Annotated in this window: 41 protein-coding genes (2 of these 41 only partly in view); 14 read left to right on the top strand and 27 right to left on the bottom strand. The window is 64.2% G+C overall.

Annotation, left to right across the window (positions count from 1 at the left end):
- The 18 genes from secG to ACUJB0_RS07240 all read right to left on the bottom strand — a co-directional run.
- Positions 1-38: the start of a preprotein translocase subunit SecG gene (gene secG, locus ACUJB0_RS07325; RefSeq protein ID WP_161095680.1), read on the bottom strand. The gene continues 373 nt to the left of window position 1, outside the view; 38 of the gene's 411 nt are visible here — the first part of the coding sequence; the start codon lies at positions 36-38; its stop codon lies off the left edge, out of view.
- 49 nt (positions 39-87) lie between these two features.
- On the bottom strand, positions 88-834 hold the full coding sequence (gene tpiA, locus ACUJB0_RS07320) for a triose-phosphate isomerase (protein WP_444844647.1): 747 nt from the start codon (positions 832-834) through the stop codon (positions 88-90).
- A gap of 133 nt (positions 835-967) precedes the next feature.
- On the bottom strand, positions 968-1948 hold the full coding sequence (locus tag ACUJB0_RS07315) for an NAD(P)H-quinone oxidoreductase (protein WP_444844646.1): 981 nt from the start codon (positions 1946-1948) through the stop codon (positions 968-970).
- 46 nt (positions 1949-1994) lie between these two features.
- A complete protein-coding gene (locus tag ACUJB0_RS07310) occupies positions 1995-2603 on the bottom strand; it encodes a tetratricopeptide repeat protein (RefSeq protein ID WP_444844645.1) in 609 nt (202 codons plus the stop codon).
- A gap of 21 nt (positions 2604-2624) precedes the next feature.
- Positions 2625-3392 carry a GIN domain-containing protein gene (locus tag ACUJB0_RS07305; RefSeq protein ID WP_444844644.1) on the bottom strand — a complete coding sequence of 256 codons (768 nt, stop codon included), beginning with the start codon at positions 3390-3392 and terminating at the stop codon, positions 2625-2627.
- A 99-nt stretch (positions 3393-3491) separates the two neighbouring features.
- Complete coding sequence (locus tag ACUJB0_RS07300; RefSeq protein WP_117013494.1) at positions 3492-3692, bottom strand: hypothetical protein; 201 nt, start codon at positions 3690-3692, stop codon at positions 3492-3494.
- Between the two features lie 163 nt (positions 3693-3855).
- Positions 3856-5019 (bottom strand): glycosyl hydrolase family 18 protein, encoded by a 1164-nt coding sequence (locus ACUJB0_RS07295; RefSeq protein ID WP_444844643.1) that lies wholly within the window; start codon positions 5017-5019, stop codon positions 3856-3858.
- Between the two features lie 12 nt (positions 5020-5031).
- Positions 5032-6144 (bottom strand): acyltransferase family protein, encoded by a 1113-nt coding sequence (locus ACUJB0_RS07290; protein WP_444844642.1) that lies wholly within the window; start codon positions 6142-6144, stop codon positions 5032-5034.
- Positions 6145-6363: 219 nt separating this feature from the next.
- The gene (locus ACUJB0_RS07285) at positions 6364-7827 is read right to left on the bottom strand and encodes an ATP-binding protein (protein WP_444844641.1); all 1464 of its coding nucleotides are present in this window, start codon (positions 7825-7827) and stop codon (positions 6364-6366) included.
- On the bottom strand, positions 7820-8527 hold the full coding sequence (locus ACUJB0_RS07280; RefSeq protein WP_161082228.1) for a response regulator: 708 nt from the start codon (positions 8525-8527) through the stop codon (positions 7820-7822). The genes ACUJB0_RS07285 and ACUJB0_RS07280 overlap by 8 nt, the downstream gene beginning before the upstream one ends.
- The gene (locus ACUJB0_RS07275; protein ID WP_444844640.1) at positions 8499-9860 is read right to left on the bottom strand and encodes an ABC transporter substrate-binding protein; all 1362 of its coding nucleotides are present in this window, start codon (positions 9858-9860) and stop codon (positions 8499-8501) included. Before ACUJB0_RS07275 ends, ACUJB0_RS07280 begins: the two co-directional genes overlap by 29 nt.
- A 161-nt stretch (positions 9861-10021) precedes the next feature.
- Positions 10022-12673, bottom strand: coding sequence for a family 20 glycosylhydrolase (locus ACUJB0_RS07270; protein ID WP_444844639.1), 2652 nt, complete (start codon positions 12671-12673; stop codon positions 10022-10024).
- Between the two features lie 15 nt (positions 12674-12688).
- Complete coding sequence (locus ACUJB0_RS07265; RefSeq protein WP_444844638.1) at positions 12689-15334, bottom strand: TonB-dependent receptor; 2646 nt, start codon at positions 15332-15334, stop codon at positions 12689-12691.
- Between the two features lie 95 nt (positions 15335-15429).
- On the bottom strand, positions 15430-18060 hold the full coding sequence (locus ACUJB0_RS07260) for a TonB-dependent receptor (RefSeq protein WP_444844637.1): 2631 nt from the start codon (positions 18058-18060) through the stop codon (positions 15430-15432).
- Positions 18061-18099: 39 nt separating this feature from the next.
- A complete protein-coding gene (locus tag ACUJB0_RS07255) occupies positions 18100-19239 on the bottom strand; it encodes an ABC transporter ATP-binding protein (RefSeq protein WP_444844636.1) in 1140 nt (379 codons plus the stop codon).
- Positions 19240-19263: 24 nt separating this feature from the next.
- On the bottom strand, positions 19264-20130 hold the full coding sequence (locus ACUJB0_RS07250) for a carbohydrate ABC transporter permease (RefSeq protein ID WP_444844635.1): 867 nt from the start codon (positions 20128-20130) through the stop codon (positions 19264-19266).
- A gap of 10 nt (positions 20131-20140) precedes the next feature.
- Positions 20141-21025, bottom strand: a complete 885-nt coding sequence (locus ACUJB0_RS07245; RefSeq protein WP_444844962.1) for a carbohydrate ABC transporter permease — start codon at positions 21023-21025, stop codon at positions 20141-20143.
- Between the two features lie 136 nt (positions 21026-21161).
- Complete coding sequence (locus ACUJB0_RS07240) at positions 21162-22412, bottom strand: ABC transporter substrate-binding protein (RefSeq protein ID WP_161082236.1); 1251 nt, start codon at positions 22410-22412, stop codon at positions 21162-21164.
- A gap of 484 nt (positions 22413-22896) precedes the next feature.
- On the opposite strand from ACUJB0_RS07240, the gene ACUJB0_RS07235 reads away from it, so the two are divergent.
- Positions 22897-25596 carry a TonB-dependent receptor gene (locus ACUJB0_RS07235; RefSeq protein WP_444844634.1) on the top strand — a complete coding sequence of 900 codons (2700 nt, stop codon included), beginning with the start codon at positions 22897-22899 and terminating at the stop codon, positions 25594-25596.
- Here ACUJB0_RS07235 and ACUJB0_RS07230 read toward each other — a convergent pair.
- Complete coding sequence (locus ACUJB0_RS07230) at positions 25593-26483, bottom strand: LysR substrate-binding domain-containing protein (protein WP_444844633.1); 891 nt, start codon at positions 26481-26483, stop codon at positions 25593-25595. The genes ACUJB0_RS07235 and ACUJB0_RS07230 overlap by 4 nt on opposite strands.
- Before the next feature lie 74 nt (positions 26484-26557).
- On the opposite strand from ACUJB0_RS07230, the gene ACUJB0_RS07225 reads away from it, so the two are divergent.
- A complete protein-coding gene (locus tag ACUJB0_RS07225) occupies positions 26558-26965 on the top strand; it encodes a CidA/LrgA family protein (protein ID WP_444844632.1) in 408 nt (135 codons plus the stop codon).
- A complete protein-coding gene (locus tag ACUJB0_RS07220) occupies positions 26962-27645 on the top strand; it encodes an LrgB family protein (RefSeq protein WP_444844631.1) in 684 nt (227 codons plus the stop codon). Before ACUJB0_RS07225 ends, ACUJB0_RS07220 begins: the two co-directional genes overlap by 4 nt.
- Here the strand turns inward: ACUJB0_RS07220 and axe2C are convergent.
- From axe2C to ACUJB0_RS07195, 5 genes are read right to left on the bottom strand one after another with little or no spacing between them, the layout of a single operon-like run.
- The gene (gene axe2C / locus ACUJB0_RS07215; RefSeq protein ID WP_444844630.1) at positions 27632-32755 is read right to left on the bottom strand and encodes a bifunctional acetylxylan esterase/glucomannan deacetylase AxeC2; all 5124 of its coding nucleotides are present in this window, start codon (positions 32753-32755) and stop codon (positions 27632-27634) included. The two genes, ACUJB0_RS07220 and axe2C, sit on opposite strands and share 14 nt — an antisense overlap.
- Positions 32752-33954, bottom strand: coding sequence for a glycoside hydrolase family 27 protein (locus tag ACUJB0_RS07210; protein WP_444844629.1), 1203 nt, complete (start codon positions 33952-33954; stop codon positions 32752-32754). The genes axe2C and ACUJB0_RS07210 overlap by 4 nt, the downstream gene beginning before the upstream one ends.
- Before the next feature lie 11 nt (positions 33955-33965).
- The gene (locus ACUJB0_RS07205; protein WP_444844628.1) at positions 33966-35303 is read right to left on the bottom strand and encodes a glycoside hydrolase 5 family protein; all 1338 of its coding nucleotides are present in this window, start codon (positions 35301-35303) and stop codon (positions 33966-33968) included.
- A 22-nt stretch (positions 35304-35325) separates the two neighbouring features.
- Positions 35326-37614, bottom strand: coding sequence for a beta-glucosidase family protein (locus ACUJB0_RS07200; RefSeq protein ID WP_444844627.1), 2289 nt, complete (start codon positions 37612-37614; stop codon positions 35326-35328).
- An 11-nt stretch (positions 37615-37625) separates the two neighbouring features.
- Positions 37626-38900, bottom strand: a complete 1275-nt coding sequence (locus ACUJB0_RS07195) for a sugar MFS transporter (RefSeq protein ID WP_444844626.1) — start codon at positions 38898-38900, stop codon at positions 37626-37628.
- Between the two features lie 316 nt (positions 38901-39216).
- Here ACUJB0_RS07195 and ACUJB0_RS07190 point away from each other — a divergent pair, with 316 nt between their 5' ends.
- The 5 genes from ACUJB0_RS07190 (at position 39217) to ACUJB0_RS07170 (ending at position 46227) form a co-directional block, all read left to right on the top strand.
- Positions 39217-40239, top strand: a complete 1023-nt coding sequence (locus ACUJB0_RS07190; protein WP_161082244.1) for a LacI family DNA-binding transcriptional regulator — start codon at positions 39217-39219, stop codon at positions 40237-40239.
- 136 nt (positions 40240-40375) lie between these two features.
- Positions 40376-41584 carry an AGE family epimerase/isomerase gene (locus ACUJB0_RS07185; RefSeq protein ID WP_444844625.1) on the top strand — a complete coding sequence of 403 codons (1209 nt, stop codon included), beginning with the start codon at positions 40376-40378 and terminating at the stop codon, positions 41582-41584.
- A gap of 1 nt (position 41585) precedes the next feature.
- Positions 41586-42494 carry a carbohydrate kinase family protein gene (locus ACUJB0_RS07180; RefSeq protein ID WP_444844624.1) on the top strand — a complete coding sequence of 303 codons (909 nt, stop codon included), beginning with the start codon at positions 41586-41588 and terminating at the stop codon, positions 42492-42494.
- Between the two features lie 115 nt (positions 42495-42609).
- Positions 42610-44688, top strand: a complete 2079-nt coding sequence (locus ACUJB0_RS07175; protein ID WP_444844623.1) for a TonB-dependent siderophore receptor — start codon at positions 42610-42612, stop codon at positions 44686-44688.
- A 3-nt stretch (positions 44689-44691) separates the two neighbouring features.
- Positions 44692-46227, top strand: coding sequence for a histidine-type phosphatase (locus tag ACUJB0_RS07170; protein WP_444844622.1), 1536 nt, complete (start codon positions 44692-44694; stop codon positions 46225-46227).
- Positions 46228-46234: 7 nt separating this feature from the next.
- On the opposite strand, the gene ACUJB0_RS07165 is transcribed toward ACUJB0_RS07170, so the two are convergent.
- Genes ACUJB0_RS07165 through ACUJB0_RS07155 form a run of 3 tightly spaced genes read right to left on the bottom strand, consistent with a single transcriptional unit; the run spans position 46235 to position 48569 of the window.
- A complete protein-coding gene (locus ACUJB0_RS07165; RefSeq protein ID WP_444844621.1) occupies positions 46235-46996 on the bottom strand; it encodes a LytR/AlgR family response regulator transcription factor in 762 nt (253 codons plus the stop codon).
- Positions 46996-48033, bottom strand: a complete 1038-nt coding sequence (locus ACUJB0_RS07160; protein ID WP_444844620.1) for a sensor histidine kinase — start codon at positions 48031-48033, stop codon at positions 46996-46998. Before ACUJB0_RS07160 ends, ACUJB0_RS07165 begins: the two co-directional genes overlap by 1 nt.
- 41 nt (positions 48034-48074) lie before the next feature.
- Positions 48075-48569, bottom strand: coding sequence for a nuclear transport factor 2 family protein (locus ACUJB0_RS07155; RefSeq protein ID WP_444844619.1), 495 nt, complete (start codon positions 48567-48569; stop codon positions 48075-48077).
- A 210-nt stretch (positions 48570-48779) separates the two neighbouring features.
- Between ACUJB0_RS07155 and fdnG the strand changes: the two genes are divergently transcribed.
- The 6 genes from fdnG to selB form a co-directional block, all read left to right on the top strand.
- Complete coding sequence (gene fdnG / locus ACUJB0_RS07150; RefSeq protein WP_444844618.1) at positions 48780-51851, top strand: formate dehydrogenase-N subunit alpha; 3072 nt, start codon at positions 48780-48782, stop codon at positions 51849-51851.
- A gap of 19 nt (positions 51852-51870) precedes the next feature.
- On the top strand, positions 51871-52785 hold the full coding sequence (fdxH, locus tag ACUJB0_RS07145; protein WP_161082252.1) for a formate dehydrogenase subunit beta: 915 nt from the start codon (positions 51871-51873) through the stop codon (positions 52783-52785).
- Entirely contained in the window at positions 52782-53435 is a 654-nt protein-coding gene (locus ACUJB0_RS07140; protein ID WP_161082253.1) for a formate dehydrogenase subunit gamma, read from the top strand. Before fdxH ends, ACUJB0_RS07140 begins: the two co-directional genes overlap by 4 nt.
- 70 nt (positions 53436-53505) lie before the next feature.
- Complete coding sequence (fdhE, locus tag ACUJB0_RS07135; protein WP_444844617.1) at positions 53506-54501, top strand: formate dehydrogenase accessory protein FdhE; 996 nt, start codon at positions 53506-53508, stop codon at positions 54499-54501.
- Positions 54498-55988: an L-seryl-tRNA(Sec) selenium transferase gene (gene selA / locus ACUJB0_RS07130; RefSeq protein WP_444844616.1), complete on the top strand. Its 1491-nt coding sequence runs from the start codon at positions 54498-54500 to the stop codon at positions 55986-55988. Before fdhE ends, selA begins: the two co-directional genes overlap by 4 nt.
- Positions 55985-57671, top strand: the 5' portion of a protein-coding gene (selB, locus tag ACUJB0_RS07125) for a selenocysteine-specific translation elongation factor (RefSeq protein ID WP_444844615.1). It continues 215 nt past the right edge of the window; only the first 1687 of its 1902 coding nucleotides appear in the window; its start codon is at positions 55985-55987; its stop codon lies beyond the right edge, outside the window. The genes selA and selB overlap by 4 nt, the downstream gene beginning before the upstream one ends.

The raw sequence follows: 57671 nt of genomic DNA, 5'->3' as shown, positions 1-57671 counted from the left end.
ACTTGCACTACGATAACCAGGTTGAACAAGGAGTTCATGTTATTCCATTTCAAAAATAAGAGATTTGTATCGTTTTGTTTCTACAACTTAAACGGCCTGGATAATCCCGAGGAAATCCGCCGCCTTTAATGCGGCGCCGCCAATCAGGCCGCCGTCGATGTCCGGCTGGGCCATCAATTCTTTCGCGTTGTCCGGCTTCATGCTGCCGCCGTACAAAATCTGCACGCCGGCCGCGACCGTCGCATTCTTCTGCGCCATGCGCGCGCGCAGCAAGGCGTGCGCCTCCTGGGCGATCTGCGGCGTGGCCGTCTTGCCGGTGCCGATGGCCCAGACAGGCTCATAGGCAACAACGATTTTCGCCAAGTCGTCGGCGCCGATCACGCCCAGCACCGCCTGCAACTGGCCGCAGATGACCGCCTCGGTCTCCCCTGCTTCACGCTGCTCCAGCGTTTCGCCCACGCACACCACCGGCGTCAGGCCGGCGGCCAGCGCCGCGATGGTCTTCTGCGCCACCAGTTCGCTGCTTTCCTTGTGATAGGCGCGGCGCTCGGAGTGGCCGCACAGCACGTAGCGGGAGCCGAAATCGACCAGCATGCCGGCCGAGACTTCGCCCGTGTAGGCGCCGCTGGCGTGGACCGACACATCCTGTCCACCCCATGCGACGGGGCTGCCTTGCAGTTCAGCCTGGCACTGGGCCAGGTAGGGAGCCGGCACGCACACGGCGCAATCGGCGCCGAAGTCGTTCAATCCAGACACGATGCCCGACAACAGAGTCGTGTTGCCGGCGCGGTTGCCGTTCATTTTCCAGTTGCCGATGACGAGTTTGCGACGCATAGTAGCCTAAAATTCAATAACCCGCTATTTTAACGCGAGGCTGGAAGCCCGGTCAAACCAGCGGTTGGCCACGTTGTTACGAAAATGGCGAAAATACTACGCCCGCGCAACGCCCTACCTCCCTTTTTTTGACCTAGATAACTTGCAGCATGATCTTACCGACATGATTGCTGCTTTCCATCAGCGCATGCGCGGCGGCGGCCTGCTCCAGCGGGAACACCTCGTAGATCACCGGCTTGAGCTTTTTAGCCGCCATCAGCGGCCAGACCTTGTCGAGCAGTTGCTTGGCGATCGCGCCCTTGAAGGCGGCCGAACGCGGGCGCAGCGTGGAACCGGTGATGGTCAGCCGGCGGCGCAGCACCTGCCCCAGGTCGGCCGTGGCCTTGCCGCCGCCCAGCGTGGCGATCAGCGCGATGCGGCCGTCGTCGGCCAGGCAAGAGATTTCACGCGGCAGGTAGTCGCCGCCCACCATGTCGAGGATGACGTCGACGCCACGGTCGTTGGTCAGCGATTTGACGACGACGGCGAAATCCTCGGTCTTGTAGTTGATGGCCCGCTCGGCGCCCAGCTCGGTGCAGGCGGCCACTTTATCGTCGCTGCCGGCGGTGGCGAACACGCGGTGGCCCAGCGCGCTGGCCAACTGGATCGCCGTCACGCCGATGCCCGAGCTGCCGCCCTGCACCAGCAGCGTCTCGCCGGCGGCCAGGTGGGCGCGGTCGAACACATTGCTCCACACGGTGAAGTAGTTCTCGGGAATGGTGGCGGCCTCCAGCATGCTCCAACCTTTGGGGACGGGCAGCACCTGCTCCAGCGGCGCGACCACGTATTCGGCATAGCCGCCGCCCTGCACCAGCGCGCAGACCTTGTCGCCGATATCGAAGGTGGTGTAGTCGAGGTCGCCGTCGACGATCTCGCCGGCCACTTCCAGGCCCGGCAGGTCGGAGGCGCCAGGCGGCGGCGCATAGTTGCCCATGCGCTGGAACACGTCCGGACGGTTGACGCCGGCCGCGTGGACTTTGATCAGCACCTCGCCGCCCTTGACGACCGGCATAGGCCGTTCGCACAGTTTCAGGACATCGGCGGGGCCGGGATGGGTGATTTCAATCGCGCGCATGGCTCGCCCTCTCGTAAAGAAAGGGCGATTGTACGACAGCCGCGAATTAGCCGCCGCCGGTGCGCGATTGCCGGGGCAGCGGCGTGTTCGGCTTCCAGGCGGCCGACAAGGCCTGCCCTTCCTCGATCTGCTCCGGCGTCATGTTCTTGACCACGGCGGCGCGCTGCTCGGCCGCGTTCATCGAACCGTTGGCCGCCGCCAGGTTCCACAGCATGTAGGCGATCACGTTATCCTGCGGCATGCCGGCCATGTGATAGCGGTACATCAGCCCGAGGGCCTGCTGCGCGTCCGGATGGCCCTGCTCGGCCGCCTTGCGGAACCAGGCGACCGCCTGCTTGTGGTCCTGGATCACCGCGTTGCCGGTGTAGTACATGGCGCCGACCACGTACTGCGCGTCGGCCTTGCCCTGCAGCGCGGCCTTGCGGTGCCACTCCAGCGCCTGCTTGTAGTCCTGCGTGACGCCTCGGCCCATGTAATACATCAAGCCCAGCAGGTGCTGGGCGTCCGCGTTGCCGGCCTTGGCCAGCGGGGCGATCTCTTTCAAGGCCGCCGCGTAGTTCTTGTTGTTGTAGGCGGTGGCGCCTTCGGCGAATCCGGCGTACGCGGCCTGATGCAAGCCCAGTGCGAGTCCGATCGCTAGTATGAATTTTTTCATGTCTCTAGGGTGTGTATATTTTTATTTCCAACTGACCTTGCCCAGGCCGTCAACGCTGACGTTGCGGTTCAAGGGCTTGCCATAGACGGTGACCGATCCCAGGCCGCTCAAGTTCAGTGTCGCGTTGGTCTTGGCGTTGACGGTGGCGTTGCCTAGGCCGCTCAGGTCGACATTGACCGAATCGGCCTGGAACTGCTGCGCATTCAAGCCGCCCAGCCCGCCCAAGGTCGCCTTCAACAGCTTGCTGTGGCCGCCCAGCGTGATGTAGCCGGCGCCGCGCAGATCCAGTTCCACGCTCTCGTTTTCGCTGACCCACAGGTGCATGCTGCCGACACCGCCGAGGTTGGCCTTCAGGTTCTTGTAGTCACAGGACACTTTCATGCTGCCGGCGCCGTCCAGCGTCAACTCCAGCTCGTCGCCGCTGAAGCCGGCGATCTCGGTGGTACCCACGCCCTCGGACACCACTTCGCGCAACATCGGCAGCACCAGCTCGGCCCGCGCGGTGGAGCGGCTCAGCTTGACGGCGCGCCCTTCCGTCTCCAGGTGCAGCGTGTCGCCGGCGACCGATGTCATCAGCTTGTCCATGGTCCGCTTTTCCGCGTAGATCGTCAGCGAAGGCGTCGGGCCTTGTCGCAGCTTCAGATCGATCACGCCGTCGAGCTTGACGCGCACCACGCGGGCGTCCAGCGTCACGACGCGCTTCTCGGTGCTGTCATCGGCAGCCACGGCGCGGCCAAACAGCGCACAGAAGGCGGCAAACAGCAGGCCGAATTGGAAAAGCTTGTTCATATATGGGGTTCCTCTGAAGTTGTGCCTGGATGCGCGAACGGCTAATGTAGCAGCGCACTAAGCTTTCTAGCAATCTTTGCAGTACGACCAATTGTCAAATTACGACAGGCTGGCCTTTTCCACTGCGGTCAGGCGCTTGGCCTTGATCACTACAACTTGCATCGGAGCCTGGGCGGCGGCAACCTGGAGGGCCGGTTGCAGGGCCACGCTCGCTTCAGCGGCGGCGCTGGCGTAGGCGGATGCGCCCAGCAGCACGGCGGCGGTGACGAAGATGGCTTCCATGTTTTTGGCGATGTTCATTTTTGCTCTCCTTGAATGCGTTTCGGTATGTGATCACTATAGCCATCACTTATTAAACGATCATGCGGATTGCGACGAACTGCACAAATGGGGGACTGGGCGACAAAAAACCGGGAACAGGCCCGGAAAGCGCAGCGGCGGGCGCCGCTGCGCGCTAGGGGGATTACTGGTTCAGGCCGGCGTTGACGGCACTCCAGAAGCTGGCGTCTTCCATGCCAAAGGCGTAGATCGAGGTCCCGGCCAGGCCGTAGGCGCCCACCAGGCTGGTTTTCAGGGTCACGCTTTTGGCGTTCTCGTTCCAGACCGTGTGCTTCCTGCCATTGGCGGTGTAGTTGAAGCTGATGGCGTTGGCGTTGTTGTCGTACTTGGGCGTGACGTGGTACTTGCTCAGCAGCGCAGGCACGTTACGCCAGAACAGCTGGCTGCCGTCGCCCTCCGTGATCCAATCGTAGCCGTACGCCGGGATGCCGTTCAACACCTTGGACGCCGGCACCTTGCTGGTGGCATAGTCGAGGGCATTCTCCATCCAGTCGGAGCCGGCCACAGGGCCGGGCGCCCAGGACGGGATGGTTTCATCGTAGGTCATCACCTGCACGTAGTCGGCGGCCTGCCCCAACGCTTGCAGGTCGAAGGCCAGGTTGTGGATGTTGGTTTCATCGGTGAAGGAGAAGGCCGGCACGGTCATGATCAGCTTCATGCCCTGCGCGTGCAGGGCCGTCGCCAGCGCGGCGGCGAAGTCGCTCATGTTCTTGCGGTCGGCCTGGTCCACCTCTTCGAAATCGATATTGATGCCGGCGAAGCCGTTGGCCTTGGCGAAGCTGACCAGGTTGGCCACCGAGGCCGCGCGTTTGGCGCCGGTGACGGCGTGCGCCAGGTCCGGGTCCCAGCCATCGGGCGCGGTGGCCGAGACGTTGGAGATGCAGCCATAGATCGCGATGCCCTTGGACTTGAGGAAGGTGATGGCGTTGGTCGGCGTGGGATCGCCGTTGCCGATCACCGTGCCGTCGCCGCTCATGTTCCAGAAGTCGATGGAGACCGCGTTGACGTTGGTGTAGTACTTGGTCAGCGAGTTGTAGTTGTTGCTGTAGCCCGAGTAGTAGGCCAGCACCATCTTGCCGTTGGCCAGCGCCTTGCTGGCGGGAGCGCCGGCGGGCGCCGCGTGCTCACTGGCGGCATCGACCGAGACACCCGACGAGGTGCCGTTACGCGCCGCCGTCAGGTTGGCCATGCGCGCCATGGCGCGTGGCGATTCCTGGTCGACGGGACCGGAACCGCCGCAGCCCGCCAGCGTGGCCGCGACACAGGCGGCCATCAACAGTTTTTTCATTTTTTTCTCCAGTCAGAGTTTGATATAAATCTTTTTCCGGTCCAGCACATAGCCGACCGACCAGCAGCCCAGCATGTACACCATCGCCCACAACAGCGTGCCGTTGTAGGCGCCGGCCCACGGCCGGAAAAGATTGAGGTAGACCCAGTCGAACACATTGAGGTCGCCGACCTTCAACAGGAAGAAGGTGGTCGCCACCACTTCGCTGAACAGGTAGATGAACAGCGTGTTGCGGCCGAAGACTTCGAAGAAGTAGGTCCAGCCACGCTTGCCCAGCATGTCGATCACGTACAGCAGCAGCGACAGCGTGAACAGGTCGATGGCGATGGTGATCAGCGTGTAGGAACTGGTCCACAGCTTTTTATTCAGCGGGAATACACTGCTCCAGCACAGTGCCAGTACAGCCAGCACGGCGGCCGACATGGTCAGCTTGGCGATGGTCTCGTAGCTGGCGCCCAGCCGGCGCACCAGGCGGCCGGCGAAGTACCCCGCCAGCACGTTGACGATGGACGGCAGCGTGCTCAATATCCCTTCCGGATCGAAGGCGATGCCCTCGCCGTGGTACATATGCGCTTCGCCCAGCACCAGCAGGTCCAGCTTGCGCTGCGCGTTACCGGCCAGCGTGTAGTCGCCGAACCAGTACATCAGGGCCCAGTAGCCGAGCAAGGCCACCACCGCGAACACGATGGCGCCCTTCTCCTTCCAGTAATGCAGGATCAGCGAACCGGCGCAGTAGCCCAGCGCGATGCGTTGCAGTACACCGAAGATACGGGTGTCGGACAGCGGCAACACAGTCAGCGATCCACCCTCTGTACTGAAGAACGGATACCAGTACATCAGAAAGCCGCACAGGAAGATCAGCGCGGTGCGGGTGAAGATTTTCTTCAGCACCGCCGCCTCGCCCATGCCCTCGTACTTCTCCAGCGTGAAGCTGAGCGCCGTGCCGACCACGAACATAAAGGTCGGGAACACCAGGTCGGTCAGCGTCAGGCCGTGCCATTCGGCGTGCAGGAACGGTGCGTAGGTGGTGGCCGGCGTGCCCGGCATGTTCACCATGATCATCAGCGCGACCGTCAGGCCGCGCAGCACGTCGATGGCTTGCGAACGTTGATGCTGTGTTTTCATTGATGGTCGACTTTCGGTGATTGTTTAGCTGTTGCAAACGTTATCATCTTCGCCAGCTGCGGGCGAGCGAGGATAAGCCTTTGATTTCATTGATTAAGTACGGCCGCCGCTTACAGTTCCTTACGCTCGCGGATGCGCCCTGCCCGGCGCCGGCTCGGCCGCTGCAACAAAACTTCACAGAGGCTTACAAAATGTATTGCGCGGCTGTCGCATTTCCGCTCACGCGGGCAGGCGGATGGTGGCATTCAGGCCGCCCTCGGGATGGTTCTCCAGCACCAACTGGCCGCCGTGCGCCTCGATCACGCTGCGGGCGATGCCCAAGCCCAGCCCCATGCCGGCGTCGTTCTGCTCGCGGCCGTGGGCCAGCCGCACGTAAGGGTCGAACAGGCTGGCGAAGGCGTCTTCCGGCACGCCGGGGCCGTGGTCGCGCACCGCGATCGCCACCGCGCCAGGTTCGCTGGTGACGCTGATCTCGGCGCGGTCGCCGTAGTACAAGGCGTTGTCCAGCAGGTTGCCGATGGCGCGCTTCAAGGCCAGCGGCTTGGCGCGCACCGTGATGCCGCTGTCGCGATAACCCACCTCGTGCCCGCCCAGCCGCGCACTGCGCACCAGGCGCCCCAGCAGCGCGTCGAGTTTGACCTCGGCCGGGTTCTCGTGGATGTCGCTGTCCTTCACGCATTGCAGCGCGCCTTTGACCATCATGTCCAGTTCATCGAGGTCTTCCTCGAACTCGTTGCGCAGCGCCTCGTCGTCCAACAGTTCGGAGCGCAGCTTGAGGCGCGTGATCGGCGTGCGCAGGTCGTGCGAGATGGAGATGAACAGGCGCTCGCGGTCCTCGATGTAGCGCTGGATGCGTTCGCGCATGGCGCTGAAGGCGCGCGCGGTGTTGATGAATTCACGGCTGCCCGTTTCCGGCAGCGGCGGCGCGCGGTCGTCCTGCCCTTGGCCGAAGGCGGCGGCGGCGTCGGACAAGGCGGCCAGCGGGCGCGTGATCCAGCGCACCACCAACAGGCAAAGCAGCAGCACCACGGCCAGCGACAGGCCTTGCAGCGACAGGCGGTCCCACGCCAGCGGATCGTTACTGCTCAAGAAGTACGGGTTGGGCATCAGCGCCGCCATGTACAGCCAGTTGCCAGGCTCGATCTCGGTCTGGATCACCAGTATCGGCGCGGGGTCCGGCTGCAGCAGCAGGATGTGCTGGACCCAGGCGTCCGGCAGGTCGCCCAGGTGGACGCCGTCTTCCGATACCACCAGCTGGTCCGGCCAGGCGAAGGCCAAGTGGAAGCTGGGCGAATGCGGCAGGTCGCTTTTCAGCGTGGCGCCCACCGTCGCCAGCACGCTGCTGGCCAGCGGATGTTCGGCGATCTGCCGGACCGGCACGTAGGCGTGATTGAGGTTGACGAAGAAGCGCGTGCCACCCATCTCGCGCAGTTGCTGGATCAGCAGCAGGCGGTAGTTCGGCGGCAGGCTGCGGAAGAAGCGGATCGCGCCGGACGCGCCATGCGCCATGTATTGCGACGCCGATTGCGCCTCCACCTGCGCCTTGGCGCGCAGCTGGCTGGCCCAGATCACGCTGGCCGCCAGCTGCGTCACCAGCAGGCCGGCGGCCATCACCAGCATCAGGCGGCCGAGCAGGGACTGCGGCCAGATGCGGCGCAGCCGCTCCAGCACAGACTTACGCATGCGAGACGCTGACGTCGGCCGAGAACACGTAGCCGGCGCCGCGCACGGTCTTGATCAAGGCGGGCTGTTTGCCGTCGTCGTTGAGGCGCAGGCGCAGGCGGCTGATCTGCACGTCCAGCGAGCGGTCCAGCGGGCCGGCATCGCGGCCCCTGGTTTCTTCGCACAGCACGCTGCGGTCCAGGATCACGCCCGGATGTTCGACAAAATACTTCAGCAGCTGGAAGTCCAGCCCCGTCAGCGCGACCACCGTGCCGGCGTTGTCCAGCACCTTGCGCTCCATCAGGTCCAGCGTGAATCCGACGAAGCGGTAATAGCGTGCCGACGGCGTCTCCAGCGCGGTGCGGCGCAGGATGGCCTTGATGCGGGCCAGCAGCTCGCGCGGGCTGTATGGCTTGGCGATGTAGTCGTCCGCGCCCAGCTCCAGACCGACGATGCGGTCGGTCTCGTCGGAGCTGGCCGTCAGCATGATGATGGGGACATTCGAACGCTGGCGCACCTGCTTGCACAGCGCGAAGCCGTCGGTATCGGGCAGCATCACGTCCAGGATCACCAGCGACAGCTGCTCGGAATGCGCGTGCAGCTCGGCCAGGAAGCTCTCGCCGTTGTGCGACAGGATCACCTCGTACTGGTTTTTCTCCAGGTAGGTCTTGAGCAGGACGCGGGTCTTTTGGTCATCGTCTACGATCAGTATCTTGCGCACCGGGTGCTCCTTGGCTTCTGAGGTTAAACAGTCGGAACAACGCGCCAAGGCGGCGTTGTGCCTCGGCGGGCGTGGCCCTGTCATCTAGAAAATAACGGTGGATTTCGGCGATGATGGCGTCGCGGCTGGCTTCATCGGTGGCCATGCGGTGCACCAGGCTGGGAGCCTGCACCGCCGCGCCCTGCGCGAAGGTGGTCCAGGAAGCGCGCGCGCAACTGTCCATTTTCGACAGGTCGGCATCGCGCCGCACCGGCACCGCGCCCTTCAGCGTGTTGAACTCCGCCTGCACTTGCGGCGACACCAGCAGCCGCGCCATCTTCTCCTGCGATTGCATGTGTCGGTAGTCGCCGGCGAACATGGTCAGCGTGTCGACGCTGTACAGGTGATACTTGCCGGTGCCGGGCGCGGTGCCGCAGGCGTAGTCCTCGTCCAGCGCCATGCCGCGTTCGGCCAGCTCCGGCTTGGCCCAGTCGCCCATGATCATCATCGCCGCCTCGCGCCGCGCGAACTGGCGCACCACCTCCGGCCACGGACGTTCGTCCAGCTGGCCGCTGATCCAGCCCTTGACGACGCGCAGCCGCTCCAGCGCCTCGGCGGTGCGGCGGTCGGCGGCGGCGGCCGGATTGCGGCGCACGAACAGCTCGCGGTAGAACTCAGGCCCGCTCTCGGCCAGCACCAGGTTCTCGAACAGCGCGGCCACCTGCCAGGATTCGCTGCTCTGCGCCAGCGGCATGATGCCGGCAGCCTTGAACTTGAGGGCTGCGCTCTGGAACTCGTCCCAGGTCTGCGGCGGCGACAGTTTGAGCTGCGCGAACAGCGCGCGGTTGTAGTACAGCGTATTGACGCGGTGGATGCCGAGCGGCGCGGCGACGACGTGCTTGCGGTGCTGAATCAGCGCCTGGATGGTGGGGAACAGGAAGCCATTCCAGTTGCCGGCGCTGGCGACGTTGTCGATCTCCAGCAGCAGGCCCAGTTCCGCCCATTCGGCGACGGATACGCCGATGATCTGCGTGACTTCCGGCGCATCGCCGGCCAGCACGCGGCTCTTGAGCACCTTGCCGGCGCCGAGGCCCGCGCCGCCGGGGATCGCGGCGTCCTTCCATTCGAGGCCCTCGTCGGCCATGCGCGCGGCCAGCGCGTTGGCGGCCTTGCGTTCGCTGCTGGACGTCCACCAATGCAGCACCTGCAGCGTGTTGAGGGAGGCGGCGGGCGCGCTGGCGCCGGCGGGAACGGGCTGCGGCTGTTGCGCGGCATGGGCGATACTCAGCGCGCCGCAGTTGAAGGCGCAGGCCGCGGCCAGAAGGCCGAAGGACCATGCGCGCGCGGGAGGCACGCGGCGAGCGGTCGAACGAAAGCGTAACCAGTCGAACCTCGGCAAGGCCACTTTTTCTATCGACGCTATCACTCGTTATCCCGAACTAAACAGTGCCACGATTATAACGGAGAAGATAGCCGCCGGGACTAATTGGTATGCCCGGCGTGCACGCGGCCCGTTCAGGGGTTGTCGATGCGCGACACCTTGCCCATCCTGCCGTTGCGGTCGAAAGCCGCCACTTTGATCGGCCCCTTGTCCGATATCGGCCCGCTCACTGGTTTGCTATTGGTATTCGGCTCGCTGCCGTCGCTGGAGTAGCGCATGGCGATGCCCGGCAGGACGTGGTTGACCAGCACCTTGCCGCCATCCAGCATCAATCCCGGTGGCGCGATGCGGTAATCGACGCCTGCGTGTTCGAGGTCGAGGCGCGGCAGCACGCGCTGGCTCAGCGTGTTGACGAAGCCGGACCACGCGGTGCGGTGCAGCGCGGCGGCTTTGGCGGCGTCGGTCTCGGTCGCCCAGGCGGGATCGGGCGCCCAGGAGCGTTCGGCCATCGCCAGCAGGCGTGGCATGACGAGGTAGTCGATGCGCTCGGGCGTGCGCACGGTTTCGGTGAACAGCGTCGCTTCCAGCCCGCGTATGCGGCGCTTGCCGTAGTCGGTCAGCCGGTCCTTGCCGACCAGCGGCGGATTGGCGTTCTTCAGGTAGTCCAGCGGGATGAAGTCGTAGACCGTGTCGAGTTCGACGTAGTCGCCCCAGTTCACACCCGGTTCGTCGGGATTGGCGTTGTAGGCCATGTCCATGTACATCTTGGTGACGGGGGCAAGCACGATGTCGTAGCCGGCGTTGGCCAGGCGGTAGGCGAAGTCCTCGGCGCCTTCGGTGTTGTTCCAGACGTAGGCACTGAAACCGCGCTGCGTGAAGTGCGGGTTCGGTATCAGCTTGTGCACTCCATCCAGTTTGGTGCCGCGTGCCGCCAGCTCTTCCCAGCCGGAGGCGTACAGGCCGCGCTTGCGCAGGATGGCGTCGACGCGGTCGTAGAAGTAGTCCCACAGTTCCGCAGTGGTCTCCAGCTTTTTCTTCTGCATGACCGCGCGGCTGGCGGGCGACTGTTCCCATGCGCCGCCGGGCAGTTCGTCGCCGCCGACGTGGATGGTGTGCAGCGGCACGCCGGCTTCCTTGTACATGTCCGCGACCTGCCCGATGACGTGGTCGATGAAGGTGAAGCTGGACTCCAGGCCTGGATTGATCACGTGGTCGTTGTACAGCTGCGCCGATTTGTAGACCGATTTGTCGGCCAGGTCGTTGAGCAGGTATTTGTCGGCATCGGCTTTGCCGGCGGCTTTCAGGCGGTGGTAGCGTGCTTCCATCGCCTTGACGGCGGCGCGGGCGTGGCCTGGCATCTCGATCTCGGGGATCACTTCGATGTGGCGCGCAGCGGCGTAGCGCAGGATCTCGATGTAGTCGGCGCGGGTGTAGTAGCCGCTGCCGCTGGCGTCGGCCGGATCGGGGCCCGAGCCGTAGGCCGGTTGCAGGCGCACGCCAGGCTTGGCGCTGTGGCCGCGTACCGCGCCGATGCTGGTCAGTTCGGGCAGGCCGGCGATCTCCAGGCGCCAGCCTTCGTCTTCGGTCAGGTGGAAGTGGAATTTATTGAGCTTGTAGCGCGCCATCAGGTCCAGCAGCTTGAACACGGTCTGCTTGGTGTGGAAGTTGCGGCCCACGTCCAGCTGGAAGCCGCGATATTCGAAGCGCGGCGCGTCGGTGATGGTCAGTTCCGGCAGGTCGATGCTGGCTGCACCGGGCAGCGGCAGCAAGTCGCGCAGCGATTGCAGGCCGTACGCCACGCCGGCGGCGCTGCTGCCGACGATCTCGATGCCGCTGCCGGCCTTGATGGTCAGCGTGTAGGCTTCCGGCGAAGTCGATCCGGCGACCGCGCCCACGCTCAAATGCAGCACAGGCGCACGGGCGCCGCCAGCGCCGGCCGAGCCACCTTCGCCGCGTGCGACGCCAGCCGCACGTACGCCGGCTGAGCCGCCCGCGCCGCCTGCTGGAAGACTAGCCTGGAACAGCGAGCGCGCAAACGCGGCTTCAGTTTTCAGCGCGGCCGGTGCGACAATGACCGGCAGCACGGCCAGTTGCAGCCTGCCGCCGCCCGTCTGCAGATGCTGGGGCGTCGGGAATACTGGCGGCAGCGCGGCTGCCGGCATCCAGTCGGCGTTGGCGTTACGGCGGTATGTGTCCTGCACGGTGACGACCGGTTTGGCGCCGCTGCTGCCCTTGTCCAGCTGCTCCGGGCGAGTGACCGGCAGCAGCTCGTAGTCCGCGATGGCCTGGCCGACATCCGGGGCGGCGTCATATACGAGGTAAGGCCCGATCGGCGCCTTCGCCAGTTTGATCACCAGATCCGGATGGTAGTAGGCGATGTTCAGCGTCTGCCCCGCAGGCACGCCGGCAAAGCCGGGCGCAGGCCGAATTCGGAACAGATTTCCGGCGACCTGCTCCAGCACCAGGTTCCCTTCCAACGGTCCCGTCGCAACGCCATCCATGACGTTGAAGTACAGCGTCCAGCCCTTGGGCGGCAAGGGCTGCTGGCCAAGATTGGTGAGGATCAGGCGCGCATGCGTGCCGCCGCCCGGCGCCTCGGGCGTAAACACATTGCGCACCAGCTCCCAGCGCAAGCGGATCTGCGAGCCGTTGACGACGCCGGCCAACGCGCCCTGCCCCGCCACCGCCCTGGCTTCCGGCGCCGTCCCGGCAACCGCGCCCCCGGCCATCGACGCCATCAGCCACGAGGCCAAAACGAAACCACTGTACTTGATCTGCTTACGCATTCGATTCCTTTTCTTTTACCAGGTGGCGCCGAAGCGGATGCCGTAGACGCGCGGATCATTGTAGGACGCCGTGACGTAGCCGGGATCGACCACGCTTGCATAATTCTTCGCCAGCGTCTGGCCCCAGTTTTTCACATACGCCTCCAGATGCCATTTGCCGCTCGGCGAAACCAGCTTGAGCGCCGCGTCGACCGTCGTGTAAGCCTTCTGCGCGTCGGAGATGTGTGGATTATCCAGATTCCGCAACGAGAAGTACATCTTGTCCTGCCAGCGCGCCGAGATCCATGGCGTGAGCGTGTACTCGCCGATCGCGAAGTCCTGCGAGGCGCTCAGGTTCAGCGTGTTGGCCGGTGCATATGGCAGGCGGTTACCAGCGATATTCAGCGGGAATTTGCCGGCGAACAGAGGATCGGTGCCTTCATACGCCACGCAAGGCGGCGCACCGTACTTGTCGCGGATGTTACAGCTGATCGAGCTATCCTCGCTATAGGTCGGATAGGACTTGATGACCGCCTTCAGGTGCGAGTACGAATAGCCGATGTGCGAACCTGGCCACGGCTTGTATTCGCCCTCGATCTCCAGGCCGGAGATGTTCGCCTGCGCCGCATTCTGCGTGCCGTAAATGACCACGCTGTCGCAGTATGGATTGGTGGCGGTGCAAGGTATTTTCGGAATGATCTTGCCGACAGTGACGCCGCCGGTCAGCTGCATGTCCTTATAGCGGCTGTAGAACGCGGTGGCCGAGAAGGTCAGCTTGTTGTTCAGCAGGCGGCCCTTGTAACCCAGCTCGAAGTTGGTCAACGTCTCCGGATTCCACGGCATGTTGGTGTAGTGCGGTCCCGGCGTCAGGCCGGCGCAATTGCCATTCAGGCCGGTGCGGCAGATGTCCTCCTTGTCGCTGAAGCCACCGGCCTTGTAGCCGGTCGATAGCGAAGTGTAGACCAGGTCGCGCGGCGTCAACTGACGGCTCAGGCCCAGGCGCCAGGTGAATTTCTTCCATGCGTCCGAATCGTCGCTGATCACGGGATGGATCGACGAATCGAAACCACCGGCACCGTAGTAGCCGCCCATGCCCGGCTTCAGATGCGAGCTGTTAAACGGCGTGAAGCCCGGCGTACCCGGCGTGCCCGGGTTGAACAGGCCCTTGAAGTAGATCGCCGGATCGTCCGAGAACGCGGTATCCCAATACTGGCCGCCGACGTCCTTGCGGGTGTCACGCGTCATGCGTCCGCCCACGGTCAGGTTCCAGGTCGGCGCGAACTCCCAGTCCGCCTGCGCGAAGATGGCCTTGGAATCGGACTGGCGGTCAGCCTGGTGATAGAAGTAGGACTCGGCCGGGAAGCCATACGTACCCCACGACGCGCCCAGGTAGTCCTGCGCGTAGTCGATGCTGTTCTTCTCGTGCATCCAGAACAGGCCCGCCACGTAACGCAGGCGATCGTACTTGCCGCGCAGTTGCAGCTCGTGGACGGTGGAGACGTATTTCGACGCCGTGGTGTAGGTGGCGTAGTCATTGAACGGCGACGTGCCAGGGCGCGTGGCCAGTTCGCTTTCGATGGGCTGGTAGCCGCTGTCGCTGTCCTGGAGCTCGCGCCGCTTCTGGCTCGACCACGAGGCGTTGTATTCGATGGTGGTGGACGGATTAAGATCCCAAACCAGGCCGCTGCGCACGGTGTCGATGGTCATGTCCATCACGCCTGGCACGTTGACCTTCACGTCCCACTGGCCACCGGTGCAGGCATACGGCGTGCCGGCCGCCTGCTCGCAGTCCTTGATCGGCAAATCGCCGGCGCCGTTGTTCTGGTACTTCTCATAGGTTAGGCGCCAGTCCAGGTCCGACCGGATCTTCCACCGAGCCTGCAGGCGCGCCGCGTATTCGTCCTTGTTGGTGTAGTACTTGTCGGCGCCGACCTTCTTGTTGAAGCGCTGGTCCACGTCGGGAATGATATTGCCGGCCGCGTCCCGCGAGGGCACGATGCCCAGCGCCGGGAAGTCTGCGGCGTAGAAGTCCTGCTGTTGGTTGATATAGCCGTCACGCTTGATCTTCATCGCTGTGACGCGCAGCGCGAAATTGTCACTGACCGGGATGTTCTGCACCGCCGACACCTGGCGTCCGCGATAGTTGCCGAGGTCCGCTTCGACGGTTCCGTAACTGCTGCCGAATTCCGGCTTGGCCGGGATGATGTTGATGCTGCCGCCAGTCGAGTTACGGCCAAACAGCGTGCCCTGCGGGCCGCGCAGCACCTCAACCTGGTCAAGGTCGAACATCAGCGCCAGCGCCGCCTGTGGGCGCGGCTGATACAGCCCCGCCACGTGCAGGCCAACCGCCGGGTTACCGATCTCCGTGAAGTCGGAACTGCTCACGCCACGGATGGCGATCTGCACGCCGCCACTGCCGTCGTTCGATGTCCCCAATTGCAGGTTGGGGATCTGGCCGCTCAAGCCGCGCACGTCGGTGATGCCGTCGCGGCTCAAGGCCTCCTGCGTCACCGCCGTCACCGCCACCGGCGTCTTGAGCAGCGACGTGGAATGGCGCGTCGCCGTCACCTTGACCTCCGCCACCTGGTCCTTGGTGGCGATGGCCGAAGCATCGGCCTCCTGTTGCTGGGCGCCCGCCGCGCCGGCCATGACAGCGCAAGCGCTGCCGATGGCGAGACTCATTAAATTTTTCCTGGTGCTGTGATGCGACATCATTGCTCTCCCGATCAAATCGTTATTTGTCCCGCCATCGGCGCGACTGGCGCGTCCAGCTTTTTTTAGAACTTGGCTTTCAAGCCAACGCTGTAACGCGCGCCGTTTTCATACACGCCCACCGGCAGGCCGTCGGTGGTGTTGGTGCGGATGACTTCATTGGTGATGTTCACTGCCGTGAGGTAAAGGCTGATCTTCGGCGTGATATCCCAGCTGGCCGACGCATCCCACTGGCCGTAGGCACTGGTCACATCCTGGCCGCCTTCATCCAGCGCGCCGTAGGCCTTGGAACGGTAGTTGTACGACAGCCGCGCGCTGTAGCCGTTCTTCTCGAAGAAGCCAGTGATATTGGCCTGGTTGCGCGAGTTGCCCACCACGTTCAGCTTCACGCCGCCCGCATTGGCGCCGGTCTTGGCGTCGGTGTAGGTGTAGTTGACGATGGCGCCAAAGCCGCTGCTGAAGGCCTGCTGCCACTGCAGTTCCAGGCCGTTGACCGTTTCGCCGTTGTTGGCGTTGTACGGACGGCTGACCGGACGCATCACACCCGCCACGTTTTCCTGCGTCGTCTGCGTGTAGATGAAGGTGTCCAGCTTCTTCGCAAACAGCGTTGCCGACAGCAGCGACGCATCGGCGTAGTACCACTCCGCGCCGATCTCCGCCTGGTTGGCGTGGTAAGGCTTGAGCAGCGGATTGCCGGAGGTGGCGGCGTTGGTGGTGCCGCTGACTTCCGTGCTGGCGCTCAAATCGCTGTAGGTGTTACGCGCCATCACACGCGCAATGGCGCCGCGCACCAGCAGGTCCTTGTGGACGGTGTAGACCGCGTTCAGGTTGGGCAGCACGTCGGTGTAGCTGCGGCTGACGTTGGCCAGCGTGTAGTTGCCCGAGCCGGTCAGGTCCTGATACGCCTCGGAGGTCTGGTCTGTCTTGACGATACGCGCGCCGAAGTCGCCACGCCATCCGCCGGTGGCGAAGTCCGCACGCGCATAGGTCGCGTAGATCTTTTCCTTGATCTTGTAGTACTCGCCCTTCGCCTCCGCGTAGACCATGCCCTTGTCGTACATCGGGAAGCCCTTGGAGTAAGCCAGGCCGTCGTCCACCCATGCATACTGGGTCAGCGAGCCGGGGTTGGCGGCCTTTTGGCTCAACAGCGGCGAGGCGCCGGTGGACAGGTCGGCCAGCGAGAACGACTGCCAGCCAGGGTTGCCAGGACCATCGGTGCCGATGATGCGATGGTTCTGCACCGTGGTGTCGCGGAACTTGGCGCCGACCTTGACCGACTTGAAGAAGCCGTTGTTCAGGTCCAGCGTCAGGTCGCCCTGCGCGTAGTTCTCCTTGGTCTCCATGCGGCGGATCCAGTCGCGCGAGCTTTGCAGCGTCAACTTGCTCGGGTCGAGCGGGTTGATGTCCTGGTACTTGACCTCATAGGTATCCGGCGCGATGTTGAAGGTGGTGCGCGTATTCCCGACGAACCAGAAGTTGCGGTCATGGTCGCTGCCGCCCGAACCCTTGGTGGTACCGGCCTGTCCGTGGAATTTCCAGTTGTCGGCATCGTAGGTGCCTTCCAGGTCCAGCACTTCCGACTTGACGTAGGACTGGCGGAAGATAGGCTCGAACGACACGCCGCCGGTCGGGCCGACCGTGCCGCCGACCAGCGCCTTGGTGCCGTCGGAGGTGGTGATGAACTTCGGATTGGTGACGGCGATATTGCCCTTCGCATCCGCCAGGCCGCCCGCTTCCCACAGGTAGTTCTGGTTGCTGTTGTCCATGCTCATATCAGAGTTCATGTAGTTCAGCGAGATGTCGGAGTTCGCGTTCGGGCGGGCCTGCAAGGTGATGTCGCCGGTGGTGCGTTTGCGGTCCTGGCGGAAGATGGCCGAGCCGCCGCCCCACGACGCATAGGCGCCAGGCGTGACCACGCCATTCTGGTCGACGATGTTGTACTTGGTCGAATCAGTGAAGTTTTCCAGGCCGTCGCGGCGCATGGTGCGCTGCTGGCGGCTGATGGCGACCAGCGCGCCAAAGGTCTTCTGCTCGTTGGTCCAGCTCAGCAGGCCGGAGACCTGCGGATCGGTTTTCTTCGGCAGCTTGCTGTAGGTCTCCTCGACCGACACCTGCGCCACCAGCGGCTTCAGTTGGAACGGCTTGCGCGTCTTGACGATCACCAGGCCGCCGATGCTGCCCTCGTCCAGGTCCGCCGAAGGGCTTTTGTACACGTCGATGCTGCCCACCAGCTCCGACGCGAGAATGTCATAGTTGAAGCCACGGCTTTGCGAATCGTTCTTCCACCAGTAGCCGGATGCCACGGCTTGGCCGTTCAACTGCGTCAGGTTCAGGTTCTTGTCGGTGCCGCGCACGAAGATGTCGCGGCCCTCGCCCCAGGTGCGGTCCACGGAGATGCCCGGCACGCGCTGCAGCGAATCGGCCACGTTCTTATCCGGGAACTTGCCTACTTCCTCGGCGGTGACGGTGTCGATCACGTTACCAGAGTCGCGCTTCTCGGCCAGGTTGCGCTTGAGGCGTTCGCGGATACCGCGCACTTCAACGGTCGCGGTTTCGCCAGCCGGTACGGCGTCGCTGGACTGTGCCGCTTCGGCCGTAGCCGGATCGGCCGCGTACAGATGCGGCGCCAGGCCGCCGCTCAACGCCAGCGCGATCAGGTGAGGAAGTAGTTTTTTCTTAAATACCGGCTTAGTCATTCAATTCTCCTTGTGTGAAAAAGATGAACCGCATCGATATCAAACGCTGCGCATCATGCTGCGCGCGGCCGATACCATATTCCCCGGGCGTAGCCGCCGCAACGCCCGTCCCGCTTCGTCAAACACGTGGAAGGCGGTGCTGTCGGCCGAGAAGACGATGGACTGTCCGATCTCGACGTGACGTTCGCCGTCTCCGCGTATCACCACGTCTTCTGCACCTTCTCGACTGACGTAGATGTAATTGGCTTCACCCAGGTGTTCGACCACACTGACCTCGCCTTTGAAAACTTCCGAACCGGCGCGCGATTCGTTGATATGTTCGGCGCGCAGGCCGAGCGTGACCTTCATGCCGGTGCGCAGGCCGCTGCCATCGACATAGGCGCGCACCGATTCGCCGCTGGGCAGCAGCACCAGCACGCCGCCGGCGCTTGCCTCGGCGACGGTGCCGGCCATCAGGTTCATCTTCGGCGAGCCGATAAAACTTGCGACGAACAGGTTGCACGGCTGCTGGTACAGGTCCAGCGGCGTGCCGGCCTGCTGGATATGCCCCTCGTGCATGACGACGATCTTGTCGCCCAGCGTCATGGCTTCGACCTGGTCATGCGTGACGTAGACGATGGTGGCGTCCAGCTGGCGATGCAGCTTGGCGATCTCCAGGCGGGTCTGCACGCGCAGCGCCGCGTCCAGGTTGGACAGCGGCTCGTCGAACAGGAACAGGCGCGGTTCGCGCACGATGGCGCGGCCGATGGCCACCCGCTGCCGCTGGCCGCCGGACAGTTCGCGCGGAAGCCGTTCCAGCAGGTGCTCTATCTTCAACGTGGCGGCGGCGCGCGTGATGCGCTCCTTGATCGCGGCCTTGCCCTGCCCCGCCACCTTCAAGCCGAAGGCCATGTTCTGGTACACCGTCATGTGCGGATACAGCGCGTAGCTCTGGAACACCATGGCGATGCCGCGTTCCGCCGGCGGCAGGTGGTTGACCACCTCGTCGCCGATGGACATGCTGCCGCCGGTAATGCTCTCCAGACCGCACAACATGCGCAGCAGCGTCGATTTGCCACAGCCGGAAGGGCCGACCAGCACCACGAACTCGCCGTGCGCGATATCCAGGTCGATGCCGGCCAGGACATCGGTCTTGCCATCGTAGGATTTACGCAGCTGCTTCAGGCTGACACTTGCCATTACATTCCTCTTTCTGTTGTTGGGTTACTTGACCGCGCCGGCCGTCAGGCCACGGATCAATTGACGCGAAAAGACCGCGTACAAAATCAGCATCGGGATCACCGCCAGCGACAGCGCCGCCAGCACGGAATTCCAGTCGGTGACGTACTGGCCGATGAACTGCTGCACGCCGAGCGTGACGGTCTTGGTGCGGTCGGACGGCGCCAGGATCAGCGGGAACCACAGGTCGTTCCAGGCCGGGATCATGGTGAACACCGCCACCGTCGCAATCGCCGGCCGTATCAGCGGCAGGATCACCTGGAAGAAGATCCGCACCTCGCCGACGCCGTCGCAGCGCGCCGCATCCTTCAGCTCCGACGGCACCTGGCGCATGAATTCGGACAGGATCATGATCGCCAGCGGCAGGCCCTGCGCCGTGTACACCAGGATCAGCGCCGACAACGTATTGACCAGGTCCAGCTTGACCATCAGCTCCAGTATCGACACCGTGCCGAGGCGGATCGGGATCATGATGCCGAGGGCGAGAAACAGCGTCAGTACGCGGTTGCCCATGAAGCTGTACTCCGACAGCGCCCACGCGGCCATCGCGCCGAACAGCACGATGCACAGCAGCGCCGCCAGCGTCACGTATAGGCTGTTGCCGAAATAGAGCAGGAAGTTGGTGCTGGCCAGTACCTTCTGGAACCCGATCAAGGTCAGCGATTCCATCGTCGGCAGCGCTAGGGGATCGTCGAAGATGGCGGCGCGCGTCTTGACGGAGTTAATCAGGATCAGCGCGATCGGGAACAGCGCCAGCACGGTGTAGGCGATCAGCGTGGCATGCACCATCAGGCGGCCCAGGTCGAAGCGGCTGGCCAGCGGCGCGGTCGGATTCATGGCGATAGCGGTCATGGCGCGGCCCTCACAGTGCAAAGCGGGTCAGCCTGCGCTGGACACCGACAAAATAAATACCCACGCCGGCCAGGATCACCAGGAACATCAGCGTGGCGACGGCGGAACCCAGATAGGCGTTGCCCACCTGCGCCTGATAGCCAAAGAAGGTGCGGTAGAACAGCGTGCCGAGGATATCGGTCGAATAGTTCGGTCCGGCCAGCGCGCCCTTGATCGAGTAGATCAGGTCAAAGGCGTTGAAGTTGGCGACGAAGGTCAATATCGTCACAAGGCCCAGCGTCGGGTAAATCAGAGGGAGCTTGATCTGCCAGAAGATGCGCAGCGCGCTGGCGCCCTCCACGTGGGCCGCTTCGACGATCTCCTCCGGCACCGCCAGCAGCGCGGCGTAGATCAGCATCATCGGCATGCCGATGTACTGCCACACGGAGATCATCGACAGCGTGGCCAACGCGGTTTCCTCTTGCCCCATCCACGGCGCGAACCAGTCGGCCAGGCCGGCAAAGCCCATCAGCTTTTCGCCCACGCCCCACAGCGGCGACAGGATCAGCTGCCAGATAAAGCCGATGATCACCACCGACAGCAGCGTCGGCAAAAAGATCAGCGTGCGGTAGGTACGGGCGCCGCGCAGGCCTTTTAAACTAAACAAGGTCGCCAGCAGCAGGCCGATGGGATTCTGCAGCAGCATATGAATGCAGAAGAACTTGGCGTTGTTGGCCATGGCATTCCAGAAGCCCGCCGACCAGTCGGGATCGAGCAGAATGGTGCGGAAGTTCTCCAGGCCGACGAAGGCCGCCTGGCCGCTGTCGTCGGCGCTAAAGAAGCCTTGTCCCAGCGTCTGCACCAGCGGCAGTGCGCTAAACAGGGAGTAGACGATCACCGCCGGCGCCAGGAACATCAGCAACTGCCAGGGCCGCACCGTATTAACCGCATGTTTCAAGTAAGCCTCCAGAATTCGGGCAAAAAAAGAGCCGGCGCCGCGCCCGGCGCCGGCCAAAGGAATCACACAATCAAGGGGAGGGATTGGTGTGATACTACTTTTGCTGTGGCTTGTACCACTTCGCAAAACCGTTTTGAAGCTTTGTCGCCGCGTCCTTGGGCGCCAGCTTGCCGTTCAATACCTGGGCGTTGACGTTCCAAAGTTCGCTCTCCATGCTGGGCTGTCCGCGATTGAGCACCTGCGCGTTGAAGCGGATGGTGGAGGCGCAGCTGCCGCGCCATTCCGCCATCTGCTTGGCCACCGGATCGCGCACCGAGATCAAATGGTTCGACAGCGAGAAGAAGCCGGTCACGCGGTTGGTGTAGATGTCCGCGAATTCCTGCGAGCCCACCCAGGCCAGGAATTTGTAGGCGTCCTCCTTGTTGCGGGACTTCTTGTTGATGCCGATGCCGATATCCATATGGTCGGAGATGAAGCACGGGTCGCCGGCCTTGCGCACCGGCGGCGGGAACGCGCCCAGTTCCAGTCCCGGCGTCTGCGCGAAGTACGAGATATCCCACGAACCGGTTGGATAGATCGCCGCGCGGCCCAGCGCGAACTGGTTCTGGCTGTCGCCGTAGGTTTGCGCGCTGGCGCCCTTGCCCAGGTAAGTGCCCATCCGCTGTTCGAACTGCAGCGCCTCCACGAACGGCGCGTCGGTCAGTTTGGCTTTGCCGGCGATCAGCGCCTTGCGCCCTTCCTCGCCGCGCCAGAAATTGGGGCCGATATTGGTATAAACCATTTGGCTCGATTCCCACTGGTCGGCCGTGCCCAGCGCCAGCGGCGACACGCCGCCCTTCTTCAGCGCCTCCAACACGGCGAAGAATTCATCCACCGTCTTGGGCGGCTGCAGGTTCAGCTTCTTGAATATCTTCTTGTTGTACAAAAAACCGTGGATCACCGAGGCCACCGGCATGCAGAAGGTGTCCTTGCCGTCGTCGGTCTGCCAGGCCACCGTGGACGTCGCCGGGAAGTTCTGCATGCCCGGCTTGCCGTCCAGCTTATCCAGGTGGCCCTTCTTGTACAGCGACAGCGACACATCGAACGGCCGGCAGGCGATCAGGTCACCCGCCGTGCCGCCGGCCAGGCGCGCGGCCAGGCTGGAGTCGTATTCGGTCGGCGCGGTCGGCGCGAACTTGACCTCGATGCCGGGATTGTTTTTTTCGAAGGCCGGCAGCAGCACTTTTTCCCACAACGTCTTGTCGTCGACGCGCCAACTTTCGATCACCAATGTGCCGGCCTGGGCGGCTTGGGCGGAAAACATGGCGATCAACAGGGCGTGGCGAACGATACGGCGTACTTGCATAACTGAATCCTTTGCGTGGCTTTATTTACAACGATGAATTTATTCTAGCATCGGCTTTTCTGTGACAGACGGGTGAGTTGCCTGAGAGAAGCGAGCACTTAACCTATTGAATTCATTGACATTAATTTCCACCGGAGGAACGCGGCGTTACGTTTCCTTACCGCCAAGAGGGACGCGACAGGGGGAATGCGGCGAAGCAGCGACAGCGTTCCGCAAGGATTCGCAAGGAAAACTTACAAAACTTAACAAAAAGTCCGGACTGTTGTTGTTGCGAGACGGCAGATCACGTACCACGCCCCGTGTTTAGTAAAGGTAAATAAACTGCCGTGCCTATTTTCGTTTCGTTTGACCGTCAACTTTTGGGGGTGCAATACTGAATTGTCAGATTGCTACATCCCGAGCGCGGCCGCCTCGGACCAAGGCGATCCACTGACCATAAGGCGCGGCAACCAGCGCCCACAATTAATGACAACAAGGAGATGAAATGCTTGAACCAACGAGAAGGACTCTCATGAGCCTGGCCGTGGCCAGCGCCTGCGGCTTCATGACCATCGCAGCGAATGCACAGAATGATAGCGCTAACAGCAGCACTACCGGCGACACGCCATCCACCGCCGCGGCCGCGGCACCGGTGATCACCAATCCCGACCAGATTCCCGAAGTCAAAGTGACCGCGACCCGGTATTCGACTTCGCTGCTGCGCACCCCGCTCGCCGTCACCGCGCTGAGCCAGGACCAGCTGACCCGCAAAGGCGCCACCAGCCTGCGCGACTTGAGCGGCGAAATGCCCAACGTCGTCATCGAAAACACCGGCCTCGATTCGGCGGTGCAGATCACCATCCGCGGCATCACCTCGACCAACTTCACCGAGACCGGCGATCCGGCGGTCGGCTTCCACGTCGACGGCATGTACTCGCCACGGCCGCAGGGCGCGCAGGCGCTGATGTTCGACCTCGATCAGGTGGAAGTGCTGCGCGGGCCGCAAGGCACGCTGTTCGGCCGTAACTCCACCGGCGGCAGCATCAACGTCATCCCCGCCAAACCCGATTGGACCGGCAACTACGGCAAGGCCGATCTGGACCTCGGCAACTACAACAAGAAGCAGCTGTCGCTGGTGCAGAACGTCGTCGTCAACGACGCGCTGGCCTTGCGCGCCACGTTCATGAAGGTCAAGCGCGACGGCTACGCCAACCAGTCCCGCGACGTGACCGAGGCTAACGCGCCGGCACTGGGCTGGGTCCCGAACGGCAAGCCGGATGTGGACCAGCGCTTCAACCGCCCGGTCGGTCCGAGCGAGTACTACACCAACCAGAACGAATGGGCCGGCCGCGTCTCCGCGCTGCTGAAAGTGAACAAGGACGTCACCGCCAAGGCCTCCTATGAGGAGTTCCAGGACTCCAGCGCCGGCGGCGCCGCCTTCCGCGACTGCGACGCAGGCGCCGGCACGCGCTACGCCTGCACGGACCAGGGCAAGTGGGACATCAACGTCAACGTGCCGGGCCACATCGACATGAAGATCCGCACGCTGCGCACTGGCGTCAACTGGAACATCAACGACCACACCAACTTCGACTACAGCTTCCAGGTGGCCGACCAGCGCCGCAACGAGATCACCGACGACGACAAGGGCTTGCAGAACGCGGCGCCGTTCCAGGTCAACGGCCAGTATCCGAATATGGCCGGCGGTAACTGGGGCACGTGGCCGCTGACCGACTCCTTCCACCGCACGCTCGATTCGCGCTACCTGTCGACCGTGCACGAGGCGCAGCTGAAGCAGCAGCTGGGTAACCTGCAGTACGTGGGCGGCTTGTTCTGGATGCACGAGCGGAACAACATCGACTACGAGATCACCAACACCATCCAGAAGCCGTACGGTGATGTGGGCAGCGTGCTGTATCACCAGCCTAACCGCCAGGTCGATGCGAAGGCCGCGTTTGCGCAGGCGGACTGGAAGTTCATCCCCACCTGGACCGCCACCGTCGGCGCCCGCTACAGCCTTGACAGCAAACAGGATAAGGGCGGCGAAGTCTATGGCGCCAACTGGATCGGCGACCCGGCCTACTACAACGGCCTGTATTCGCAAGGCACTCCAGGCACGCCGGGCTTCCACGTCCACGACGGCACCGACCTCACGCCGGGCATGGGCGGCAGCGTGGCGGCCTATCACCTGTATGGCGCGCCCACGTCCAACGACCATAAGCAGGACTGGAGAAAGGTCACGTGGCGCCTCGGCCTGCAGAAGCAGCTGGACAACAACAAGATGGTCTACGCGTCGGTATCGACCGGCTACAAGGCCGGCGGCTTCGCCGACAAGACCGACAGCTGCAACTACCACAAGTGCGCGGACGGCAAACCGGGCGTGGTCACCTTCCTGCCTTACGATCCGGAGACCGTGACCAACTATGAGCTGGGCTTCAAGGGCAAGTTCCTGGACAATACGCTGAGCCTTTCGGCCACCGCCTTCTTCATGAAGTACAAGGGCATGCAGCTGACCGGTACCTACTTCGTCAACCAGATCATCCCGGACAACGGCTTGCCCTGCCCGGCCGACCAGCCGAAGTGCGATGTGTATGAAACCTGGCGCACCATCAACGTCGGCAAGGTGAACATCCCTGGCCTGGAACTGGAGTGGGATTACAAGCCATGGCGCGGTGGCCGTGTCGGCGGCGGTTTCGCCTACATCAACACCTCCGTCCACAACTTCAATTCCTACAGCGACGACTACCAGTGCGACGTGAGGACGGAGCTCGGCCTGCCGGCCTGCCCTGCCGTCTACAACGGGTCCGACAAGGCGCTGCTGGGCCGCCGCCTCGCCAACATCGAGGGCAACCACCTGCCGAACACGCCGAAGTACCAGTTCAACCTCAGTTTCTCGCAGGAGTTCGGCCTGGAAAACGGCTACAAGGTGATCCCGTACGTGAAGGTGAACTGGCGCGACAAGGCCTACTTCGACCTGCTCAATTCGGACTACGCGCACATTGGCCGCAACCAGAAGGCGTATGCGATGGGCGATGCGTCGGTGCGGCTGGAAGCGCCGGACGACAAATGGCACGCCGAGCTTTACGTCCGCAACATCTCGGACAGCCATGCGAAGACCAGCGGCGATTCGACCTACGGCGGCTTCATGAGAGCCACCTTCGTCGAGCCGCGCATGTTCGGTGTCCGCGTCGGCGCTAACTTCTAAGCTTTACTTCGGACCAGGTCCAGCCAGGCGCGCGCGGCGAACGAAAGATGTCCGCCGCGCCGCCAGGCCAGCATCAGCTTCCAGTCGAGCGCTGGTTCCTCCAGCTTCACCACCGTGAACTGCGCGCGCGGCAGCGTGTCGCAGAACACCTTGGGCAGCAGCGTAATCCCCACACCCAGCCGCACCAATGACGCCACGAACTCCCACTGTCCGCTACGGCCGCTGATGCGCGGCTTGAATCCCGCTCCCCGGCAGGCGTCTTCCACGATGTCGTTCAGCGCGAACGATTCGCCGTAGAAGATGAACGCGCTGTCGGCCAGCTCGCGCAGCGCCACGCGCCGCCGGCCGTGCCAGGCCGAATCGGCTGGCGCCAGCAGGCATAAGGGCGAACGAACCAGCTGCGAGCCTTCGAACTCCTGCCAGATGCTGGCGTTGGCGGGGTAATCGAGCATGGTGCCCATTTCCAGCGTGCCGTTGCGCAGGTCACGTTCGATCGACTGCGAGCCGCCTTCGAACAGTTTGAGTTCGATGTCCGGGTGGCGCCGGTGGTAGGCCGCCAGCAGTGGAGCCAGCAGCGCGTGCGCGTGCTGCGTGACGCCCAGCCGCAGTTCGCCGCGCCGCAGCTGCTGCAGGTCCGCCAGCTCGACGCCCATCTCCTCGTGCATCGCCAGCAGCGCGCGGCCGCGCTGCAGCACCACGCCGCCGGCGTCGGTCAGCGTGAAGCGCTTGCCGACGCGCTCCAGCAGCACCAGGTTCAGCGACTGCTCCAGCTGCTGCACCATCTTGCTGACGGTGGGCTGGGTCACGTGCAGCAGCTCGGCGGCGCGGCTGAAGCTCTGCTGCTCGACCACGGCGACAAAATAGCGCAGCGAACGGATGTCCATCATCTATTCCATATTCGAATGATTTTTATAATTTTAATTCATTTTATCTTTTAACCGGCCGGGCCTAGAATGGACTCATGAAACGTCTCTTTTCCACTGTCGCGCAAGTGCTGTTGCTGATCGCCGCCTGGTATGGCGCCGACCGCGCCGCGAGCTGGCTCGGGCTGCCCTTCTCCGGCGGCATCGTCGGCCTGCTGGCGATGGTCGCACTGCTGCTGAGCGGCGTTGTGCGCCCGGGCGCCGTCGAACATGGCGCGGACTGGCTGCTGTCGAATATGCTGCTGTTCTTTATTCCGCTGGTGGTGTCGGTGGTGCAGTTCACCGGTTTGCTGAAGAGCGAGGGCTTGCGGCTGTTCGCCGCCATCGGCCTGGGTTTCATCGCCGTACTGCTGGCGACCGCGTTCACCGTTGAATGGGTGTGCCGGCTGGATCGCGGCCGCCGCCTGCGTCGCCTGCGCGTGCAGCGCAAGGGGGCAACCGCATGAAACCCCTGCTGTTCCTGCTGCTGACGCTCGGCCTGTTCTATGCGAACCAGGCCTTGTACCGGCGTTACCGCTACTTCTGGCTCACGCCGGCCATCGCCACGTCGGCCATCCTGATCGCCGTGGTGGAGCTGTCGTCCACGCCGTTCTCACAGTACTTCGGCGATACACGCTGGCTGCCTTGGCTGCTCGGTCCCGCGACCGTGGCTTTTGCGCTGCCGATCTACCAGTACCGCGATCTGGTGAAACAGCATTGGCTGGCGCTGGGCCTGGGGAGTTGCGCCGGCATCGCGGCATCGGTGGGCAGCACGCTGCTGCTGGATCGCCTGCTTGGCCTGCATGGCAGCATGGCGCAAAGCCTGTTGGCGCGGTCGGTGTCCACGCCGTTCGCGTTGGAGGCGACGCGCCATCTGGGAGGATCGACCCAGCTGACGGGAATATTCGTCATCATCACCGGATTGTTCGGCATCCTGCTGGGACAAGCGCTGCTTGGCTTGATGCCGCTGCGGATGCGTATCGCGCGCGGTGCGCCGTTCGGTGCGGCGGCGCATGGCTTCGGGCTGACCACTGCGCGCCAGATTGGGCCGCAGGAAGGCGCCGTCGCCAGCCTGACCATGATCTTCAGCGGCATCCTGATGGTGTTGCTGGCCCCGTGGCTGGGGACTGTGCTTACCAGTGCATGATGGCACGCACCTGCGGCAGCAGGTCGTTGGCGATGCTGGCGGTTTGCTCCCTGGTCGGATGGCCGTCGGTGGCGTCGCCGGGATAGGGCTGCGATGCGACGTAGTGCACGCGCTGGTCGCCGGTGCGGCGTACCGTCTCGTTCAGGTAGTCCACCAGCGCGGTTTTCTTCTCCCCTGTCTGCAGGGCGCCTTCGGTCAGCGCGATCTGTGCTTGGGGGTGATCCCGCAACAGCATTTTGACCAGCCGCACGTAGGCCTGCACATAAGGTTCGCGTTCGGGTATGCCGGGATTGACGTCGTTGTTGCCGATGGCGCTGATGATCAGGTCCGGCCGATAGCCGCGCTGGTCCCACGGCACCGGATGCGCCTTGTCCGCAATCGTCAGTTGATAGTAGTCGGCCAGGTTCAGTTCATCGGTCTTGTTGTCCCAGGTGCGCACCAGGCCACGTCCGCCATAGCAGACCAGCTGCACTTGCGCGTGCAGCTGCCGCGCCATCACCATGCCGTACGATGCGCGGGCGTTCCACCATGACGGCTCCTTCTTCGCTCCCGGAACGCGGTCGATGGCTTCGCCGCAGGTGACGGAATCGCCCAGCATCAGCAGCTTGCGGTCCGGGAGAACGGGAGCCGGTTGCCATTGGCCGTCCGTCTCGAAGCGCAGCAGCGCGGCGGTGCCATGCCAGGTCTCGGAACGGTTGACTATTTCTACCTCATGCGCGCCGGCGCTGGCGCCCTCCAACAGCGTCAACGTCTGCCGGCCCGGCGCCAACCTGACTTTGCGTGCTTCGCCATGGTCGACGATCACGTCCAGATAACTGTTGCCGCCGCTGGCTTCCGCCTCGGCCTCCAGGCGCGTGCCCTGGAAGTTCAGGAAGAAGCTCACGCCGGGATAGCCGAAGCGCACAGCACCGTCCTCGCGGACCTCGCCACGCCCCATGCGCGCCACGTGCGGATCGGCTGCGGCTATCGGCTCGGCGCCCATCAACTTGCGCAGGTCCGGCAGCATCGCGTCGGACCAGATCTGATACCCCTTTGCGGTTGGATGCAGGAAGTCGGCCATCACCTCAGGCGACATGTCGCCATCCGGTTGCAGGAAATGCGTGCCGTAGTCGTGGAAGAACACATGGCGGCCATCATCCAGTTTGGCGATCATGCGGTTCAACTCCGCGACCTGCGCGCGCTTGAGGCTCTTGGCCGATTGCTCGTACGGCAGCACGGCGTTCAGCAGCACGCGGGCATCGGGGTACAGCGTGCGCAGTTTGGCCAGCACCGCTTGCACCCCGTCGAACACCTCGGCCGGCGTGGCGCTGCAGTGGAAGAAGTTGTTCACGCCGATCGTCAGCACCACAACCTTGGGATGCAGCTTGTCCGCGTGGCCGTTCTCCAGCCGCCACAGCACGTTGCCGGTGTGGTCGCCACCGATGCCGAAGTTGGCCGGATGCCAGGCGCCGAAGGACTGGTCCCATATAGCCTTGTTCCAGCCTTCGGTGATCGAGTCGCCAACGAACAGCAGGTCCACGCCGCCCGCGTCGGCGATCGCGGTCTGGTCGCGGAACATCTGCTGCCAGCGCTGCACGGACATCCACGAATACTCCACCTTGCGCGGAACCGGCGTGGTGCCGCATGCGCTGCCGTCGCCAGTCAGGCCGGCCTCGCTGCCGATGGCCAGCGATTGCGGCGCCACGTTCCAGCCGCGCAGGTCCAGCCGCACGTCGCCCCGCCCTTTGAATGCGATGGTGACTGTGCGCGCCTCACCCGGCATCAGGCCCAGATAGTTATCCGAGTAATAGACCGGCAAAATCCGCTCGCCAGCCGCGTTGAATAACGTCAGCTTGCCGCCCAGCGCTGGCGCGGCGTTGCGGTTGCTGAGCGTGACTTCCAATTTGCGTTCGCCGTCCGGCGCGGATTTGGCCCAACGCGCGGAGACGCCCAACTGCACGGAGGCCAGCTTGTTCAGCTCCTGCTGGTCGGCCGGCGTGGCGCTAGGCCAGTAGACGTTCTGCGACAGCTGGTTGCCGCCGGCGTCCTTCAGGCTCAGTTTCAGCACAATCAGCTTGTGCTGTGCCAGCAGCGCACCGATGCCGACATCGATGTTCTCCGACGTGGACACGGCGGCAACCCGCACCGGCCGGTCGCCATGGCCGACCATCTTGCCATCCACCGTCCACGCGAACCAGGACAAGGTGGCGTCATCCAGCGCGGTGGCGGGATTGTTCACCACCATCAGCTGATAATCCGGCAGGTTCATTTGCACGTGCACCGGCTCGGCCGCACTCTTAACGCCATAATAGGCGCCGTGCGTGTCGTAATCGTGGCTCATGATCTGCCACATGGTGCTGGGCCAAGCCGGCTGCGTCATCCACAGCATGCGGCCGCTGTTCTGGCGCCACAAGCCAGCGTTCATGCCCTCGAAGATGGCGCGGTGGCTCTCGTAGTTGAGCAGCTGCGCCTTGCGTTCGAAATCCACCAGCGAGGCCGGCGCGCCGTACTCGTTCGCCATCGCCGTCGTGAAGGACTTGATGCTGCCGTTGCCGTCCGGGTGCCAGTCGTGATAGCTGACGGTGTCCCCCAGCGGCCACTGGTCGGTGGCCGGCACCGCTGCCTGCAGCGCCTCCACCGTCGGGAAGGACGGCGTGCCCACCTCCACCGAGAAGCCCTTGGCGTGCTCGGTGAAATAGCTGGCCGGGGCCTGGTAGTTGTACGGGCCGCTGTTCTGCAGGTTGATACGGTTGGAACTGCCGGTGTACCAGCGCGTGCCGTCCAGCTGATAGATCATCGACTCCAGCGCCTCGTTCAGTACCGGCTGCGGCACGCCCTCGTTACGGCCGAACCACAGCACCACCGACGGGTGGTTGCGATAGCGCTTGACCACGTCGCGCGCGTTGTCGACGAACAGGTTCACGTCCTGCGGCTCGAGGTTGTAGTCCTGGGTCGAGGCCCAGAAGTCGTTCAAAACCATCAGGCCATATTCGTCGGCCAGGTCGAAGAAGGCGTCCTCGGTGTTCTGCCCGACCCAGTTGCGGATGATGTTGACGTTGGCATCGCGGTGCAGGCGGAAGTAAGGCTCCAACCGTTCACGCTCGATGCGCTTGCGCCAGTCTTCCGTGCCCCAGTTTCCGCCGCGCGCCGCGATGCGCACGCCATTGACCTTGATGACCAGGAAGGGGCTGAGCGTGGTCTCTTCCAGCGGACGTATCGCCGCCGTGCCTTCGGCCTCGGGCCGCAAGCCGGTGGCCCAGTTATTGTCGGACAGCTTTTTGATCGCCTGGTGGCGCGCGTCGGTGATACGCACACCCAGTTCGCGGCCCTTGGTGAAGTCCGCCTCCACGCGGCGCAGGTGGCCGCTTTGATCGACCAGCGACAGTTCGTACGTCACTGCGCGCACGCCGAAGCGGCTGCTGGCCTGGTCCGACAGCTGCGCGCCTTGCAGCACTTCGAGCTTCAGGTCGTGCAGGTCCGGCGCGCCGTAGCCGTTCGGCCACCACAACTTCGGATGTTGGAGCCTGAGCGCGGCGAAGTCGGCGCGCGTGAAGCGCACGCTTTGCTCGCCCGGCGCCAGCGTCACGTTCTTGCTGACCAGGATGGGCTTCATGCCGCCGTCGCGCCGGCTGATGGTGGCGCGCACCGTCGCCCGCAGTGGCGCCTTGGACAGATTGGTCACGGCGGCTTCGATGCTGACGTCGGCCACGCTGTTGTCGGCCTTTGGCAACGCGGTGATAACTTGCGCGTCGCCGAGTTTGAGCTCGCGCGTCGCGCGCAGTTCCACGTCCTGCCACAGGCCGGTATTGCGGTCGCGGACGGACGGTATCCAGTCCCACCCTTCGGAGGCAATGAAGGTCGGACCGTCCTGCGCCAGCGTGCCGCCGTTCTCCCCCGCGCCGGCGGTCATCGATTCCTCTTGCGGCAAACCGGGGTGCGGTGGCGGCGAGACCTTGACGGCGACGACGTTCTGGCCCCTGAGCTTCAGGTAAGGGCTGATGTCGAAGGTGCCACGCACGAAGGCGCCCTTCATGCCGCCCAGCTTGCGGCCGTTGATCCACACCTCCGCCTCGTAGTTCACGCCCTTGAAGGTCACGAACAGGTGCTGCCCGGCCTTGAATGCGGCAGGCAGTTCGAACGGCGTGCGATACCAGTAATCCTGCTTGTTCAGCGATTCGGGAATCGCCAGGTTGTTCAGGCCATAATCGGGATCGGGATAGACGCCCCGGTCGACCAGTGTGGTCAACACGGTGCCGGGCGTGGTGGTTTGATACCAGCCGGCTGCATCGAATCCGGGCGACGATATCTGCGCCGGCGTAGCGCGCACCTGCGGCGCCGCCTGCAGCTTCCATGACTTGAGCGTCCAGAGATTGGGGCCGCCCTGCGCCAGCGCCGGGCCGTTGTAGGCCGGTTTGGCCTTCGGCTCCTGCAACGGCGATCCGGATTTCGGCAGCGTCCATGGATCTTGCGGCGCGGTCTGGCCGTACATCTGGCGGATCTGGATAGGCCATGATGGACTGCCGGTCTCGAAATTGATCAGCGCTTCGCTGGGCTGGGCCGCGGCCGCAGCGCGGACCGCTTCCGCATCCACCACGGCGCTGCCGACCACGAAGCCTGCGATGCGCCCCGCGTACCCGGCGCCCGCTCTGCTGCGCGGCGCCAGCAATATCTGCGCGGCCGAATTACCGTCGCCCGCCCGGGACGCCGGCAACGCCACGTTGCGTTGCGCCACCACGCTGCCGTTCGCGTACAGCGTCATCGTCCTGCCGTCATAGCTGGCCGCCAGGTGTACCCACTCGCCGGGCGCCAGCTCCAGCGGCGAAACCACCTCCACGCCATAGCCGCAGAAGCCGAACTTGCCATCCACGCTGCACAGGAACCATCCAATGCCTGCCTGGGCTCCGGTCACACCAGCCATCAATGTCCGCCCGGGTACCGCCTCCGATGGCTTGAACCAGCCGCTCACGCTGAACGGCTGCGATTGGGCCGAAGTGAAGATCTCACCCTGCGTCACCTTCTTTAGCAGGCCGTCGCTGGCGGCCGGGAACTCCGCGTTGTAGGGTCCCCAATGGTCGCCCGCCTGCGCGCCGGTCCACGCCAGCACCGCCAATAGCATCAACTTGCGATTCATCCGCGCACCTTCAGGCGTAACAGCAGCACGCTATGCGGTGCGAGTTTGCTTTCGAGCTTCTTGCTGGTGTCGCCGGATTTTCCGCTCCAGATTTCGGTCCAGTTGTACACGGTCTTCTTGAAATCCGCCTCGCGCTTGCTCAGGTCATCGCCGATGACGTGCTTCTTCCAGTCGTAACTGATCGTCGTCGCCTGCTCGCCGCGGTTAAGCACCATCACCGCCCAGTCGCCGCCGGCCAACGGCCTGGCCCAGTATTCCAGATGGGCGCCGTCCATATACTTCAAGGCCTGCACGCCCAGCTTGTCCTGGCTGATTGCAATCACGTCCTTGTTGGCCAGGATGCGGCGTGTGGCCTCGGGCATGCTGCGCAAATCGTTCCCCATGATCAGCGGCGACGCCATCATCGCCCAGATGGCGAAGTGCGCGCGGTCCTCGTCCTCGCTCATGCCGTTGCCCACTTCGAGCATGTCCATATCGTTCCAGTGCCCCGGCCCGGCGAACTTGCGCAGGCCCGCCTGCTTGTCGAGTATCCGCAGCACGCCGAACTGCGACCACGAGCCGTGATTGAACTCGCAGTCCCAGCATGGATAGATATCGCCGGTGGTGCGCCAGGAGTGGCCGACGTCCGCCGCCCATTCCCACGGCTTGCTTTCGCCCCATTCGCACATGCTGAACATCATGGGCCGGCCCGCACTGCGGATCGCATCGCGCATGGTGGTGTAGGCGCCGACGGGGCTCAGGCCCTTGCTGTCGCACCAGTCGTACTTGACGTAGTCTATGCCCCACGATGCGTAGGTGATCGCGTCCTGGTACTCGTGCCCACGGCTGCCGGGATGGCCGCCGCAGGTGGTCGCGCCCACGTCCGAATAGATGCCCAGCTTGAGGCCCTTGCTGTGCACATAGTCCGCCAGCGCCTTGATCCCCGACGGGAAGCGCTCCGCGTTGGGACGAATCACGCCGTCCTTGTCGCGCGTGCCGTGCCAGCAATCGTCGATGTTGACGTACTCGTAGCCCGCATCCTTCAGGCCCAGCTTGACCATCGCGTCGGCGGTGTCGCGTATCAGCTGCTCGTTGATATTGCAGGCGAAGGTGTTCCAGCTGTTCCAGCCCATTTGCGGGGTGGCGCCCAACCCTTCGAACTTCTGTGCGCCGGCGTTTGCGCAGACTACCATCGCCAACAAGACCAACAAGCGTTTCACAGGGCGACTCCTCAGTGTTTGATGGCGTGCAGACGGTCGGCGTATTCCTTGATCAGCAATAGCGAACTGACGTCGGAATCGAACACCGAGTACAGGCCCTGCTCTTCCTGCGGCGGATCGCCGACGAAGTCATTCCCCGGTTTCCACCAGTAGTCCGCATTGGCCGCGCGGCCGGCGCCACCCCATGCCCAGAAGTTGAAGCCGGCGATCGGATCGCCCTTGCTGGCGCGCCGGTAGATGATGTCGAACACCTCGCGGTAGAAGCGGTCGCGGATCTTGGTGGTGGCCTTGACGCTGAACGATGGACCATCGCGGTCCAGGCCAAACTCCTCCAGCACGATAGGCTTGTTCAACTTCTTCGCCAGCTCGATGTGCGAGTTCAGATAATCGCGGCTCTTGGCGATGGCACCGTCCCAGCTGCCGGTTGGGTCCTTCGAATCGAACCAGCCCCAGTTCTTCGGCCACAGGTGATAGGTCAGGTAATCGATGTTGTGGGTGCGGTGGGCATCCTGGTAGAGCTGCGCGTCTTGCGCGGAGCCGGCCAGGCCCTCGCTGCCGCTGCTGACCATGTGGTTCTTGTCCAGGCTATGGATGTAGCCCGCCACCTCGTCCACCCACTTGACGTAGACCGCCTTTTCCTCGGGCGTGGCCGCGCCGCTGCCAGGACGCGGCTCGTTCGCCAGCTGCCACGACATGATGCTGGCATCCTCGGAATACGGCTTGCCGGTGATGGTGTTGACGCGCTTGACGATTTTCGCGATCACGTTGCGGTACTCGGCCTGCGCGGCGGCGTTGCGATAGAAGCCGGCAGTCTTCTTCATGAAATCATCGTATTCATGGGTGACGTTCGGGTCCAGCGCCGGCGTGCCCTCGAACCAGTTCAGGTACTGCGTCATGCCGCCCGACCATTGCCAGAAGTTGTTCAGGTAAAGCACCACCGTCATGTCGCGCTTGGCCACTTCGGCCAGCAGGAAGTCCAGGCCGGCCAGCAGTTCCTCGTCGTACTGGCCCGGCGCCGCCGTTGTGGCGGGGCGCACGGCGCTCTTCATCTCGGTCTTCTCGGATACCGCCAGCACGCGCAGGTTGTTGATGCCCAACGCGTGCATATTGTCCAACTCCTTCAGCAGGCGCGCACGTTCGCCGACGCCGCTCGCCGCGCCAAGGTAGCCGCCATACCAGAAGTTCGCGCCGACGATGTAGTAGGCCTGGCCTTTGCGACTGAAGTGCGTCTTTTTCACGCTGACGAAATCGGCCTTGCCTGCGCCGCCGTGGGCGTCGATAGCGCTAACAATACCGCAAGCGCTTAACATCAAGGCGGCCGCGCAGAATTTATATAGTTGTCTCATCATTTCGCTCTTTTTTATGGTTGGTTTATTTGCCGGCCTTGCCGGCGACATCCAGTACGCGTTGCGGCAGCTGCACGGTAATGCTGGCCGCTCCGGTATCCGCCGCGTCATGCGCCAGCAGTACCTTGTAGCCGCCCTTGGCGATGCGCCAGGTCTTGGAGCGGCTGTCGAACATCGCCAGCAGGCGCGGATCGACGCTCACGCTGACTTCCTTGGTTTCACCCGGCGCCAGCTCGACCTTGTCCCAGCCGGCCAGCCGCTTCGGTGCTTCCCACTTGATTCCTTGCGGCGCCACGTACAACTGCGGCACGTCCTTGCCCTTCACGGCGCCGGTGTTGGTCACCTTGAAGCGCAGCTGCAGCTTGCCGTCCTTCTGGCTGGCGGCCAGGCCGGAGTAAGCGAACTGCGTGTACGACAGGCCGTGACCGAACGGGAACAACGGCTTCAGTCCTTTCAGGTCGAACCATTTGTAGCCGACCGCCGCGCCTTCGTGATAGTTGACATCGAAGCGCTTGCTCTCGTCCTTCGGATCGCCATCGAGCACGGGCCGTGGCAACTGGCTTGCCGATACAGGGAATGTGGCCGGCAGCCTTCCCGACGGATTCACTTCGCCGAACAGCACGCGTGCGATGGCCTCGCCGCCGCTGGTGCCGGCGTACCACGCCTGCAGCACGGCTGCGCTCTGGCCCAGCCAAGGCATCAGCACCGGGCCTCCGGTCTCCAGCACCACCACCGTCTTCGGGTTGGCCTTGGCCACGGCGGCAATCAGCGCATCCTGGTTGTCCGGCAGCGACAGCGAGACGGCGTCCACAGATTCGCCCACCCACTGCTGCGCGAACACCAGCACCACATCGGCATCGGTCGCCGCGCGGGCTGCGGCTGCGGCGTCCACGCCATCGTGATAGACCACGCTGGCGCCTGGCGCGCGCGCCTGGATCGCCTTCAACGGCGACGACGGATGGTAGACCACCGGACCGGGCCAGCTGGCCGGCCCGATGCCGGTGACGGCGCTGCCGCCCACCGGATACACCAGCGACGATCCGCCACCGGCCAGCACGCCCACATCCGCATGCGCGCCGATGACGACGATCTTCTTTGCACCGGCCTTCAACGGCAGCACGCCGCCGGCGTTCTTCAGCAGGACCATGCCCTCCTCGGCATCGGTGCGGCTGACCACACCGTGCGCGGCGAAGTCGATCGCCCCGCCTTCCGCCACCGGATGATCGACCACGCCCTTGTCGAACATGGCGCGCAGGATGCGGAACACCATGTTGTCCAGGCGCGCCTGCGGCACATGGCCGTTGGCGACCGCCTCCTCCAGCGCGGCGCCAAAGTAAGCGCTCTTGTCGAACTCCCAGGCCGATTCCTGATCGAGGCCGTTGTTGGCGGCGGCCACGGTGCTGTGCACCGCGCCCCAGTCGGACATCACGTAACCCTTGTAGCCCCAGTCCTTCTTCAGCACCTGGTTGAGCAGGTAGTCGTTCTCGCAGGCGTAGGTGCCGTTCAGGCGGTTGTAGGCGCACATGACGGATCCGGGGTCGGACTGCTCCAGCACCAGCTGGAAGGCCAGCAGGTCGGACATGCGGTTGTCGGCGTCGCCGATGCGACTGTCGACTACGAAGCGGCCGGTCTCCTGGTCGTTGACGGCGAAGTGCTTCATCGTCGCGATCACGTGATTCGACTGGATGCCCTTTACCTGCTGCGCCACCATGGTGGCGGCCAGCAGCGGATCTTCACCCGCGTATTCGAAATTGCGGCCGTTGCGCGGTTCGCGCAGCAGGTTCACGCCGCCGGCCAACATCACGTTGAAGCCGGAGGCGCGCGCCTCCGCGCCGATCATCGCGCCACCGTTGTAGGCCAGCTTGCGGTCCCAGGTGGCGGTAGTGGCCAGGCCGGACGGCAGCGAGGTGCGTTCACGAGGAGTCTTGGTGGCCTGCGTCGCCACACCCAGGCCGGCATCGGTCTCGAACAAGGCCGGTAAGCCGAGACGCGGCGTTCCGGGGATATAGCCCGCCGAGAAAGGCAGCGCGGCGGGATTGCGCTTCTTGTCTCGGAAGTCGGAGCCGAACCAGCCCATTACCCAGCTCAGTTTCTCCGGCTGCGTCATGGCCTTCAACGCGAGTTCGGCGCGCCGGTCGGCGCTCAGCGACGTATCCATCCACGTGCGCTCGGCCACGGGAACGGGAACGGGCGGCGTGGCCTCGGCGGCATACGCCGGCAGGGAGACGGCAACGACTATCACCGTTGCGGCGGCGAGCGCCATCGCAACCGCCAGCGCAATCGCCAGCGGACGTAAATTCAATTCAGCACGCATGATTTCCTCTCTTAGCGGGTGGAGTACATACTGGCGTACTTCACGCCGAAATAGAGAATGAAGGTATAGCAGGCGGCCGGCACGAAGAACGACCATTGCAGTCCGATGGAATCGGCCAGCAGGCCCTGCACGAAGGGCACCACGGCGCCACCGACGATGGCCATGCACAGGATGCCGGAGCCCTGGCCGGTCTGCTTGCCCAGCTTGTGCAGCGCCATGCTGAAGATGGTCGGGAACATGATGGAGTTGAACAGGCCTACCGCGATGATGGCCCACATGGCGACCGCGCCGCCGCCGAAGATGGCCGTCAGGATCAGAGCGATGGAGGCCGCCGAGTTGAACGCCAGCGCCTTGCCCGGACTAACGTAACGCATCACGGCGAAGCCGATGAAGCGCCCAACCATCGCGCCGCCCCAATAATAGCTGACGTAGTGCGCGGCGGCGCCGGCAGGCAGGCTGGCGACATTGGCCTCGCCAAGGAAGTTAATCAGGAAGCTGCCGATGCTGACCTCACCGCCCACGTACAGGAAGATGCCGATCGCGCCCAGCACCAGATGGCGGTGCGCCAGCACCGACTTCTCGACGGTGGAGATGACGCCACCCTCCTCTTCCGCGTGAGTCATTTTCGGCAGGCGCACCAGCGCAAACAGGATGGCCAATGCCAGCAACGCGGCGGCCAGCACCAGATATGGCATCTGCACGGCGGCGGCTTCCTCGGCCTTGGTCTTGACCAGGTTGGCCACGGCGGGCGCGCCTTCGGACAGGATCAGGATGCCGCCCAAGGTCGGCGCGATGGTGGTGCCCAGCGAGTTGAAGGCCTGCGTCAGCGTCAACCGGCTCGACGCGGTGGCCGGGGCGCCCAGCACCGTCACATACGGATTGGCCGCCACCTGCAGGATGGTGATGCCGCTGGCGAGCACGAAGAAGGCCAGCAGGAACAGCGCGTAGCCGTTCATCGAAGCGGGATAGAACAGCGCGCAGCCGCCGGCCGCCAGTACCAGGCCGCTGACCGCGCCGCGCTGGTAGCCGATACGCTTGATCAGCATACCGGCCGGCAGCGAGACGATGAAGTAGGCGCCGAAGAAGCAGAACTGCACCAGCATCGCCTGCACATAATTAAGGGTATAAATCGATTTCAGGTGGGGTATCAGCACGTCGTTCAGCGACGTCAGAAGGCCCCACATGAAGAACAGCAGCGTGATGATGATCAGCGGGACGGTGTTGCCCTGCCCCGCCTGATCCGTTTGGCCGCGAGTACGCATGGCTGCCGATGCAACGTGTTCCATAAGTCTGTCTCCTGTATGGATGGTTTTTATATTAATGAAAAAGATTCTGCATGCGCGCCGTCCGGCGGTCAAACATCCCGCGAAATTCGGGCCCAGTTTAGCCATCCTCACTAAACATGGTGATATAGGCGGGACGCCACTGCTGCCACGCGCCGGAGGGCTAAAACTGGCATGTTTAGTAAATTGAGCTAAACTTTTAGTCAAAGTCTGCATGGCGTTTGACCGCGCGTAGATGCTTATGCAAGACTGCGTTCACACAGAATCCTGCCGATGGCCCCCAGCCGCGAGCAGCATCATAGAGATACTTGGAGGTTAGATGGGCAATGCCACGAATGTCGCCGGAGTGACGATACGGGATATCGCCCGTGTCGCCGGGGTGTCCACGGGGACCATCTCGCGAGCGCTGAAAAACGAACCGGGATTGACCGAGGCGACCCGCCAGATGGTATTGGAAGCGGCACGGGAACTGGGCTACGACTTTTGCAAGCTGCGGCCGAAGCGCCTGCGCCGCCTGACGTTCCTGCTGCACCGCCAGCACAACACGGCGTCGAGCAGCCCGTTCTACTCGCCGGTGCTGCACGGCGCGGAAGAGGCTTGCCGCAAGCAAGGCATTGTGCTGTCCTTCATGGCGGTCGGTCCGGCGGACGGCTTGATCGACCAGATACGCATGCATGCGCCGGACGGTATCGTCTGCGCCGGGTTCTTCGAGCCGGAGACACTGAGCGCGCTACGCTCGACCGGCAAGCAGCTGGTGTTGATCGATATGAAGCTGCGCGGTTACAGCTCGGTCAACCCGGACAATATGATGGGCGGCTATTTGGCCACGAAACACCTGATCGACACCGGCCGCACGCGCGTGGGCTTCATTTCCGGTCCGCTGTCGCACTACAGCATCCGCGAACGCGCGCGCGGCTATCGGCAGGCGCTGTTCGAGGAAGGGATCCTGGCCGATCCCCGCCTGGAGGCGGGACTGCCGGATGGCGTGGATCTCGAAACGGGCGCCTGGGAAGCGATGGAGCAGCTGCTGTCCCTGCCCCATCCGCCGGACGCCGTATTCTGCTACAACGACAGCGCCGCGCTGGTGGCCATGCGCTGCTGCCTGGCCAAGGGTTTGAAGGTCCCGCACGATATCGCGATCGTCGGCTTCGACGACATCGCAACCGCCGTGTTGGGACACCGCCCGCTGACGACGCTGCGCATCGACAAAAAGGCATTGGGCGCGCTGGGTGTGGAGCTGCTGCTCAGCGGGCAGCAGGAAGAACCGGTTGAGAAGATAGCTCCGGTGGAGCTGGTCGTCCGCGCCAGCACAGTATTCGACGGCTGGCGCATACAGAAATAGACTTTGCAATCCAGGTTACGCCGCAGGACGTTCGGTTCGAAAGGACCGAACGGGGGGACTGCTGCGCGCCTGAAAACACACACGGGGCCCGCCATACAAAGACGGCCCGCTTTCCAACCCAAACACGGACCTGACGATGGTGCCAGATTTTCAATCCCGCTCGACGCTGCTGAACCACATACGCCACACCAAGCACTTCTACGATGACCGTTGCGTGGATGTCAGCGGCGGCTTCTATCACTTCTACAAGGACGACGGCACGGTCTACGACGCCCGCACCCGTCACCTGGTCAGCAGCACGCGCTTCGTGTTCACCTACGCGATGGCGTGGCGCCAGTTCGGCGAGGCGGCGGACCAGCAGCGCCTACGGCACGGCCTGGACTTCCTGCGCAAGGCGCACCGCAACACCGAAACCGGCGGCTACGCCTGGCAGCTGGACTGGAACAACGGCGCTGGCACCGTCACCGACGGCACCAACCATTGCTACGGCCTGGCCTTCGTGCTGCTGGCATACAGCCATGCGCTGATGGCCGGCGAGACCCAGGCCCGCGAGTGGATCGCCGAGACCTTCGCGTTGATGGAGCGCCGCTTCTGGCAATCCGCGTACGGCCTGTATGCCGATGAAGCCAGTTCCGACTGGAGTTATCTCGATCCCTATCGCGGCCAGAACGCCAACATGCACGCCTGCGAAGCGCTGATCGCCGCCTTCGAGGCGACCGGCGAACGCGCCTACCTGCTGCGCGCCGAAACACTGGCACGCAACATCACGCAACGCCAGGCCGCGCTGGCCGACAACCTGATTTGGGAGCACTACCACGCCGATTGGTCGGTCGACACCGAATACAACCGCCATGACAAGAGCAATATCTTCCGTCCATGGGGCTATCAGCCGGGCCACCTGACCGAATGGGCCAAGCTGCTGCTGCTGCTGGAGCGTCACGGCGAACAACTCGAGGGCGGAAGCAACTGGCTGCTGCCGCGCGCCGTCGAACTGTTCGACGCCGCGCTGGCCAAGGCCTGGGACCATGAGCATGGCGGCATCTACTACGGCTTCGCGCCGGACGGCAGCATTTGCGACGATCTCAAATACTTCTGGGTGCAGGCCGAGAGCCTGGCCACCGCCGCACTGCTGGCCGCCCGCACCGGCGAATCGCGCTACTGGACCTGGTACGACAAGATCTGGGCCTACAGCTGGGAGCATTTCGTCGATCACCAGCATGGCGCGTGGTACCGCATACTGGGCGCCGACAACAGCAAGCTGACCGACGAGAAAAGCCCGGCCGGCAAAGTGGACTATCACACCATGGGCGCCTGCTACGAAGTACTTAACGTTTTGAAGGATTGATATGACGGCCTTTCCATTCTTCGTGGCGGCGGGCGAAGCGCTGACCGATATGATCGTGCAGGACCCGGCGCAGCAGCACTGGCTTAGCCAGGTCGGCGGCTCGACCTGGAACGTGGCGCGCACCATGGCCCGCCTTGACGTGCCGACCGCCTTCGCCGGCGCCATCAGCCGCGACGTCTTCGGCGACGCGCTGTGGCAGGCCAGCGAGGCTGCCCGGCTGGACCTGCGCTTCATCCAGCGCTACGACAAGTCGCCGCTGCTGGCCATCGTGCACCGCACCGACCCGCCGGCCTACTTCTTCGTCGGGGACGACAGCGCCGACCTTCACTTCGACGCGGCGGCGCTGCCGCAGGACTGGCGTGCGCACTGCAAGTGGGTGCACTTCGGTGGCATCAGCCTGGCGCGCCAGCCGCTGGCGGACAAGCTGGTGGCGCTGGCCGAACAGCTCAAGCAGGACGGCGTGCGGATCAGCTACGATCCCAATTACCGGCTGCTGATGGATCAGCGCTACGACGCCACGCTGCGCCGCATGACCGAACTGGCGGACGTGGTCAAGGTGTCGGAGGAAGACCTGGAAGGCCTGTTCCGCACCGCCGATATCGACGGCGCCTTCGCCTCGCTGCGAAGCTGGAACCCTGCCGCCACCTACCTGTACACCAAGGGTTCGGCCGGCGCATCGCTGCACATCGGCGACGAGGCATGGCACATGCCGGCGCCGCCGATCACCGTGGTCGACACCGTCGGCGCCGGTGACGCCAGCATCGCAGCGCTGGCGTGGAGCATGATGCATCGCCCGCAGCAGCAGCCCTTGCAGCATCTGGGCTTCGCGGTGGCCGCAGGTGCCGCCGCCTGCCTGGCGCCGGGCGCGTCGCCACCATCGCTGGCGCAAATCGAAGCGCTGATCACGTAAAAAACAGCCGCGCCGTCATACGGGCGTCATACACGATCGATAAGATAGCGGGCTTTATATTGCCCCTCTTCTTTAGGTCCTTATGCGCCCGACTACTCCTTTCGCTAAATCCCGTTTGCACCTGGCCCTTGCGGCCGCCGGCCTGTGCGCCTTGCACGGCGCGGCCTTCGCCGCTGAAGACGGCAGTGACGGCGCGCTGTCCAAGGTCGTCATCAAGGCGACAGTGGAAAAGAAAAAGCTGGGCGACAGCGTCAGCGGCGGCGCCCTGGGACGCAAGTCGGAACTGGATACGCCCTTCTCCACCAAGGCTGTCAGCAGCGACGAGATCGAAGACCGCCTGGCCACCAGCATCTCCGAAGTGCTGAAGTACGACGCCTCGGTCACCGCCATCAGCCCACCGATCAGCACCCATCCCGCCACCATCCAGATGCGCGGCCTGCGCCTCGATGACCTGAACGGCTACAAGATCAACGGCTTGGCCAACATCAACCGCGGCACCGAAATGCCGCTGGAGATGTTCGAGAGCGTGGAAGTGCTCAAGGGCCTGACCGGCTTTATGTACGGCTTCGGTTCACCGGGCGGCATCGTCAACTATGTCAGCAAGCGCCCGACCACCGACAAGAGCTTCAGCGCGGCCATGGGCTACCAGGAAGGCGGCGCGATCAAGGAACATATCGACACCGGCGGCCGCCTTGGCGAAGAAGGCGGCTTCGGCTACCGTCTGAACCTGCTGCACGAAGATGGCGGCGTGCAGGAGGAAAGCGGCTCGATCAAGCGCAATGCGGCGGGCCTGAACCTGGAATGGCGCGTCTCCAGCGACGTGGCGCTGACCTACGATGCGATCTACCAGCGCCGCAAGAGCGTGGGTGGCACCGACGTGGTGATCTCGCCGCTGTACGTGGTGCCCAAGCCGGTCGCCGGCGACACGAAACTCAATAGCATCGGCGCGGGCAGCGATGTCGAATACTCGCTGTCCACCGTCGGCGTGGAATACCGCATGAGCCCAGAATGGGTGGCGAACCTGTCGTACCGCACCTCGAGTTCGACGCGCGTTTACAAGAAGGACCAGTACTACATCACCAGCAACAAAGCTGACTACAAGGACCGCGTCACCTCCGAACTGCACGGCTACCACTTCGACCAGGCGCAGGCCAGCTTCGAAGGCAAGGTCAACGCCTTCGGCCTGGCGCATGAAATCGTCGCCGGCGTGAGCTCGCAGAACCTGTCGTCGACCTCCTCGGCGGTCACGCCCAAGACCTATCTGGGCAACGGCAACCTGTACGCGCCCAACATCATCAACGTCGGCGGCATCAACTGGAGCGGCGGCACCTATCGCGACGAAACCACCCGCCAGGAGGCGGCCTTCGCCAGCGACACCGTCAAGCTGACCGACAACTGGTCGGTGCTGGCCGGCGCCCGCTACACGCGCTACAACGACACCGCCTACTCCACCAAGGGCGCGGTCACCGCCAACTACCCCGCGCAGCGCACCACGCCGACCGTGGCCCTGATGTACAAGCCGGCCGCCGATACTACCGTCTACGGCAGCTACGTCGAGGCGATGGAGCAGGCCTCCAGCGCGCCGACGTCCACCGTCAACGCCAACCAGACCTTCGCACCGCTCAAGAGCAAGCAGGCGGAAGTCGGCATCAAGACGGAGCGCAGCTTCTGGAACGCCAGCGCGGCGCTGTTCCACATCAAGCGCGGCGCGCAGTACACCAATGGCGCCAACGTCTTCGTGGAAGATGGCGAAACCAAGTACCAGGGCGTGGAATTCAACACCGTGGTGCAGGCGACGAAGAACCTGTCGATCGAAGGTGGCCTGATGCTGCTCGACGCGACGCTGGAAAACGCCGCGCCGGGCTACGGCGGCAAGCGCGCCGTGGGCGCGCCGCGCCGCCAGGTGTCGGTGCAGGCGACCTGGCGCGACGTGCTGCCTGGCCTGGCGCTGCACGCCGGCACGCAGTACCTGGGTGAGCTGCCGATGGATGCGGCCAACGTCAACACGCTGCCGGCCTATACGCTGTTCGACGCGGGCTTCAACTACCGTCACCGCTACTTCGGCAAGATGGTCAGCGTGCGCGCCAACATCTCCAACATCGCCAACCGCAAATACTGGACCTACTACCAGGAGAACTACCTGAACGTCGGTTCGCCGCGCACCGCCAGCGTGAATGTTCGCGTAGACTTCTAAACCATGAAACCACCACGCCTCGCGGCCGGCGCCGCCCTGTCCCTGTTGCTGTTGAACGCGTCCGGCCAGCAGTATTACCAGACCAAGACGCCATATCAACCGCAGCAGGCCAGCGCCAGCTACGAGGCGCCGCCGCAAGGGTACCGCGCGGTCTACACCCAGCTGCTGGCGCGGCACGGGTCACGCGGCTTGAGCAGCATGAAGACAGACCTGGCGCTGTACAAGCTTTGGCAGCTGGCGGAAAAGGAAAAGGCGCTGACGCCGCTGGGCGCGCAACTGGGCGACGACCTGCTGCAAATGATGAAGGCCAATGCGCTGCTGGGCTACGGCGTGGCCGGCATCACCAAGCCTGGCTACGGCAACGAGACCATGCAGGGCGTGACGGAGCACAAGCAGCTGGCGGAGCGCATGGTCCGCCGCTTGCCGCAACTGTTCAATGACGCCGCAACTGCGCAGCGCCGCATCCTGCTCGTCACCTCCGGGAAGGACCGCGCGGTCGACAGCGGCGAGTACTTCGCCGGCTCGCTGGTGGCGCAGCAACCCAAGCTGCAGGCGCTGATCGCGCGTCCACCATCGCTGACGCCGCGCGCGGAAATGAATCACGAAAGCCGCCCTGCGGGCACCGACCGCTATCTGCTCTACTTCCATAAACTCAGCGCCAAGCAGGACGCGGTGGCCGACAGCGGCGATCCGCTGTACGCCACCTGGCAGGCCAGCCAGGAATACCAGGCCTGGGTCCGGAGCGACGAACTGCGCGCGCGCGAAACCGCCATCCTGGCGCAGCCACAGGTTGCGGCGGCCGCCAGGGCGGTGCTGGAACGCCTGTTCACGCAGGCCTTCGTCGCCGGGCTGGATCAGGGCCGCTACAGCGCGGCCAACACCGGCACCTTCAGCTATACCAGCGCCGACAAGCAGTTCACCAACAAGCTGACGGGCGACGGCGACACCGAGATCAAGTCCGCCATCGACGCGGCGCAGGCACTGTACGACCTCTACTCGGCGGCGGCCGACATGAGGGCCGAACTGAAAGCCGACTTCACCCGCTACATGCCGGCACCGCAGGCGGCGGTGTTCGCGGCCACCGAGGACGCCATCGCCTTCTACACCAAGGGACCCGGCATCAGCGAAAATAACGGCGTCAATTACCGCATGGCGCAAACGCTGTTTGTCGATTTTTTCAGTGAAGTGGACGCCATCGCCAAAGGCGACCTGTCGCATGCCGCCAAGCTGCGTTTCAGCCACGCGGAAATCGTCATCCCGATGGCGGCCATCCTTGGACTGCCCGGCATGTCCGAACCGCTGCCGCGCGCGGCGACCTACAGCTACGACAACAGCAACTGGCGCGGCGAAGCGGTCGCGCCGATGGCCGCCAACATCCAATGGGATGTCTACGTCAACGACGAGGGCCGCACGCTGGTCCGCATGCTGTACAACGAAAAGGAAGCGGACTTCAAACGCGCATGCGACCAAACCAAGCTAACCCCGGCCAGCCATTTCTACGACTACGCCCGCCTGCGCGCCTGCTACTTCCCGAACTAGTACGGAATCACCCGCACCGGTTCTCGTGGCGACCAAGTGCCTCCAGCAGCGCCGGCATGTAGGTGCGGCTTGCGCGCAGCAGGCTGCCGTCGCGCAGGCGCAGCAAGGCGTCGCGATTGGTCAACGCCCGCAGTTCTTCGACCATGTCGATGCGAACTATTGCCGAACGATGCACGCGTTGAAACCGCAGCGGATCGAGCTGCATGGCCAGCAGATGCAGGGGTTCCCGCACCAGGTGCGTCTTGCCACCCGCGTGCAGCGTCGCATAATCGCCGTCCGCCTCGATGCGCTCGACATCGATGGCCCGCACGAGTACCGTGCGCGTCCCCGTTCGTATCGTGAACGTCTGCGTCCAGGGTGCAGGCGCCGGCAAACGGACTTCTTCGTTCTTCCTGTGCCAGGGAAAGGCCCTTCTTGCGCGGTCCAAGGCCTCGTCGAAACGGTCGTCATCGACTGGCTTGAGCAGATAGTCCAACGCCGCCAGGTCGAATGCCTGCAAGGCGAAGCTGTCATACGCCGTGACCAGGATTACCATGGGCCGGCTGTCCACAGGCAGCGCGCGCAACGCTTCAAGGCCGCTGCGGCCTGGCATTTCGACATCCATGAAGACGAGGTCCGGACGCAGCGCGGCCAGTCCCTGGACGGCGGTGTCGCCGTCTCCATATTCCGCCACCAGCTCGAAACCGGGCCTGTGTGCCAGCCGTGTCTTGAGCGCGAGCCGCGCCAGCGGCTCGTCGTCGACGATCGCGACGGTGATCGGGACCGGCATCATGCCGCCATAGTCCGCAGCGGCAGCGTCAGACGCACGTGGAAGCTGCGCTCACTGCGCCAGTTGGCGACCAACCGGTGCTCCCCACCGTACAGGTGGCGCAGCCGCTCGGCCACATTGGCAAGGCCGATCCCGGCGCCGGAAGTCGCAGCCGACACGGGTCGATGTCCATCATTGAGCAGTTCGACCGCCAGGTTGGCGCCGCTACGCTCGACGCGGATGTCGAGCCGGCCCGCCGTGGCCAGCGGGGCGATACCGTGACGGATCGCATTCTCGACCAGCGGCTGCAGCAGCAAGTACGGGACCGCCGCGCCAAGCACGTCGGGGCCCGCAGTCATCGTCACCCGCAGGCGCTCGCCGAGCCTTGCCTGTTCGATGCCGAGGTAGGCCTCCATCAATGCCAGCTCCTCGGCCAGCGCGTGTTCATGGCGGCCGTCATGCACGAGGGTGGCGCGCAAAAAATCCGCCACGCGGCTGATCATGCGATTGGCCTCGCGATTGTCGCCGGCGGCGACGAGGCCCGATATCGCATTCAGCGTATTAAAAAGGAAGTGCGGATTCACCTGCAGGCGCAATGCCCGCAGTTCGGCATCCCGCGCGTGCGCGAGAGCCTGCGCGAGGCGCAACCGGGTACGCTGCAGCGACAAATAGTAGACCGCCACCGCATGCACGGCGCAGAACGCGATCAGCGCCAGCCAGCAGCCATCCAGCCCCTGTACCAGGTTGGGCCAGCGATAACCGGCCGCCAGCCCGAGCGCGATCGCAAGACGCTGCCCCGCCAGCGCATTCGCCACCGACATCGCGTAGCTTGCCGCCAGCAAGATGAGCGCTGTGGCCAGCAACCCGCTCTCGCGGCGCCACAACAGGCGCTGCAGCCAGGCCAGCGGCGCGATCCACGCCATGCAGGCGACAAAGTACAGCCCACGGAAGGCGGCGGCGTAACCATGCCCGAGCTCCGGCAGCCCGAGGATCGCCATGGAGGCGGCAACCGGCAAGGCGGCGAGGACTGCGACGAGTCGTGGTGCGGGTTCTTTCAAGCTGCGCATCCGGAAAAGAGGAAAGCACCGATTCTAGCGCGTCAGTCGCCTATCGAGTAAAGCATCGAGCTAATCTTCCAGCCCTCCCCGGTCTGCACCATCTGCCAGCTTTCGCTTCCACGGTTGGTGACTTTCCCGTTGCCGAGGAAATCAAAGTTGAAGTAGACCGAGGCCACAGCGCCATTCGTTTCGATGCGCACATCGTAGAAGCGCTCTTCGACCGGCCCGGTGGAAGTCTGGATGTAGTTCGCGAACTTTTGCCAGCTTGAGCGCACCACCTTGGGCGCCGCCGGGTTGTTCGCCTTGATCGATTTCCAGGTTGGGGTGTCGAGTACCGATAGCCAGCTGTCGTGGTCCGGCAGGAACAGGCCCCCCAGGGTTTTCCCGTCGTGGGCGATGATGGCGGACTGGAACTGCTGGACGACTTGGCGAATGGCCGCCACGTCGGCGTCATGTCCGGTGTCGGCGGCGCGCGCGGGCGCGGCGCACCAGGCGGCGATGATGAGGGTAAAAACAAAGGACGGCAGTTTGTGCATATGGACTCCAATGTGAGTAAAAAGTCACGATAAGCGCCGGCGCCTCGCCGGTCGAGCCGATTGCGCCGGACCGTGCACGGGATGCGGCGAAGCGGTGCTGCCCCGCCATCCACTGCCGAAAACACAACATCCGATTCATTTTGTTACGGGGCTTCCATTTTTATAGTGATAGACTTGGTAGGTCTTTTCATATCATGAGAGGCTTACCCCATGAACCAGATGACCAGGCGTCAGTTCCTTCGGGTGACTGGCGCGACCATCGCGGGTTCGAGCATCGCGCTTCTCGGCTTTGCGCCGGCATCGGCCCTGGCCGAAGTCCGGCAATACAAGCTGGCGCGCAGCACCGAAACCCGCAACACCTGCCCCTACTGCTCCGTGGGATGCGGGATCCTTATGTACGGCTTGGGCGACGGCGCCAAGAACGCCAAGGCCAGCATCATCCACATCGAGGGCGACGCCGACCACCCGGTCAACCGCGGCACGCTATGCCCGAAGGGCGCGAGCCTCGTCGATTTCATCCACTCCGAAAACCGCCTGCTGGTGCCAGAGTACCGCGCGCCCGGCGCGACCGAGTGGAGCAAAATCTCCTGGGACGACGCGCTGACCCGCATCGCCAAGTTGATGAAGGCCGATCGCGACGCCAATTTCATCGACAAGACGGCGGATGGCAAAACCGTCAACCGCTGGACCACCACCGGCATGCTGTGCGCGTCGGCGGCGACCAATGAAGTAGGTTATCTGACCCATAAAACCATGCGCAGTCTGGGCATGCTGGCATTCGACAATCAAGCGCGTGTATGACACGGTCCGACGGTGGCAGGTCTTGCCTCGACATTTGGACGTGGTGCGATGACGAATCATTGGGTGGACATCAAGAACGCTGATGTCATCCTGGTCATGGGCGGTAACGCAGCGGAAGCACACCCCTGCGGATTCAAATGGGTCACGGAAGCGAAGGCGCATCGCGGCGCGAAGCTGATCGTGGTCGACCCACGCTTTACCCGTACCGCTTCGGTGGCGGACTACTACGTCCCTACCCGTACCGGCGCGGACATTGTTTTCCTGGGCGGGATCATCAACTACCTGCTCACGAACGACAAGATCCAGCACGAGTACGTCCGCAATTACACGGACATGCCCTTCATTGTCCGCGAGGACTTCGCCTTTAATGACGGCTTGTATTCGGGCTGGGACGAAAAAGCGGGCAAGTACACGGACAAGAGCAGCTGGAACTACGAGATGGGCGACGACGGCTTCGCCAAGATCGACGCCACGCTCGAACACCCGCGCTGCGTCTATCAGCTGATGAAGAAGCACTACGCGCGCTACACACCGGAGATGGTGGAGAAAGCTTGCGGCGTACCGCCCGAGAAGTTCCACAAGGTCGCCGAGATGCTGGCATCGACCGCAGTTCCGGGCCGCGCCGCCACCATCCTGTATGCGCTGGGCTGGACGCAGCATTCCACCGGCGCGGAAACGCTGCGCACCGGCGCCATGGTGCAGCTCCTGCTGGGGAACATCGGCATCGCCGGCGGCGGCATGAACGCGCTGCGCGGCCACTCCAACATCCAGGGCCTGACCGACCTGGGGCTGCTGACCAATATGCTGCCCGGCTACCTGTCGCTGCCCGGCGAGGCGGAGCAGGACTTCGAGGCCTACGTGGCCAAGCGCGCGCTGAAGCCTTTGCGTCCGAATCAGCTCAGCTACTACAGCAACGCGAAGAAGTTCCTGGTCAGCTTCATGAAGTGCTGGTGGGGCGACGCCGCCACGGAGGAGAACAACTACGCCTTCGACTACCTGCCCAAGCTGGACAAGCCCTACGACATGATGCAGGCGTTTGAGCTTATGCATCAAGGGAAAATGAACGGCTACATCTGCCAGGGCTTCAACATCCTGGCCTCGGCGCCGGACAAGCAGAAGATCACGGAAGCCTTGTCCAAGCTGAAGTACCTGGTGGTGATGGACCCGCTCGCGGTGGAGACGGCGGAGTTCTGGCGGCCCTTCGGCGAGTTCCACCAGGTCGATCCGACCAAGATCCAGACCGAGGTGTTCCGCCTGCCGACCACCTGCTTCGCCGAGGAACGCGGCTCGCTGGTGAGCTCCTCGCGCGTGCTGCAGTGGCACTGGCAAGGGGCCGACGGTCCGGGACAGACCAAGAGCGATCTGGAGATCATGTCCGGCATCTTCCTGCGCATCAAAAAGATGTACCAGACCGACGGCGGCAAATTCCCCGACCCTATCGTCAACCTCACCTGGCCGTACGCCAAGCCGTTCAGCCCAACGCCGGAAGAACTGGCGATGGAGTACAACGGCAAGGCGCTCAAGGAGCTCACCGATCCTAAGGACCCGACGAAAGTCATCCTGAAGAAAAACGAGCAGGTGGCCGGCTTCGCGCAATTGCGCGACGACGGCAGCACGGCTTGCGGCTGCTGGATCTTCGCCGGCTGCTGGACCTCGGCCGGCAACCAGATGGGACGGCGCGACAACTCCGACCCGACCGGCATCGGCCAGACGCTGAACTGGGCCTGGGCCTGGCCGGCCAACCGACGCATCCTTTACAACCGCGCTTCCTGCGACACCAAGGGCAAGCCGTGGGACCCCACGCGCAAGCTGGTGGGATGGAACGGCACCAACTGGGCCGGCGCCGACATCCCCGACTTCAAGGCGGACGAGCCACCGGAAAACGGCATGGGACCATTCATCATGCTGGCCGAGGGCGTGGCGCGCTTCTTCTCGCGCGACGCCATGGCCGAGGGGCCCTTCCCCGAGCACTACGAGCCGTTCGAAACGCCGGTCGGCCACAACCCGCTGCATCCGGCGAATGCGCGCGCCACCAGCAATCCGGTCGGCCGCATGTTCCCGAACGACCGGGCCAAGCTGGGCAAGGTGGCCGAGTTCCCGCACGTAGCGACCAGCTACCGCCTGACGGAGCATTTCCACTACTGGACCAAGCACGCGCGCCTGAACGCCATCATCCAGCCGGAGCAGTTTGTGGAAATCGGCGAAGACCTGGGCAAGGAGATCGGCGTGGCGCACGGGGACCGCGTCAAGGTCAGCTCCAAGCGCGGACACATCGTGGCCAAGGCCGTGGTGACCAAGCGCATTAAGGCGCTCATCATCGACGGCAAGAAGACCCACCAGGTCGGACTGCCGATCCACTTCGGGTTCAAGGGAGTCACCAAACCGGGCTACCTGATCAACACCCTCACGCCGACGGTTGGTGACGGCAATTCACAGACACCGGAATTCAAGTCCTTCCTGGTGAAAGTGGAAAAAGCATGACGGCCCGAGGAGAATGACCATGGCACTACAATCCCTTGATATCAAGCGCATGTCGGCCACCACGGTGCAGGAACCGGTGGCGCGCACGCCCGTCACCGGCACCGTCGCCAAGTTGATCGACGTGTCGAAGTGCATAGGCTGCAAGGCCTGCCAGACCGCCTGCATGGAGTGGAACGACCTGCGCGACGACGTCGGCGAGACCACCGGCGTGTACGACAATCCGATCGACCTGTCGCCGCAATCGTGGACCGTGATGCGGTTCTCGGAACACGAGACCAACGACGGCAACCTCGAATGGCTGATACGCAAAGACGGCTGCATGCACTGCGAGGACCCGGGCTGCCTGAAGGCCTGCCCCTCGCCCGGCGCCATCGTCCAGTACACCAACGGCATCGTCGACTTCCACCAGGAGAACTGCATCGGCTGCGGCTACTGCGTGGCCGGTTGCCCGTTCGATGTGCCGCGCATCTCCAAGAAGGACGACCGCGCCTACAAGTGCACGCTGTGCTCCGACCGCGTGGCGGTCGGCCAGGAGCCGGCCTGCGTCAAGACCTGCCCCACCGGCGCCATCGTCTTCGGCACCAAGGAGGACATGAAGGACCACGCGGCGGAGCGCATCGAGGACCTGAAGTCGCGCGGCTACGCCAACGCCGGCTTGTACGATCCGGCCGGCGTGGGCGGCACGCACGTGATGTATGTGCTGCACCACGCCGACCAGCCGGGCCTCTACCACGGCTTGAAGGCCAATCCGAGCATCAGCCCCATGGTCGGACTGTGGAAGGGCCTGACCAAGCCCCTGGCGCTGGCTGGCATCGCCGTCACGGCGCTGGCGGGCTGGTTCCACTACTCGCGCGTCGGGCCGAATGAGGTGAGCAAGGACGAGGAAGCCGAGGCGCTGCATGAAGCCAACCGTATCCGGGAGAGCGAAAAATGAGCACACCTGATCGCGACAAGGACGGCAACCCGCTGATCGAGCGCTATACGCCGAATGAACGCAGCAACCACTGGATCACCGCCATCTGCTTCGTGCTGCTGGCGGTGTCCGGGCTGGCGATGTTCCATCCGGCGACCGCGTGGCTGGCGGTGTTCCTGGGCGGCGGCCAGTGGACGCGCATCCTGCATCCGTTTATCGGACTGGTGATGTTCGTCTCGTTCGCGCTGCTGGTGGTGCGCTTCTGGCATCACAACCAGTTCGAGCCGGGCGATAAACAGTGGTTGGATCAAATCGGCGACGTGATTCACAAGCGCGAGGACAAGGTGCCCAAGGTGGGCCGCTACAACGCGGGTCAGAAGCTGTTGTTCTTCGTGCTGATCGTCTGCATGTGCTGCCTTCTGCTGTCGGGCGTGGTGATCTGGCGTGCCTACTTCGCGTTCTACTTCCCCATTGACGTCGTCCGCTTCGCCGCGCTGCTGCACGCTTTCTGCGCGTTCGTGATCATTTGCGTGATCGTGATACACGTCTATGCCGGCCTGTGGGTGAAGGGTTCGATAGGCGCCATGGTGCGCGGCACCGTTACCTACGGGTGGGCGCGGAAGCATCACCAGCGCTGGTTTGAGGAAGTGGCGCGCAAATCACGTGATTGACCCGGCAGTTTAGGATTAGAATAGCCGGAGAGCCGGCGGCTCCGTCGCCGCCGGCACTCTGGGAGACATCTTGGTACAACGCCTGCTTGCCCCCGGCGAGATCGAAACACTCGATCACAACGCCATTCCACGCCTGCTGCTGCCGCAACCGCGCAGCCTGTTCTCCGCGCGCGCCGCCCGCCTGCGCCAGCTTGCCAAAAATGAAATCAAAGGCATTCCCGTCGGCGAAACGCTGCGCGGCTACCTGCTGCTGATGGCCGCGCTGGTCGACGCGCAAGCCGCAGTGGTGCAGAACTTCCCGTCGGACGCCTTCGCCCTGCCCGACGCCGCCGACATCGACGTCTCGCTCGAACATAATATGCCGCCGCTGCCGGTCAGCGGCGCGCGGCCGCCGTCGTGGCGTTCCGTGTTCGGCGCCCTGCTCGACCAGCTCGATCCGCTGGCGGAAGGCCAGCCGCAGATCGCCTCCGTGCTGGCCGAGCTGCGTGCGCTCGATAGCGCGGAACTGGAAGGCTGCGCCGACGCGGTACTCTCGGAGCTGACCGACAGCGTCAATCCGCTGCACGCGCCCTTTATCGCCGCCGCGCTGCAGATCGTCTGGACCATGCGCGCAGGCCAGCTGGACGCGCAGCGCGTGGCGCCGCTGGTGACCAATACGCTGTGCCCCGTGTGCGGCGCGCATCCGGTGGCCAGCGTGATCCGCATCGGTGGACAATCGCAAGGCTACCGCTACCTGCAATGCAGCTGCTGCGCCAGCGAGTGGCATATGGTGCGGGTCAAATGCTCGTGCTGCGAGCATACCGCGCACATCGCCTACCAGAGCATCGAGCCGGCCGACGCCGCCGCGCCCGAAATCGCAAACAAGGCCAATGACCCAAGCAAGGTGGCGCGCGCCGAGACCTGCGACGACTGCCGCACCTACCGCAAGATCTTCAACCAGGAGCACGACTACAACGTCGAACCGCTGGCCGACGACCTGGCCAGCCTGGCGTTGGACCTGCTGGTCGGCGAGGCTGGCTATGCCCGCGCCAGCGGCAATCCCCTGTTGTGGTTCAACGCCGAATGAGCGGCAAGACGGACACCAAGGCCAGCGCCGGCGAGCACCAGGACGCCGCATCGCCCGCAGGCTTGCCGGCAGCGGCGGGCGCCATCCACCTGCCCGCCGTCCACCTGATCCTGTCGGACCCCGCCTGCGAACCGCTGATCGCCGAATATGGCCGCGTGCAAACGCTGGAAGCAGCCCGCATGCTGCTGGCCGAACTGCGCGGCATGATGCTGGCCAGCCGCCGCGACGGCATGCCGGCCACCGGCGATACCGGCACCCCCGCCGTGCTGGCGATGCTGGCCGCGCGCCTGCGCGAGACCAACCGCTCCCCGCTGCGGCCTGTGTTCAACCTCACCGGCACCGTCCTGCACACCAACCTTGGCCGCGCCCTGCTGCCCGACAGCGCGGTGCAAGCCGTCGCCGAGGCGCTGCGCTGGCCGATGAACCTTGAATGGGACATCGACACCGGCAAGCGCGGGGACCGCGACAACCTGATTGAAGACCTGCTGCTGGAACTGACCGGTGCCGAAGCGGCCACCATCGTCAACAACAACGCCGCCGCCGTGCTGCTGATGCTGAACACCATCGCGCAGGGCAAAGAGGTCATCGTCTCGCGCGGCGAGCTGGTGGAAATCGGCGGCGCCTTCCGCATCCCGGACATCATGACCCGTGCCGGCGCCGTGCTGCGAGAAGTGGGCAGCACCAACCGCACGCACCTGAAGGACTATGCCGAAGCAGCCGGCCCGCAGACCGCGCTGATGATGAAGGTCCATTGTAGCAATTACGCCATCACCGGCTTCACCAAGAGCGTCGAGCTGCCGGAGCTGGCGCCGCTGTCGAAGCGGCACGGCATTCCGCTGGCGGTGGACCTGGGCAGCGGCACGCTGGTCGATCTGGAACAATACGGCCTGCCGCACGAAACCACGGTGCGCGAAACCATCGCCGGCGGCGCGGACCTGGTCACCTTCAGCGGCGACAAGCTGCTGGGCGGGCCGCAATGTGGCATCATCGTCGGCCGCGCCGATCTGATCGCGCAGATCAAGAAGAATCCCCTCAAGCGCGCGCTGCGCGTCGGCAAACTGACGCTGGCCGCGCTGGAGCCGGTGCTCGCCTTGTACCGCGCGCCGGACCTGCTGCCCGAACGCCTGACCACCCTCAAGCTGCTGACCCGCCCCGCCGCCCACATGCGCGAACTGGCGCAGGCGCTGCTGCCGCCGTTGCAGGCGGCGCTGGGCGCCGGCTATGAAGTCAGCTCGGAACCGATGATGAGCCAGATCGGCAGCGGCGCCCTGCCAGTCGACCAGTTGCCCAGCCATGGCCTGGTGATACGCGCCGCCGCTGCTGGGCGCATCAGCAATGCGCTCGGCATGCTGGAACAGCGCCTGCGCGCCTTGCCGCTGCCGGTGATCGGCCGCGTGGCGCAGGATGCGCTGTGGCTGGACCTGCGCTGCCTGGACGAGCACCAGCGCCAGCGCTTCACCGACCAACTGCCGCTGCTGGCCGCATGATCGTCGGCACGGCAGGTCATATCGACCATGGAAAAACCACGCTCACGCGTGCGCTTACCGGCGTCGATACGGACCGGCTGAAGGAGGAAAAGGCGCGCGGCATATCGATCGAACTCGGTTATGCCTACGCCCCGCTGGAAAATGGCGACATCCTCGGCGTCATCGACGTGCCGGGCCACGAAAAATTCATCCGCACCATGGCGGCGGGCGTGACCGGCATCGACGCCGCGCTGCTGGTGATCGCCGCCGACGACGGCATCATGCCGCAGACGCTGGAGCACCTGGCCATCCTGCGCCTGCTGGGCGTGCGGCGCGGCGCGGTGGCACTGACCAAGATAGACCGTGTCGATGCGCCACGCATCGCGCAGGTGGAGCAGGATATCCGCACCCTGCTAACGCCAACCGACTTCGCCGAAGCGCGGATCTTCCGCACCAACGCCAGCGCGCCCGACGACGCCGGCGTGCAGGCCTTGCTGCGGCACCTTGCCCAGATGGCTGCGTCGCTGCCGGCCAGCGATGAACGGCGCCTGTTCCGGCTTGGCGTCGATCGTGTATTCACCTTGTCCGGCCAGGGTACCATCGTCACCGGCACCGCGCTGGCGGGCAGCGTCCGCGTCGGCGAAGTGCTGCAACTGGCGCCGGGCGGACAGCAGGCCCGCGTGCGCGGCATCCACGCGCAGAACCGCGGCGCGGACTCCGGCCATGCCGGCCAGCGGCTAGCGCTCAACCTGCACGGCGTGGCGAAGGAGGAAGTGGAGCGCGGCACCTGGGTGGTCGCTCCAGCGCTCGGCGAATGCTCCAGCCGCATCGACGCCGAACTGACGCTGATGCCCGATTGCAGCCAGACGCTCAAGTCATGGTCGCCATTGCATGTGCATCTGGGCGCCGCACATCACACGGCCAACGTTGTGATGCTGGACGGCGAATTGCTGGCGCCCGGGCATACCGGCCGCGTGCAGCTGGTGCTCGACGCTCCGGTGCATGCCGTGCCGGGCGACCGCTTCGTGATCCGCAACGCGCAGGCCACCGTCACCATCGGCGGCGGCATGGTGCTCGATCCATTCGGCCCGGCGCGCAAACGGCGCAGCGCGACGCGCATGGCGTGGCTGCAGGCGCTGGCCGATTTCGTCGCCAGCGGCGATGTCGCCTCGCTGCTGGCGCGCAGCCCCCTCGGCTTGCGCAGGTCGGCGTTGATGCGGCTGTCGCAGTTCCCGGCCGACCAGATCGCGCTGCCGCCGGATACCATCGAAGTGCCGCTGCAAGGTGGCGATGCGCTGCTGCTTGCCGCCGGCGAAGTGCAGGCGCTGGAGGCGCGTATCCTCGGCGGTCTGGCCGAATTCCACGCGCGCGCTCCGGACGACGCGGGCCCTGAGCTGTGGCGCCTCAAGCGCATCGTCGCGCCGGAGATGGAGGACCGGTTGTGGAGCCGTCTGGTCGAATCGCTGGTCGGCGCCGGCCAGGTGAAGCACCGTGGCCGCAGCCTTCACCTGCCCGGCCACAGCGTCGAACTAAGCGAGAAGGAACAGGCGCAGGCCTTGCCGCTGCTGGCCGCCCTGCTGGTGGGTGCGTTCGATCCGCCGTGGGTACGCGACCTGTCGCGCGATCATGGCATGCTAGAGGCGGAGGTGCGCCGCCTGCTGCTCAAGCTCTCGAAGACGGGCGAGATCAGCCAGGTGGTGCCGG

Source organism: Duganella caerulea (genome assembly GCF_040362985.1).
GTDB classification, from domain to species: Bacteria; Pseudomonadota; Gammaproteobacteria; order Burkholderiales; family Burkholderiaceae_D; genus Rugamonas; species Rugamonas vulcania.
Note: the sequence above shows the minus strand (reverse complement) of the source record. Positions and strands in the feature narration are given on the sequence as shown.

Excerpts from the sequence above, each read along its gene's own strand:
- ACUJB0_RS07235 (WP_444844634.1), top strand. The coding sequence starts at position 22,897 with ATGCTTGAACCAACGAGAAGGACTCTCATGAGCCTGGCCGTGGCCAGC.
- ACUJB0_RS07220 (WP_444844631.1), top strand. The coding sequence starts at position 26,962 with ATGAAACCCCTGCTGTTCCTGCTGCTGACGCTCGGCCTGTTCTATGCG.
- ACUJB0_RS07190 (WP_161082244.1), top strand. The coding sequence starts at position 39,217 with ATGGGCAATGCCACGAATGTCGCCGGAGTGACGATACGGGATATCGCC.
- ACUJB0_RS07250 (WP_444844635.1), bottom strand. The coding sequence starts at position 20,130 with ATGACCGCTATCGCCATGAATCCGACCGCGCCGCTGGCCAGCCGCTTC.
- tpiA (WP_444844647.1), bottom strand. The coding sequence starts at position 834 with ATGCGTCGCAAACTCGTCATCGGCAACTGGAAAATGAACGGCAACCGC.
- ACUJB0_RS07200 (WP_444844627.1), bottom strand. The coding sequence starts at position 37,614 with ATGCGTGCTGAATTGAATTTACGTCCGCTGGCGATTGCGCTGGCGGTT.
- ACUJB0_RS07240 (WP_161082236.1), bottom strand. The coding sequence starts at position 22,412 with ATGCAAGTACGCCGTATCGTTCGCCACGCCCTGTTGATCGCCATGTTT.
- ACUJB0_RS07230 (WP_444844633.1), bottom strand. The coding sequence starts at position 26,483 with ATGATGGACATCCGTTCGCTGCGCTATTTTGTCGCCGTGGTCGAGCAG.
- ACUJB0_RS07180 (WP_444844624.1), top strand. The coding sequence starts at position 41,586 with ATGACGGCCTTTCCATTCTTCGTGGCGGCGGGCGAAGCGCTGACCGAT.
- ACUJB0_RS07310 (WP_444844645.1), bottom strand. The coding sequence starts at position 2,603 with ATGAAAAAATTCATACTAGCGATCGGACTCGCACTGGGCTTGCATCAG.
- ACUJB0_RS07290 (WP_444844642.1), bottom strand. The coding sequence starts at position 6,144 with ATGAAAACACAGCATCAACGTTCGCAAGCCATCGACGTGCTGCGCGGC.
- ACUJB0_RS07265 (WP_444844638.1), bottom strand. The coding sequence starts at position 15,334 with ATGAGTCTCGCCATCGGCAGCGCTTGCGCTGTCATGGCCGGCGCGGCG.
- ACUJB0_RS07140 (WP_161082253.1), top strand. The coding sequence starts at position 52,782 with ATGAGCACACCTGATCGCGACAAGGACGGCAACCCGCTGATCGAGCGC.
- axe2C (WP_444844630.1), bottom strand. The coding sequence starts at position 32,755 with ATGAATCGCAAGTTGATGCTATTGGCGGTGCTGGCGTGGACCGGCGCG.
- ACUJB0_RS07315 (WP_444844646.1), bottom strand. The coding sequence starts at position 1,948 with ATGCGCGCGATTGAAATCACCCATCCCGGCCCCGCCGATGTCCTGAAA.
- ACUJB0_RS07165 (WP_444844621.1), bottom strand. The coding sequence starts at position 46,996 with ATGCCGGTCCCGATCACCGTCGCGATCGTCGACGACGAGCCGCTGGCG.
- ACUJB0_RS07255 (WP_444844636.1), bottom strand. The coding sequence starts at position 19,239 with ATGGCAAGTGTCAGCCTGAAGCAGCTGCGTAAATCCTACGATGGCAAG.
- selA (WP_444844616.1), top strand. The coding sequence starts at position 54,498 with ATGAGCGGCAAGACGGACACCAAGGCCAGCGCCGGCGAGCACCAGGAC.
- ACUJB0_RS07285 (WP_444844641.1), bottom strand. The coding sequence starts at position 7,827 with ATGCGTAAGTCTGTGCTGGAGCGGCTGCGCCGCATCTGGCCGCAGTCC.
- ACUJB0_RS07270 (WP_444844639.1), bottom strand. The coding sequence starts at position 12,673 with ATGCGTAAGCAGATCAAGTACAGTGGTTTCGTTTTGGCCTCGTGGCTG.
- fdxH (WP_161082252.1), top strand. The coding sequence starts at position 51,871 with ATGGCACTACAATCCCTTGATATCAAGCGCATGTCGGCCACCACGGTG.
- ACUJB0_RS07245 (WP_444844962.1), bottom strand. The coding sequence starts at position 21,025 with ATGTTCCTGGCGCCGGCGGTGATCGTCTACTCCCTGTTTAGCGCACTG.
- ACUJB0_RS07295 (WP_444844643.1), bottom strand. The coding sequence starts at position 5,019 with ATGAAAAAACTGTTGATGGCCGCCTGTGTCGCGGCCACGCTGGCGGGC.
- ACUJB0_RS07205 (WP_444844628.1), bottom strand. The coding sequence starts at position 35,303 with ATGATGAGACAACTATATAAATTCTGCGCGGCCGCCTTGATGTTAAGC.
- ACUJB0_RS07155 (WP_444844619.1), bottom strand. The coding sequence starts at position 48,569 with ATGCACAAACTGCCGTCCTTTGTTTTTACCCTCATCATCGCCGCCTGG.
- ACUJB0_RS07300 (WP_117013494.1), bottom strand. The coding sequence starts at position 3,692 with ATGAACATCGCCAAAAACATGGAAGCCATCTTCGTCACCGCCGCCGTG.
- ACUJB0_RS07170 (WP_444844622.1), top strand. The coding sequence starts at position 44,692 with ATGAAACCACCACGCCTCGCGGCCGGCGCCGCCCTGTCCCTGTTGCTG.
- ACUJB0_RS07260 (WP_444844637.1), bottom strand. The coding sequence starts at position 18,060 with ATGACTAAGCCGGTATTTAAGAAAAAACTACTTCCTCACCTGATCGCG.
- ACUJB0_RS07225 (WP_444844632.1), top strand. The coding sequence starts at position 26,558 with ATGAAACGTCTCTTTTCCACTGTCGCGCAAGTGCTGTTGCTGATCGCC.
- ACUJB0_RS07195 (WP_444844626.1), bottom strand. The coding sequence starts at position 38,900 with ATGGAACACGTTGCATCGGCAGCCATGCGTACTCGCGGCCAAACGGAT.
- ACUJB0_RS07305 (WP_444844644.1), bottom strand. The coding sequence starts at position 3,392 with ATGAACAAGCTTTTCCAATTCGGCCTGCTGTTTGCCGCCTTCTGTGCG.
- ACUJB0_RS07185 (WP_444844625.1), top strand. The coding sequence starts at position 40,376 with ATGGTGCCAGATTTTCAATCCCGCTCGACGCTGCTGAACCACATACGC.